The sequence below is a fragment of the Enterococcus sp. AZ194 genome, from assembly GCF_051713825.1.
GTDB lineage: Bacteria > Bacillota > Bacilli > Lactobacillales > Enterococcaceae > Enterococcus_K.
Map to the genome: position 1 here is coordinate 57,672 of NZ_JBIOQR010000002.1, position 57,671 is coordinate 115,342.

General features: G+C 36.4%; 49 protein-coding genes (2 of these 49 cut by a window edge). 35 read left to right on the forward strand and 14 right to left on the reverse strand.

Annotation, left to right across the window (positions count from 1 at the left end; genetic code table 11):
- A protein-coding gene (locus tag IGI37_RS18850; RefSeq protein ID WP_438763740.1) for an MFS transporter crosses the window boundary here: on the reverse strand, nt 1-723 show its 5' portion. 498 nt of this gene lie to the left of the window's left edge; the window shows 723 of its 1,221 coding nt (coding positions 1-723); the start codon lies at nt 721-723; the stop codon falls past the left edge of the window.
- A 345-nt stretch (nt 724-1,068) separates the two neighbouring features.
- Between IGI37_RS18850 and IGI37_RS18855 the strand changes: the two genes are divergently transcribed.
- From IGI37_RS18855 to IGI37_RS18925, 15 genes are all read left to right on the forward strand, one after another.
- A complete protein-coding gene (locus IGI37_RS18855) occupies nt 1,069-1,740 on the forward strand; it encodes a helix-turn-helix transcriptional regulator (protein WP_438763741.1) in 672 nt (223 codons plus the stop codon).
- Between the two features lie 241 nt (nt 1,741-1,981).
- On the forward strand, nt 1,982-2,974 hold the full coding sequence (locus tag IGI37_RS18860; protein WP_438763742.1) for a LacI family DNA-binding transcriptional regulator: 993 nt from the start codon (nt 1,982-1,984) through the stop codon (nt 2,972-2,974).
- A 72-nt stretch (nt 2,975-3,046) separates the two neighbouring features.
- Nucleotides 3,047-3,433 (forward strand): RDD family protein, encoded by a 387-nt coding sequence (locus tag IGI37_RS18865; RefSeq protein ID WP_438763743.1) that lies wholly within the window; start codon nt 3,047-3,049, stop codon nt 3,431-3,433.
- Nucleotides 3,426-3,674, forward strand: coding sequence for a hypothetical protein (locus IGI37_RS18870; protein ID WP_438763744.1), 249 nt, complete (start codon nt 3,426-3,428; stop codon nt 3,672-3,674). Before IGI37_RS18865 ends, IGI37_RS18870 begins: the two co-directional genes overlap by 8 nt.
- A gap of 55 nt (nt 3,675-3,729) precedes the next feature.
- Nucleotides 3,730-4,392: a beta-phosphoglucomutase gene (pgmB, locus tag IGI37_RS18875; RefSeq protein ID WP_438763745.1), complete on the forward strand. Its 663-nt coding sequence runs from the start codon at nt 3,730-3,732 to the stop codon at nt 4,390-4,392.
- Between the two features lie 24 nt (nt 4,393-4,416).
- Nucleotides 4,417-6,717, forward strand: a complete 2,301-nt coding sequence (locus IGI37_RS18880) for a glycoside hydrolase family 65 protein (RefSeq protein WP_438763804.1) — start codon at nt 4,417-4,419, stop codon at nt 6,715-6,717.
- Nucleotides 6,718-6,727: 10 nt separating this feature from the next.
- Complete coding sequence (locus tag IGI37_RS18885) at nt 6,728-8,002, forward strand: sugar ABC transporter substrate-binding protein (protein ID WP_438763746.1); 1,275 nt, start codon at nt 6,728-6,730, stop codon at nt 8,000-8,002.
- A 127-nt stretch (nt 8,003-8,129) separates the two neighbouring features.
- Nucleotides 8,130-8,990: a carbohydrate ABC transporter permease gene (locus IGI37_RS18890; protein WP_438763805.1), complete on the forward strand. Its 861-nt coding sequence runs from the start codon at nt 8,130-8,132 to the stop codon at nt 8,988-8,990.
- The gene (locus IGI37_RS18895; RefSeq protein WP_438763747.1) at nt 8,990-9,826 is read left to right on the forward strand and encodes a carbohydrate ABC transporter permease; all 837 of its coding nucleotides are present in this window, start codon (nt 8,990-8,992) and stop codon (nt 9,824-9,826) included. Before IGI37_RS18890 ends, IGI37_RS18895 begins: the two co-directional genes overlap by 1 nt.
- Nucleotides 9,827-9,930: 104 nt before the next feature.
- The gene (locus tag IGI37_RS18900; protein ID WP_438763748.1) at nt 9,931-11,910 is read left to right on the forward strand and encodes a glycoside hydrolase family 65 protein; all 1,980 of its coding nucleotides are present in this window, start codon (nt 9,931-9,933) and stop codon (nt 11,908-11,910) included.
- Nucleotides 11,911-12,460: 550 nt separating this feature from the next.
- Complete coding sequence (locus IGI37_RS18905; protein WP_438763749.1) at nt 12,461-12,949, forward strand: hypothetical protein; 489 nt, start codon at nt 12,461-12,463, stop codon at nt 12,947-12,949.
- Nucleotides 12,950-13,319: 370 nt separating this feature from the next.
- On the forward strand, nt 13,320-13,985 hold the full coding sequence (locus IGI37_RS18910) for a response regulator transcription factor (protein WP_438763750.1): 666 nt from the start codon (nt 13,320-13,322) through the stop codon (nt 13,983-13,985).
- Between the two features lie 83 nt (nt 13,986-14,068).
- Complete coding sequence (locus tag IGI37_RS18915; RefSeq protein WP_438763751.1) at nt 14,069-14,986, forward strand: ATP-binding cassette domain-containing protein; 918 nt, start codon at nt 14,069-14,071, stop codon at nt 14,984-14,986.
- Nucleotides 14,979-15,794, forward strand: a complete 816-nt coding sequence (locus IGI37_RS18920; protein WP_438763752.1) for a hypothetical protein — start codon at nt 14,979-14,981, stop codon at nt 15,792-15,794. Before IGI37_RS18915 ends, IGI37_RS18920 begins: the two co-directional genes overlap by 8 nt.
- A gap of 106 nt (nt 15,795-15,900) precedes the next feature.
- On the forward strand, nt 15,901-16,803 hold the full coding sequence (locus IGI37_RS18925; RefSeq protein ID WP_438763753.1) for a sensor histidine kinase: 903 nt from the start codon (nt 15,901-15,903) through the stop codon (nt 16,801-16,803).
- A 637-nt stretch (nt 16,804-17,440) separates the two neighbouring features.
- Here IGI37_RS18925 and IGI37_RS18930 read toward each other — a convergent pair.
- A complete protein-coding gene (locus IGI37_RS18930) occupies nt 17,441-18,685 on the reverse strand; it encodes a hypothetical protein (protein ID WP_438763754.1) in 1,245 nt (414 codons plus the stop codon).
- Nucleotides 18,686-19,231: 546 nt separating this feature from the next.
- On the opposite strand from IGI37_RS18930, the gene IGI37_RS18935 reads away from it, so the two are divergent.
- The 3 genes from IGI37_RS18935 to IGI37_RS18945 all read left to right on the forward strand — a co-directional run bounded on the left by IGI37_RS18935 (nt 19,232) and on the right by IGI37_RS18945 (nt 23,014).
- The gene (locus IGI37_RS18935; RefSeq protein ID WP_438763755.1) at nt 19,232-19,837 is read left to right on the forward strand and encodes a hypothetical protein; all 606 of its coding nucleotides are present in this window, start codon (nt 19,232-19,234) and stop codon (nt 19,835-19,837) included.
- A gap of 466 nt (nt 19,838-20,303) precedes the next feature.
- Entirely contained in the window at nt 20,304-21,572 is a 1,269-nt protein-coding gene (locus tag IGI37_RS18940; RefSeq protein ID WP_438763756.1) for a DUF4352 domain-containing protein, read from the forward strand.
- 248 nt (nt 21,573-21,820) lie between these two features.
- The gene (locus IGI37_RS18945; protein WP_438763757.1) at nt 21,821-23,014 is read left to right on the forward strand and encodes an ATP-binding protein; all 1,194 of its coding nucleotides are present in this window, start codon (nt 21,821-21,823) and stop codon (nt 23,012-23,014) included.
- A gap of 81 nt (nt 23,015-23,095) precedes the next feature.
- Here the strand turns inward: IGI37_RS18945 and IGI37_RS18950 are convergent, their stop codons facing one another.
- The 3 genes from IGI37_RS18950 to IGI37_RS18960 form a co-directional block, all read right to left on the reverse strand.
- Nucleotides 23,096-23,455, reverse strand: a complete 360-nt coding sequence (locus IGI37_RS18950; protein WP_438763758.1) for a hypothetical protein — start codon at nt 23,453-23,455, stop codon at nt 23,096-23,098.
- Nucleotides 23,436-24,830, reverse strand: coding sequence for a glycoside hydrolase family 1 protein (locus IGI37_RS18955; RefSeq protein ID WP_438763759.1), 1,395 nt, complete (start codon nt 24,828-24,830; stop codon nt 23,436-23,438). The genes IGI37_RS18950 and IGI37_RS18955 overlap by 20 nt, the downstream gene beginning before the upstream one ends.
- A gap of 125 nt (nt 24,831-24,955) precedes the next feature.
- Entirely contained in the window at nt 24,956-26,029 is a 1,074-nt protein-coding gene (locus tag IGI37_RS18960) for a GntR family transcriptional regulator (RefSeq protein ID WP_438763760.1), read from the reverse strand.
- Between the two features lie 184 nt (nt 26,030-26,213).
- Here IGI37_RS18960 and IGI37_RS18965 point away from each other — a divergent pair, with 184 nt between their 5' ends.
- The 11 genes from IGI37_RS18965 (at nt 26,214) to IGI37_RS19015 (ending at nt 39,120) form a co-directional block, all read left to right on the forward strand.
- Nucleotides 26,214-29,171 carry a glycoside hydrolase family 2 TIM barrel-domain containing protein gene (locus tag IGI37_RS18965; RefSeq protein WP_438763761.1) on the forward strand — a complete coding sequence of 986 codons (2,958 nt, stop codon included), beginning with the start codon at nt 26,214-26,216 and terminating at the stop codon, nt 29,169-29,171.
- A gap of 21 nt (nt 29,172-29,192) precedes the next feature.
- Nucleotides 29,193-30,437, forward strand: coding sequence for an ABC transporter substrate-binding protein (locus tag IGI37_RS18970; RefSeq protein ID WP_438763762.1), 1,245 nt, complete (start codon nt 29,193-29,195; stop codon nt 30,435-30,437).
- Between the two features lie 58 nt (nt 30,438-30,495).
- Entirely contained in the window at nt 30,496-31,407 is a 912-nt protein-coding gene (locus IGI37_RS18975; RefSeq protein ID WP_438763763.1) for a carbohydrate ABC transporter permease, read from the forward strand.
- Between the two features lie 127 nt (nt 31,408-31,534).
- The gene (locus tag IGI37_RS18980) at nt 31,535-32,269 is read left to right on the forward strand and encodes a carbohydrate ABC transporter permease (RefSeq protein WP_438763764.1); all 735 of its coding nucleotides are present in this window, start codon (nt 31,535-31,537) and stop codon (nt 32,267-32,269) included.
- 16 nt (nt 32,270-32,285) lie between these two features.
- Nucleotides 32,286-32,867 (forward strand): hypothetical protein, encoded by a 582-nt coding sequence (locus IGI37_RS18985; protein WP_438763765.1) that lies wholly within the window; start codon nt 32,286-32,288, stop codon nt 32,865-32,867.
- Nucleotides 32,868-32,880: 13 nt separating this feature from the next.
- Nucleotides 32,881-34,017: a trans-sulfuration enzyme family protein gene (locus IGI37_RS18990; RefSeq protein ID WP_438763766.1), complete on the forward strand. Its 1,137-nt coding sequence runs from the start codon at nt 32,881-32,883 to the stop codon at nt 34,015-34,017.
- Between the two features lie 187 nt (nt 34,018-34,204).
- On the forward strand, nt 34,205-34,987 hold the full coding sequence (locus IGI37_RS18995) for a DeoR/GlpR family DNA-binding transcription regulator (protein ID WP_438763767.1): 783 nt from the start codon (nt 34,205-34,207) through the stop codon (nt 34,985-34,987).
- A 502-nt stretch (nt 34,988-35,489) separates the two neighbouring features.
- Nucleotides 35,490-36,419, forward strand: a complete 930-nt coding sequence (locus IGI37_RS19000) for a nucleoside hydrolase (RefSeq protein ID WP_438763768.1) — start codon at nt 35,490-35,492, stop codon at nt 36,417-36,419.
- An 18-nt stretch (nt 36,420-36,437) separates the two neighbouring features.
- Nucleotides 36,438-37,862, forward strand: coding sequence for a PTS transporter subunit EIIC (locus IGI37_RS19005; protein WP_438763769.1), 1,425 nt, complete (start codon nt 36,438-36,440; stop codon nt 37,860-37,862).
- A 121-nt stretch (nt 37,863-37,983) separates the two neighbouring features.
- Nucleotides 37,984-38,448, forward strand: coding sequence for a PTS sugar transporter subunit IIA (locus IGI37_RS19010; protein WP_438763770.1), 465 nt, complete (start codon nt 37,984-37,986; stop codon nt 38,446-38,448).
- Between the two features lie 111 nt (nt 38,449-38,559).
- On the forward strand, nt 38,560-39,120 hold the full coding sequence (locus tag IGI37_RS19015; RefSeq protein ID WP_438763771.1) for a zeta toxin family protein: 561 nt from the start codon (nt 38,560-38,562) through the stop codon (nt 39,118-39,120).
- Between the two features lie 103 nt (nt 39,121-39,223).
- Here IGI37_RS19015 and IGI37_RS19020 read toward each other — a convergent pair whose 3' ends face one another.
- On the reverse strand, nt 39,224-40,096 hold the full coding sequence (locus tag IGI37_RS19020) for a helix-turn-helix domain-containing protein (RefSeq protein ID WP_438763772.1): 873 nt from the start codon (nt 40,094-40,096) through the stop codon (nt 39,224-39,226).
- Nucleotides 40,097-40,414: 318 nt separating this feature from the next.
- On the opposite strand from IGI37_RS19020, the gene IGI37_RS19025 reads away from it, so the two are divergent.
- From IGI37_RS19025 to IGI37_RS19050, 6 genes are all read left to right on the forward strand, one after another.
- Nucleotides 40,415-41,266 carry an ABC transporter ATP-binding protein gene (locus IGI37_RS19025; protein ID WP_438763773.1) on the forward strand — a complete coding sequence of 284 codons (852 nt, stop codon included), beginning with the start codon at nt 40,415-40,417 and terminating at the stop codon, nt 41,264-41,266.
- Nucleotides 41,266-42,012 (forward strand): ABC transporter permease, encoded by a 747-nt coding sequence (locus tag IGI37_RS19030; protein ID WP_438763774.1) that lies wholly within the window; start codon nt 41,266-41,268, stop codon nt 42,010-42,012. The genes IGI37_RS19025 and IGI37_RS19030 overlap by 1 nt, the downstream gene beginning before the upstream one ends.
- Nucleotides 42,013-42,793: 781 nt before the next feature.
- On the forward strand, nt 42,794-43,681 hold the full coding sequence (locus IGI37_RS19035) for a helix-turn-helix domain-containing protein (protein ID WP_438763775.1): 888 nt from the start codon (nt 42,794-42,796) through the stop codon (nt 43,679-43,681).
- A gap of 573 nt (nt 43,682-44,254) precedes the next feature.
- Nucleotides 44,255-44,704, forward strand: a complete 450-nt coding sequence (locus tag IGI37_RS19040; RefSeq protein ID WP_438763776.1) for a LytTR family DNA-binding domain-containing protein — start codon at nt 44,255-44,257, stop codon at nt 44,702-44,704.
- A gap of 12 nt (nt 44,705-44,716) precedes the next feature.
- Nucleotides 44,717-45,100: a DUF3021 domain-containing protein gene (locus tag IGI37_RS19045; RefSeq protein WP_438763777.1), complete on the forward strand. Its 384-nt coding sequence runs from the start codon at nt 44,717-44,719 to the stop codon at nt 45,098-45,100.
- A 269-nt stretch (nt 45,101-45,369) separates the two neighbouring features.
- Nucleotides 45,370-46,785 carry an ISLre2 family transposase gene (locus IGI37_RS19050; RefSeq protein ID WP_438763778.1) on the forward strand — a complete coding sequence of 472 codons (1,416 nt, stop codon included), beginning with the start codon at nt 45,370-45,372 and terminating at the stop codon, nt 46,783-46,785.
- Nucleotides 46,786-47,704: 919 nt separating this feature from the next.
- Here the strand turns inward: IGI37_RS19050 and IGI37_RS19055 are convergent.
- The 8 genes from IGI37_RS19055 to IGI37_RS19090 all read right to left on the reverse strand — a co-directional run.
- A complete protein-coding gene (locus IGI37_RS19055) occupies nt 47,705-48,427 on the reverse strand; it encodes a class A sortase (RefSeq protein WP_438763779.1) in 723 nt (240 codons plus the stop codon).
- A 94-nt stretch (nt 48,428-48,521) separates the two neighbouring features.
- A complete protein-coding gene (locus tag IGI37_RS19060) occupies nt 48,522-49,592 on the reverse strand; it encodes a DUF916 and DUF3324 domain-containing protein (RefSeq protein WP_438763780.1) in 1,071 nt (356 codons plus the stop codon).
- A gap of 353 nt (nt 49,593-49,945) precedes the next feature.
- The gene (locus tag IGI37_RS19065) at nt 49,946-50,671 is read right to left on the reverse strand and encodes a WxL domain-containing protein (protein WP_438763781.1); all 726 of its coding nucleotides are present in this window, start codon (nt 50,669-50,671) and stop codon (nt 49,946-49,948) included.
- Nucleotides 50,672-50,737: 66 nt separating this feature from the next.
- Nucleotides 50,738-51,526, reverse strand: coding sequence for a WxL domain-containing protein (locus IGI37_RS19070; RefSeq protein ID WP_438763782.1), 789 nt, complete (start codon nt 51,524-51,526; stop codon nt 50,738-50,740).
- Nucleotides 51,527-51,542: 16 nt separating this feature from the next.
- Nucleotides 51,543-52,265 (reverse strand): WxL domain-containing protein, encoded by a 723-nt coding sequence (locus IGI37_RS19075; RefSeq protein WP_438763783.1) that lies wholly within the window; start codon nt 52,263-52,265, stop codon nt 51,543-51,545.
- Nucleotides 52,258-52,641, reverse strand: coding sequence for an LPXTG cell wall anchor domain-containing protein (locus tag IGI37_RS19080; protein ID WP_438763784.1), 384 nt, complete (start codon nt 52,639-52,641; stop codon nt 52,258-52,260). The genes IGI37_RS19075 and IGI37_RS19080 overlap by 8 nt, the downstream gene beginning before the upstream one ends.
- 13 nt (nt 52,642-52,654) lie before the next feature.
- Nucleotides 52,655-56,362: an immunoglobulin-like domain-containing protein gene (locus IGI37_RS19085; RefSeq protein WP_438763785.1), complete on the reverse strand. Its 3,708-nt coding sequence runs from the start codon at nt 56,360-56,362 to the stop codon at nt 52,655-52,657.
- Nucleotides 56,363-56,941: 579 nt separating this feature from the next.
- Nucleotides 56,942-57,671, reverse strand: partial view of a helix-turn-helix domain-containing protein gene (locus tag IGI37_RS19090; protein WP_438763786.1) — the 3' portion only. 722 nt of this gene lie beyond the right edge of the window; the window shows 730 of its 1,452 coding nt (coding positions 723-1,452); its start codon lies beyond the right edge, outside the window — the gene reads right to left on this strand; it ends in the stop codon at nt 56,942-56,944.

Sequence of the window (57,671 nt, forward strand, 5' to 3'; positions counted from 1 at the left end):
AGCTGTAAATATAGAAACGTTATTCATTACGCCTGCAGTTATCACGGTTATAGAAACGCTTACAAAAAGAAGTGTTAAGACCGGAATTGCTGTCAAGGAAAGCTTACTCGTTTTATCGGTTGTTTGTAAAGTTTTGTCCTCTTCTTTACTGATAGAAGATTGAGGGGATTTGATATCTTTTGGTAACATTAGGATGAATAAAAGTAAACTAATAGCAGGTAATAGAAAAATATAATAATTATTGACCCAACCATATGTGGCAAGATAACCACCGATTGCCAGGGTTGCCATATTACCGATTCCTTGAAATGCGGTTTGTTTTCCCAGGAAAGAAGAACGTTCATCTCCCTGAAAATAAGTGGAGATAAGAGAAGGGGAAACGACAGTAATCATTCCGGTACCAAACCCGACAACTCCCGAAAAAACTAAAAGGACATAAAAGTTTGTGTGTAGGATGATAGGCAAACTTCCAAAGATAAAGACAAGAGCTGTTGAAAAGATGCCTAACTGTCTTAAAGAGAAGTAGTCCTGTAGTTTTCCACAAAGAAGCGCTGAGAAGAAACCGGTAAAGCCGCCGATAGTGACGAGTGATTGGATAAGTGATATAGATATTCCAGGGAAGTCCTGACCAATAGTGGCAATAGAGGGGGATAGAGCGACGCCTGATTGGGAAATAAGAGCTATTGCAAGTATGCCAATCTTTATTTTGTTCTTTTTATTCATTTCTTTCTATTCTCCTTTTGAAAATACGAATGAGTGAAGTGACGGCACATTTGGTTTTGAGGTCTTTGACTAGTGGCTGGAGGTAGGACAGATAATAAGACGGTTTCAAGAATCATCATTCTCAGAACAAGAACAAGGCTGCTTTTTCTTTCATTTGAATGAGATTCTTTTGAAGATAATATTTTATCAACTTGATAAAAGTTTATCACTAAGATAAAATATTGTCAATTGATAACTAATTGTTCATATTAGCTAGAGTGGAGTATAAAGTAAACTATGGTATAATAAGCTTGCTACAATGAGAACGGTTACTAAATCTGATGGATTTTTTTATGAGGTGAAAAGATGAAGAATAACAAGTTAGATTATTATATGAATCTCGTTCCTTTTTTGGGCGAAACATTGGGTGCGGATTATGAAATTACGTTACAAGAAGTGTCAGAAAAAAAATCGCACATTATTGCGATTGCAAATGGCCATATTAGTGGCAGGAAAATTGGCTCTCCTCTGACAGATTTTGCATTAGAATTGATTCGAGAAAAAAGATATTTAACCAGTAATTCTGTCATAAATTATCAAGGGAAATCAAAAAAAAATCAGTCGTTGAGATCATCCACGTATTTTATCAAAGAGGATGAAAATTTGCTTGGTTTGTTGTGTATTAATTATAATGGTAATAAATTAATCAACTTGAGCCGAGAGCTTTCCGGAGTGGCCAACGAACTACTAAATCTGGCTAATGCGGGGCATTCTCACGAAAAATATGAGAACAAGGTTGAGGAAGTTCCTAGTTACGTTGAGAATTTTCCTGAATCAATCGCAGACTTAATTAACTTAACAGCTGGCGTCGATTTAACCAATCATTCTGTTAAGCTCAGTAGTGAAGATAACTTGCGGATTGTCAAGGTTCTAGAACAAAAAGGCGTCTTCCAATTGAAAGGGTCAATTCCTGAAGTAGCATCAGCCTTAAAAATTTCTGAGGCAACGCTCTATCGTTATTTAAAAAAACTCAGTTAGCCGTCAGTTTAATGATTATAAATGAAAGCAACCTCGACTTAAGGAATATGGGTCGAGGTTTTATGTCCAAATCTAGAAATATTTCTTGCGGGCCCCTCGAGTATTTTAGCGTTTTTCTTTAGGACATATTCGAAGGCATAACTGAATAGAACGAACTTATCCAAGTGATCAGAGTATTAAAAATATAATTTGATTTTTTCTCAATAATCTATAGAATACATATAAGAGAGGGGGCAAAATAATGAAAAAAATCACTATAAGAGATGTCGCAAAATTAGCTGAGGTCTCGGTCAGCAGTGTGTCCCATGTGTTTAATGATTATGAGGATATTAGCGAAGAGACAAAAAAGAGAGTGAGAGATGCGGCTAAAGAACTAGGCTATATTCCAAACTCTGCAGCCCGTAGTTTATCGAGTAAGCAGAAGAAAACAATTGCCTTGATTCTAAACGATATTGATGCGATTGTCAGAGGAGTAGCCATGCCTTTAGAAATTATCTCGGGTGTTAGTGAGTATTTGGATAATACAACATACGAGTTCGTATTCTATTCGACAAATCTAAAAAAGCAAAAGGAAAAGACTTTGCGACAGTTTTGTAATGAGCATAATATTTCTGGGGTCATTATCCAGGGGCTACGTACAACCGATCCGTATTATAAAGAACTGAATGAATTCGATTTACCTGTTGTTGCCATTGACTTGCACGTAGCAAACGAAAAGGTTGGAACAGTCAGTATTGATAATGAAAAAGCGAGTTATGAAATGACAAAAGCATTGGTTAGAAAAGGCTTCAAAAATATTTTGTTTCTTAATGGTGATTCAAAAGCAACCGTCTCTCACGTACGAGAAAAAGGTTATAGAAAAGCTGTGAAAAATCCTAAGATCGCCTATGCTGATTATAATGAAAGCACAGCGTTTGATCTGATTATTGACTTATTTGAAAAGAAAGAATTAGGAACCTATGATGTTATTTTTGCCGCCAGTGATTTGATGGCAATAGGTTGTTTGAAGGCGCTAAAAGAGTTGGGGCTTATTAATCAAATCGCTCTAGTAGGCTTTGACGATATTACATTGGCTTCTTATACAACACCTACTTTAACAACTGTTCGTCAAGATGTGATGACTATTGCCAAAGTGGCTGCTAAAAATGTAATCAAGCATATAGAGACGGGAAAAGTTGCGCATACACTGGTTGCTTTTGAACTGATTGAACGACAAAGTGCAAAAATATTTTAAATTCCTGTTGACAATGAAAGCGATTGAAAATATAATTCGAGTATACCTAAAACGTTTTAGGAGTGAATGGTCATGAACTATTTATTTTTTGTTCAACGAGTTTTGGCAGGAATCATCGATGGTATTATTGTGTATATACCATTGTATTTATTAGTAAATACAATGGTGGAGGGGTTCTTCACCCCGGAGATTGTCACAGCTGTATTATATGTAATCTATAATAGTTTAGCTATTCATTCTTTTGATGGACAGACGATAGGCAAATATTTTGCAAGAATAAGAGTTAAAGATACTGGTTTTAGCATAATGGAGGATAGTGTGCGTGAAGTGATGAAAATTCTGTATTTCATTCCTATTTTTGGTTGGCTAGTTGGACTGATTAGCGTAGTTTTCTTTTTCAAGAAGGGAAAATTTCTTCACGATCTTGTAGGAAAAAGTGAGGTTGTTTTATATGGCTGAGCTAGCAATAGGTACTTTGCTTATTCCAGTAGGTCTTACAACAGTCATTAGTTATTTTTTAGCTTGGGTCTATCGAAACGATTATCACCCTAAAAAAATGCTGATGGCTTACGGAGGATACTTTATTCCGTTAGTTGTTTTAGGGTTGATTCTACATCTGCACCTGGTGTTAATCATTGGCATTTATTTATTTGGTTTAATAGTAGGCCTCTTTCGGAACAATTATTACTTTAATGAATGAAGTCTTTCTGCCAATTACTAAAACGTTTTAGAAAAAAAGAAAAGAGGTTAAAAAAATGTTTAAAGCTGTTCTATTTGATTTAGACGGTGTCATTACAGATACTGCTGAGTATCATTATTTGGCTTGGAAAAAGTTAGCGGATGAGCTGGGGATTACGATTGACAGAGAATTTAATGAGCAACTAAAAGGAGTTTCTAGAGAGGAATCATTACGAAGAATCCTAGCTCTAGGTAACAAAGAGGATGCGTTTACTCCAGAAGAATTTATCTCATTGGCTACAAAAAAAAATAAACACTATGTAGAGATGATTCAAGCAGTCTCTCCCAAAGATGTCTATCCAGGAATCTTGAGTTTATTGAGAGCATTGAGAGCCAACAAGATTAAGATTGCCTTGGCTTCTGCTTCAAAAAATGGTCCGTTCCTTTTAAAACAGATGGAATTGACAAGTTATTTTGATGCGATTGCCGATCCCGGCAAAGTTGCAGCGAGCAAACCTGCACCCGATATTTTTCTTGCCGCAGCAAAAGAAGTGGGTGTTGCTATTCACGAGGCAATTGGCGTGGAGGATGCGCAAGCAGGAATTCAAGCTATAAAAGCTTCTGGCGCTTTGCCGGTAGGTGTGGGCGATTCAAAAGTATTAGGAACAGATATTGCGGTAGTTAAAGAGACAAGTGAGTTAACGATGAATAAGTTAGAAACTATTTGGAATAAAAAATAGAAAGTTGGATACAGTTTGGCAAGAATGAATTACAGTAAAGAAAATTTATGGCAAATAGAAGAAGTTGGATTTGATAGTCGATACTTAGGAAAAACAGAAAGTATCATGGCTTTAGGAAATGGTTATCTAGGAAGTCGAAGTGCGACAGAAGAGCGTTATACAAACGAACGACGGGATACATTTATCGCAGGAACATTTAATAAATTTGATGAAAATGAAGTCAGTGAGCTACCGAATATTCCAGATGTTTGGTGGATGGATTTTATCATTAATGGAGAAAACTTCTCACTAGAAAAAGGAAAGGTTGCCAATTACAGTAAACGTTTAAATTTGAAAACGGGTGAGCTGATTCGTGAATTTGAATGGGCAACAGGTGAGATTAAGCTACAGTTTACGTTTCGACGGTTTGTATCTAAAGCAAGAAGACATTATTTATCAAGTTATGTAGAGATTAAAAACTTGACAAGCCAATCAATGGCGATTCAAATTCGCTCAGGAGTAGACGGTCAAGTAACCAATTCTGGTAGTCAGCATTTTAATGAAGGTCAAAAAGGGTTGGTTGACGGGGAATTCATGCAAATGATGCCACAAACGATGGAAAGCCAGATTGATTTTGTTTTTACAGTGACGCATAAACTACAGGTAGAAAACTTAAAAGAACGAATTGAAATGGGGCGTCGTCAAATATTTATGAATTATTTTTTCGATTTACCAGCTAATGAATCTGCTGAAATTGAAAAAAGAATGAGTATTTACACTTCGATCGATAATGATCTTTCTATACACGAGGTTGAGGCCATGCGTCAAGTAGCGATCTCTGAAATGAAGGAAGTGGCCGAGTTATCGTTTGAGCAATTGTTAGAAGAATCTGCGAATGAGTGGGCAAAAATTTGGGCAAAGCATCCGATTCTAATTGAATCTGAAAGCTTTGAAGACCAGTTAGCGATTCATTTTGCTAAATACCATCTGCATATTATGACGCCTGCGCATGATGAGCGAATGAATATTGGGGCAAAAGGCTTAAGTGGAGAAGGGTATAAAGGACATACATTTTGGGATACAGAAATTTTTATGTTGCCTTATTTCAACTTCACGCATCCTGAAATTGCAAAAAGTTTAGTGACTTACCGCTATTTAGGATTGGATGGAGCACATAAGAAAGCAGAAGAGAATGGTTATGAAGGAGCTCAATATCCATGGGAAGCTGCTAATCCCGCAGATGGTGAGGTGACACCTGTGTGGGGAGCGGCAGATATTGTTACAGGCCAGTCCACAAAAATCTGGTCAGGGTTTATCGAACAACACATTACAAGTGATGTTGCCTTTGGGGTTAAACAATACATTGATGTGACTGGAGATCAAGAATTTGCAGAAGGAAAGGCCTATGAAATACTATTTGATACTGCCAAATTCTGGGGGAGTCGATTGGAATACAACATAGAAAAAGATAGGTATGAAATCAACGATGTAATTGGACCAGATGAGTACAAAGAGCATGTAAATAATAATGCCTATACCAATTATACGGCCCATTGGAATGTTAGGTATGCACTTAACCTTGCCAAAGAGTTAAAAGAAACAAATCCTGAGCTTTTCGAAAAACTGAATCAGAAGTTGGCCCTAGATAGAGTATTAGAAGAGTTGGCAGAAAAAGTCGAAAAGATCTTACTGCCACAACCTACGGAAGAAGGAATTATTCCTCAAGATGACTCTTACTTAGGAAAAAAAATTCTGGATTTAGCGAAGTATAAAAAAATGGATGGAGTCGATGGTTTATTCCATGATTACAATTTGGAACAAGTCAATGATATGCAAATCACCAAACAAGCAGACGTTCTATTGTTATTATACTTGTTTGAAGAGTTGTTTGCTCATGAGTTGAAACTTAAAAACTTCGATTATTATGAACCAAAAACGACCCATGATAGTTCATTAAGCTTATCGACGCATGCTATTCTTGCGGCAGACCTTGGAAAGCTGGAGGAATCATATGAATTCTTCAAGAGAGCACGCGCAATAGATATGGGTGCATATATGAAGTCATCAGATGATGGTATTCACGCAGCTAGTCTTGGCGGTATTTGGCAAATGACTGTGTTTGGTTATGGTGGTGTTCGAATGATCAATGGTCAGCTTCGAATTGAGCCTCATTTACCTCGCGCGTGGAGTCACTTGACTTATGGCTTTGATTATCAGGGCGAGTCAATTACCGTTACGGTAACAAAAGATCGGGTAGAGCTCTCTAAAGAAGACAATGGTCGTGCAATTACGTTTTTATCAAATGGGCAACAATATAGTTTACAAAATACATTACATTTATCGTAGGAGGAAAATCATGAAAACTTGGAAAAATATATTGTCAGTAGGGTTACTAGCATTCGCTTCCATTAGTTTAGTAGCCTGTGGGAATGGAAACAAAACAGACGGAAAAGATGAGACAGACTTTAAAGGCAAAACTTTAACAGTAGGCGTCTGGGGTGGAAACGAATCAGAAGAAAAAACGTTGAAGTCTCTAATCAAGGATTTCGAAGAAGAAACAGGCGCAGAAATTAGCTTGAAAACATATACTGATTATAATACACAAATTCAGACCGATTTAATCGGCAAAACAGCACCTGATGTTTTTTATGTGGACTCTTCTTATTTTCCATTCTTAGCAAGTAAAAAAGCTTTAGCTCCTTTAGATAAAAAAGAGTTTGAAGCTGATAAGTACTATGAAAACTTAACCAAAGCGTTCAGTGATGGGGATGAACTTTTCGCAATTCCTAAAGATTTTTCAACGTTAGCACTATACAAAAACACGGGTATTTTTGAAGAAGTCGGCGTTGATCCAGAATCTGTTCCGACTTCTTATGAAGAACTTGTGAAGTGGTTGCCAGATTTCCAAAAGAAATTAGATGCTAAATACGGAGACGGTAAAGTCAAAGCTATGAGTTATACTGCAGAGCTTTCTCGCTCGTATCACTTAGCTGCTCGTGATGACGCACAACCGATTGATGACAAAGGGATGCCTAATTTATCAGATAGTAAAGTAGTAGACAACTTATCTATTCTTAAAGATTTGATTGATACAAAAGCGGTTGTAACACCTCAAGAAATTGGCGCCGGTTGGAACGGAGAAGCTTTTGGTACTGGGAAAATTGCTATGATGGATGAAGGAAACTGGGTGTATCAAACACTAAAGGATGAATTTTCAGACATTAAGTTCTCAATTTCACCGATGGAAACTTATAAAGGCTCTGAAGGCGGCATGATGTTCTCAGTGGGGTGGGGGAAATATGCAGGTACGAAAAACTCTGCTTTAGCTAATGCGTGGATTAAATATGCAACAGGGGAAAAAGGAATGACTACCTGGGTAGATGGTACAGGTACGTTACCAACCCGCGAAGATGTAGCTGGGACAGCAAAAATCAGTAAAAATACGGAGCTAGAAGTCCATTTAAAAGCGGTTGATTATTCAACCGTATGGCAAAAAGGAACAAGTCTAACAACCATCAATAATGCCTACATGAACTATTGGCCAGATGTGGCTTCAGGAAAAACAACGCTTGATGAAGCTATGAAAAAAGCTGATAAGCAAGCACAGGAAGACATTAAAAAGGCTGAGTAAAAAAATCAGGCAGGGACGGTGACTGTGTCCCTGCCTACTTTTTAAGCTGTCACATATAAGAGAGTATGATTCTAAGGAGGGAAATATGAGTACAAAAGTAAAAAAATCTAAACGAGAAATAAATGAAATGATGCAAGGCTATGCGTTTATTTTACCCACGATTTTAATCCTTTTAGTTTTCTTTGTCATTTCTATTGTTTTCGCAATTTATTTATCTTTCAACAAGGTTGATCTATTTACAGGTGAATATACATGGAATAATTTTGAAAATTACCTAAATATATTTAAAGATTCGAGAAGTCTAGTTGCATTAAAGAACACAGCTATTTTTGCTCTATTTGTTGTTCCTATTCAAACCTTAATTGCACTTATTATGGCTTATATTCTTGCTAGTCGGGATGTTAAAGGAAAAAAGGCATTTCGTTTAATTTATTTTTTACCAACATTGACTAGTTCAAGTGCATTGACGATTATTTTTATGTTCTTATTTAATATTAATGGTCCTATCAACGATTTTCTGATGAGTTTAGGCTTTTATACGACGCCAATTAATTTTCTGCAAGAGCCCGAGTATGCTTTAAAGGTTATTATGGCAATGAATATTTGGTCAACGGTGCCGTATTTTATGACTATTTATTTAGCCTCTCTAGTTGATTTGCCTTACTCTTTATATGAAGCAGCTGAAATTGATGGTGCGAATGCCTTTGCCAAATTACGATTTATCACGATTCCTTACTTACGTCCAATTACTACATATGTGGTATTGACGGGGATTATCGGAACGTTTCAAATGTTTGATCAAGCTTATATATTCAGTAATGGAAGTGGCGGACCCAACAATTCAACACTAACGCTAAGTCTTCTTATTTATCAAAATGCATTCGGACAAATGCCGACAATGGGCTTTGCAGCGGCGCTAGCAGTTATCTTGTCTATTATTATTTTTACTGTAAGCCGAATTGCTGAAAAGCTGAATGGAGGGAAATAATGAAAAAGACAAAAAAACAACAGATGTTGAAGGTTTTGTTGTATGTCATTCTGGTTGCCTATGCTTTACTAACGTTTTATCCATTTATCTGGGCTGTCGCAGCAAGCTTTAAACCACTAAAGGAAATTGTTGCGGGTGGGATGAATATTTTTGGCGGAGAATTTACATTTGCAAATTATGAATATATCTTAGGACGTAGCGAAAACTTCTCACGTTGGTTTATGAATTCGTTAATTGTGTCGATTATCGGGACTACAATTAACCTGTTTTTGAACACGATGGCGGGGTATGCGTTAGCTCGCATCAATTTCCCAGGCCGGGAGCGAATTTATTGGGGCATGTTAGCCATGATGATGGTGCCAGCACAAGTCCTTTTAATCCCTAATTATCTCATTATCTCAAGCTTGGGCATGAAAGATAGTTTTACTGCATTAATTTTACCAGCAGCAATAAATATCGGAAATATTTTTATGATGAGACAATTCTTTTTGAGTTTCCCGAAAGATATTGAGGAGGCAGCGACGATTGATGGCTTGTCTCGAACAGGGACGTTCTTTAGAATAGTTATGCCTTTAGCAAAACCAAGTATTTCTACACAAGCCGTTTTTGTGTTTATGGGGTTTTGGAACGAGTTCTTAAAACCGATGCTTTATCTAACAACACCCTCTAAATATACATTAACATTAGGTCTACAAACCTTTAAATCTCAAAATGCCGGTCAACGTTGGGACCAGATTATGCCAGCTAGTGTTATCTCAATCGTACCCATTATTATTTTGTACATCATTTTTAATAAATATTTTCTCCAAGGTGTTCGTATGGATGGAGAAAAATAAAGAGCATATTTTGCGAATAATTTTTAGAGTAGACGAATCTATAAATAAGGAAATTAGTTAAAAAGGACGATTTTCAAACTATAGTATGAGGAGATAAATAACAGATGACGGAAGACTTTATTTTAACTTTGGATGATTTGGGAAGTACCTCCGTTCAAAATATCGAGACCTTGTTTGCTCAGGCAAATGGGGTCATTGGTGTACGTGCGAGCTTACCGATTCCACAAAAGGAAAGTAACCCTGGGACATTTTTGAATGGCTTTTATGAGGAACATGAAATTATTTATGGCGAGATGGCATATGGCTACGCTAAAAATCATCAGACAATGGTTAATTTATTTGATTTGCGAGAGATCAAACTAGCGATTGATGGAGAGCAGAACCTATCATTAAGCGCTCAAAATCTTCGATTAGATATGAAACAAGGGGTTCTTAAAGAAGCTTTTATCTATCAAACAAGTGATGGAAAAAAACTTGAATATACATTAGAAAGTTTTTCTAGCCATGACAATCGAAATATCTATGCACAAAAAATCGAGGTGAAAGCTCTGAATTTTTCTGGAGAAGTTCAACTCAGTAAAAAACCAACGATGATTCGTACAGAAAAATCGCAGGAGTTTGATCCTCGAGTGAAAAAGGCGAGTATTGACTGGATTCAAGAGGGAAACAAATTTACGACACCTAACAGTCAACTCAGTATCTATGTAAAATTTGATTCATTATCTGAGACCTTTATACTTGACCAAGGAGAGACTCGATCATTCATCCAGCTTTATCAAATAGCGCGCACAAATGAATTTTCTGAAGCTACCTACGAGGAATTAAGGCAGAGACAGAACGAAATTTTTGAAGAGTTTTGGCGTAGTTCAGATATTGAAATAGAAGGAGATCAACGGTTACAAAAAGGTATTCGGGTGAATCTCTACCATCTGTTTAACTCGGCTGGTCGTGATGGAATCAGTAATTTTTGTGCGAAAGGACTGACCGGAGAAGGATATGAAGGGCATTATTTTTGGGATACAGAAATCTACTTATTGCCTTTTTTTATCTATACACAGCCTGAAATTGCGAAAAGCTTACTAAACTATCGTAAAAATATCTTGCCTAAAGCACAAGATAGAGCGAAAGAACTTGGATACGAAGGAGCATTGTTTGCTTGGCGGACAATAAATGGAGAAGAAACCTCGGCTTATTATCCTGCGGGAACAGCTCAAATTCATATCAATGCAGATATTGCCTATTCCTTTGAGTTATATGAAAAGGTTACAGGAGATATTGATTATATTGAAGAAGTTAGCGAGATTATTTTTGAGACAGCGAAATTTTGGGTTAGCTACGGTTTTTTATCTGTAAGAGGCTTTGAAATTCATGAGGTGACTGGACCAGACGAGTATACGGCATTAGTAAATAATAATTATTACACGAACAAGATGGCGCAAAATAATTTATACTATGCTAGTCAGTTAGCAGAGCGTATGGGAAAAAATGAGCAAGAAGCAAAAATTTGGCGAGCTTATGCAGATCAGATGTATTTTGGGTTTGATCAAGTAAAACAGATCACCAAACAAGATGATACGTTTATGGATAAAGAGAGATGGAATTTTGAGACAACACCTAAGGATAAATATCCTCTGTTATTAAATTATCATCCAATGGTCATTTACAAGCATCAAGTGCTAAAACAAGCGGATACGTTATTGGCACACATGCTTCACAGCTCGGCAGTAACAATGGAACAACTAGAACGAGATTTTGACTTTTATGAACCATTAACCACACATGATAGTTCTTTATCAAAAGCAGTTTATGGCGTTGTAGCTAGCAACTTAGGTCGTGATACGTTGGCCTATGATTTTTTTAAAGAATCTGCCATCATGGATATGGATGATCATCAAGGAAATGCGAGTCATGGGATTCATGCGGCCAACATGGGTGGTTCGTGGTTAGGCTTAATTTATGGGTTCGCAGGATTAACATTTGATGGAAACGAAGTACAGGTTAAGAATAATTTACCAAAAGAAATTAAGTCCTTGCGCTTTACACTAACCATTCGCGGTGAGAAGAAGCACTTTGTTATTCAATAACCTAGATAGTTGAACAACCTCAAGCTGAGACTCTTAAAGATAGTCAGTGTCTTGAGGTTGAAGCTTGTAAAATTCTGCCCTAACCTCAAGTATCTGTTTTTTTCAATGTAACTGTATTCAAAGTTAATCTTTGGCTAGATCAGATTTTTCAGCAATAGTAGTCATAACACTTATGGAACAAGCAACAGATATTGAAAAAAGAACAAATTACTGGTTCTGAGCTTTTCCTTATCATGTTTGATTGCAGGGAGGGGCTTTCTGCTTGTTCACTCTCTTACGCTGATAATAAAATAGATTAAATGGAAACTATCCTTTATCAAAAAGGAGCGGTCGATAGTAGCAAGTATGGAATTCCAAGATATAAAAAGTAGCTGAAAGAATGTTTTTATATGAGCGGATAGATCATCCGTAGAGATAAGAATGTTTTTTTAAGCACAAGTTTAGGCGCATCTTATTTCAAAATATTTTTTTATAAGAAAATATTTTAATAAGATGATGAATGTTATCTAATATACACTCGTATTAAGAAGGATAAGAAGAGGGTGTTTGAATGACAAAATCGCAACATATGAATATTTATCAACGAAAGAATGGTGTTTGGGAGGGATATCGGAAAATGGGCAACCATCCGGATGGCACGATTTATTATAGTTATGCACTCAATGAGGAGCCTGATGAGGTAATGGAGGAATTGAAGGAGCTGACCAAAGAGGCAGCGATCCCTATTACGCGAGTGTATCAGTGGACCAATCACTGGTTAGAAGAGGCGGAAAGGCATTTTGGATTGGAAAAAGCTTATATCGACTACCAAATTATCGAACGTTACATTGTCCCAATTTTAAGTCATCGTTTATTGAAGGAGTTGGATCAAGGCATGATGCAACGTGTGGTGAATTCTTGGATAACTGATTATGAGCTTTCTGAAGAGAAGGTCCAAAGAGTTTTCCAAAAAGTGAAGCAGATTTTTACAGCAGCTTATGAAAAAGGTTATTTGGAAGAGAATATTTGTCAAGGGATACTATTTGATTGTTATAAATAAAATGTTTGACAGAAAATTTGGTTGATTTTGTGAAGCATCGAACGATAAATACTTCCGAATTAGCTAAATCAAGTCAGGCGCTGTTCGTGTACATCGTATGAGTGTTTTTTTACATAGTGGTTGTGCTATCTGGTCGTTTATCCGGCTAAATAGTGCAACCTTTTTCGTCTAAAAAATTTTTCCTAGCTTTTAAATAGATTTGAAGTCCTTTATACTAAAGCTAAGAGATGTGATATAAAATCAAAAAAAAATATGGAAATAAATGAGAGAGTAGCGTCTTAAATTAGAAATCAATTTAGCAATAGGTGTTGCTAAAGCAGGTAGAATTATGTTTTTAGTGTAAGGAAAAGTAGGGGGTAGGAAGAACGTCATGGCAACTATTTTAATTGTGGAAGATGATCTTTATATCAATAATTTAATGAATGAAGCTTTAACTATTGAAGGGCATCGATGCACGCAAGCATTCTCTGGAACAGAGGCTTTGTTGCTACTGGAGAAAAGTTCGTTTCAGTTAATTATTCTTGACCTCATGCTACCTGGGAGAAGAGGAGAAGAGCTCTTGCCAATTTTAACGACACAAACAAGTGCGCCGATTATTATCCTGTCCGCAATTGAAGATTTGTCGTCGAAGGTTAATTTGTTAACGATGGGTGCGGCAGATTATATGACGAAGCCGTTTGATATACAGGAGTTAATTGCGCGGATTAATGTTCAACTACGGGTACCGCAGCCGATGACCAATACAGCTTCGTTTGAATCTTTATATATAGATAAAGATCGGAACTCACTGGTTGTTTCTGGGACGCCTATTTTGTTGACGAATCAGGAATTTAAAATCATCGAGCTTTTAATTGGGCATCCGAGTAAAATTTTTACAAAACAAGAAATCTATGAGTATGCCTGGAATGAGTTTTATATTGGAGAGAATAAGACCGTGAACGTTCATATCTCTAATATTCGAAAAAAAATTAAGGAACAAACTGATGAAACCTGGATAAAAACCGTGTGGGGTGTCGGTTTTGTTTTGAAAAACTAAACTTTAACTTTTCTTTACCTTCTCTTTGCGGTGAGTTTATGCTTGTTCGGTAGACTGAAAGTGACTTAAGGAGGTCAAACAAAATGAAAGAATATTTATTAGAGACACATCAGTTAACCAAAAAGTATAAAAACCAAGTTGCTATTCAAGAGGTCAATCTTCATATCAAACGAGGTAGTATCTACGGGCTTGTTGGTCGAAATGGGGCTGGTAAGACCACGCTAATGCGAATGATTAGTGGCTTGGCAACGCCAACGAGTGGAGAAATTTCATTATTTGGTGAGTCAGGGCCAAAAGTGAATACCTTATTTTCTCGAATTGGTGTGCTGATTGAAGCACCTGGTTTATATGGAGATATGAGTGCTGCAGACAACCTTCATCTGAAACAGATTTGTATTGGTTTAAAAGGGAAAGAATATGTGACAGAGCTTTTGCAATTGGTTGGTCTAGAGCATGTAGGAAGTAAAAAGGTCAAAAGTTTTTCTCTAGGAATGAAGCAGCGACTAGGGATTGCTATGGCTTTAGTTGGTGAGCCAGACTTATTGATTTTGGATGAACCTTTAAACGGTTTAGATCCACAAGGGATGGTCGAAGTTCGGCGGATTTTAGTAAAATTGGCGAAAGAAAAAAATATTACAATCATGATTTCGAGCCATATCTTAGAAGAGTTGGAGAAAATGGCGACAGATTATGGATTTATTCATCAAGGACACTTAATTAAAGAGGTTCCTCATGAAAGAGTCATGGCTGAATGTCGCGCGTATATTGAAATTCATTTAGAAAATACTGGCCTTGGCTGTACAGTACTAGATTCGATGGGGATTTCAAATTATAAGGTAGAGGATCAAGAAACAATTCAAATTTATGAAGCGTTTGATCAGGTGAGTGAAATTAATTTAGAACTGGCGAAGGCAAGTGTGCCTGTTCGTTCAATCAATATGTCTCAAATTTCGTTAGAAGATTACTTTTTATCGTTGACAGGAGGAAACACACATGATTAATGTTATAAAAATGGATATTTATCGAATGATTCATGCAAGAAGTACCTACTATACGTTGATTGGGCTAGCGTTATTTTTAATTTTCCTTATTACGAATTCACATGATACATTGCTTGATGTTCAACAAGGACGACCAATTGCGACGGCTTCGGTAGGGATTGGCTTTAATGCGAGTTTATTATCAGATAATATGACGCTTCTAAACTTTTTTCAATTATTTGCTGGTAGTAAAAGCTTTATCTTGATGCTTTCAATTTTTAGCGTGTTATTTATCAATCACGAGGAAGCTTCGGGATTCTCTAAAAATATTGCTGGACAAGTTCAGAAAAGAGGCTGGTTATTCTTTTCAAAATTTATTTGTCAATCCGTCTTTATACTTGCTTGTTTTTTCGTCGGGATAGTTGTTTCATTTTTGGCTGGCGGTATTTCTTATGATTCTGTGGTGATAGGTAATGTTGGAAGATTAATCATGGCGGTGGGGTTACAATTCCTTTTTCACTTAGCTTTTGCGGGAATCTTACTACTCATTATCACCCTCATCAAGCAACCAGTGATTAGCTTATTAATTAGCATCTTGTTATGTTTTGGGGCTTTTTCATTCTTGTATCAGCTACTAGATAAATGGTTAATTTCACTTTTCAAATTAACGAATTTTACGATTGAAAACTATACGATGACAGGGTTAATCCCACAAGTATCTATTCAGTCAAATACGAGTCAATTGATTGGTGGACTCGCGATAGCAGCGATTTACTGTCTTGTTACGGTGGGATTGAGTGTATCAATTAAAAATAAACGTGATATTTAGACATTTTTTTGTGAGTAGTGATTATAAAGGTCTATCTGGTAAAGTAACGAAGGATAGGAAAAAACAGCCAGAAAATATGTTTATTTAGCTAAATGGAGGGAAATAAATGACAAATCTAGTAATAGGTGTACTACTTCTAATTAGCGTAATATCTATTTTTCGATTGGTTCAATATCGTCTCCAACTAAAAAAAATCAATGAGCAGCTATTATTTGTTCAGAAGCATGAGAGCAATATGCTTCTGACTTCACAAATGGATAATAGATTGTTTAATCAATTGATTATATTATTGAATCAAGAATTAGTCCAACACAAGGAAGAAAAAGTTCAACTGATTTTAAAGGAGCAAGCGATTAAAGAGACGATAACCAATTTAGCACATGATATTCGAACACCTTTGACTTCTTTAGATGGCTATTTTCAGCTGTTGGTTACAAGTCAAGATCATGAGAAACAGGACGTTTATGTGGCGAATATTAAAAACAGAATTACTACCTTAACAGAGATGTTAGAGGCGATTTTTACCTATACCAAGCTACAAAATGATGATTATGATTTGCAGATGAGCGAAGTTCAAATCAATCAGATATTGTTTGCCACGCTGTTTACATATTATCCAATCCTTTCGGAAAAAAATATTGAGCCTGAGCTTAATATTAGTGATGAGCCGATTATTATTGAAGGAGAGGAAACGGCAATTACGCGTATTTTCTCAAACGTCCTTAAAAATAGTTTGGAACATGGAGCAGGTGATATTAAAGTCAGCCTTCAAAAAGAGGATAAACAAGTTGTTTTTTCTTGTCAGAATGCTATTCAGTCAGGGGATTCTTTGGATGAGGCAAAGTTATTTGATCGTTTTTACATGTCCGATTTATCGAGAACGGGTCATTCTACAGGATTAGGGTTGGTTATTGCCAAGGAATTGGTGAAAAAAATGCAAGGAACGATTGAGTTAATGATTGACGAAAAGACGTTTACAGTAATCGTTTTATTTCCATGTATTGATTAGGAAATAAAAAAATAATTATATGAAACCTAAACCTGTAAAAATGGTTGTTTCTTACTAATTACAGTGATATAAATTTGAAAAATTTAGCAAAATGATGGTACAGTCAGCTTGTGAATGATTAAATAAGTAATACAGAAGAGGTTGGGAAAATACTAAAGTGACATTGGTTAAAATATTGAAAGCTGATTAAAAGATTAGGAATAAATCATCCTAGCACCAGCAATCATTTTACAGAGCAGTGTTACAAGAAGAGCTGGAGAGCGAAATTTGAAGAATGTCAAGGCTATTCGCTATTACACAGATAGGAATCGTATCTTCTATGTGTAGATTATTTTTGAAATGAATGAGAGACCCAAAGAGGGTTAGATGTTATTATTTGGTATTGTTATCGAAATTCTTTTGTTCTCTTCTAAAAAAATAAAGAACGCAACAAAGTAAAATGCTTAGAATTAGAGTTCCAACTATTCTAGCAATAACGGGCTGTTTATGAAATAAAAAATGTTTAAGTTAAATCATTTCTAGTATCGCGGAATTTATTGGGTGTTAGATGTGTAAAAGTCATTTGTACTTACCCCTAATAATTCTTTGGTCGGAACTATTTTGAGTGTAGCACAAATGACTTTTTTAGTTGTCTAGCTTAATTTCTTAAGTGGCGTCTATAGAATATTGAAACAATCCCAATTAGAAGGAGAAGCCCTGTTAGTTGGAGAAGGGCGCCGCTCCATGACGAGTAATCCCCTGTTTTGGGTAGTATACGTTGTTTTTGTTTTTGAGCAGAGATATTAGTAAATACATTCTTATCACCACCGTTTGCTTGGCTGCTATTCGCTGAACTTCCAGTTGGTGAATCAGAAGCTTCTGGTAGATTTATATTAGGTTCTTTTGGATTCATCGGAATTTTTGGCATATTTGTTCGTGGCTCAGCTGGTATTTCCGGAGTATTCGTGTTCGGATTAGTCGGAATTACTGGCGTTTTTGTATTTGGGTTAATGGGTTGTTCTGGTATATCGACATTAGGATCAGCTGGCATTTCCGGAGTATTCGTGTTTGGATTAGTCGGAATTGCTGGCGTTTTTGTATTTGGGTTAATGGGTTGTTCTGGTATATCGACATTAGGATCAGCTGGCATTTCCGGAGTATTCGTGTTTGGATTAGTCGGAATTGCTGGCGTTTTTGTATTTGGGTTAATGGGTTGTTCTGGTATATCGACATTAGGATTAGCTGGCATTTCCGGAGTATTTGTGTTTGGATTAATCGGAACGACTGGCGTATTCAAATCCGGTTCTACAGGTTCTTCCGGTGTGTTCGTGGGTGGATCTACTGGCTCAGTTGGCGTATTCGTATGTGGATTAGCTGGCTCTTCGGGTGTTATGGTAATTGGCGGCAGGTTTTCATTATCGTTACTTGGCACACATTCGAACCAAATACTTTGCGAGTAGTTGGAAGCTCCACCGGTGACTGAAAAAGTCACTGTGGTATCAACAAAACGATCATCGGGTGTAAGAAAAATCGTCCCTGTTCCATCTTGGTTATTGTTCACCTGAGTAGATAGGCCAGACACCTGACTGACGGCAACAGAAAGAAGAGAAACATCTCCTGACCCATAATAAGAAATCTGATAGTTCAGTTGAATAGTTTTTCCCTTTGTGACTTTTACAATGCCAGAATTTACTTGGTCTCCTTTAAAGTTGGTAATATTTAAGTTTGATGGGTAGAGTTCGTTATTTAGAGTGACAGGACGACTTTCCTCTGCTTCGTTCGTAGACAAAAATTGGGTATCACTGTCTGCTTTAGCACTAGTAGGGAAAATGCTGAGTAATAATGCGATACCTATTAAGTCTAGCCAAATTTTTATAATTTTGGAAAACACAGGTTTTTTCATGGCCAATACATCTCCTATTGAAATTTTAATAAACGTAGGATAATTGATTACTTCAATTCCTCAGGTACAGTTTGCACTTTTCTTTGATATATATCAATTATCTACACTTAATTCTTACTGAATTTACATAATTTGATAAATTTTTTAATATTTATTTTCATATTTCAAAAAAATAACTAATTATTTGATAGGTATGTGAGAGTGTATCCTTTCATGAGCTGATTTTTTCTTAAGTGAAGATTGTTTCATGGCTGACTGTCGTATTGTGGATAGCTTACTTAGAGCTACTTGCTATAGAGAAGGTCAAGGAGTTTTGATAATGGAAATGATTTGTTTGCTATTCTTATGCGACGTAGTAGGGGAGATAGTAAAATATTTATATAAGAAAAGGCATATAATGCTGTTTTCTCCTATTTTATGAAAAAGCAGCTCATGTGTTTGATAGTCCTATGCATTTTCTTGTTTAACTGGTGATTTAAACATGTTATTATATTAAATATAACGTCGGGTATTTTAAAAGTTACGTGAATAGAAGCAGGAGAAAAAATGATTGATTACAAAAAAATAGAGGATTCGTTAAAAACAGATTCTGTTGATAATAATAAAACGTATCAATTAACGAAGAGAGAACTTAGAATTCTAAATGATAAAATTACAATTTTTTTAAGAGATATAAAACATATAAAACGGTTTATGAGAGAAAACAATATCCCCTGGGATAATTTATATGGGAAAGAATGTTTAATTTTATTACAAGAGTATGTGGACACAAGCGCTTCCTCGTATTTATGGATAACAAAGAGTGGTGAGCTAGAAGGACGCCGCTATCGAGGGTATAGAGAATTTCAGCGTAAAGGAAACAAACTGGTTCCGTTCAAAAAGTATTCGACTTCACAGAGAGAGTTTCTTCTTAACTTGAGTTATGTGTTAGAAAATAAACATATTGTTGATTCCTTAATTTTTTGTATAGAAGAGCGACTGGCGCATCACAAAAAAGTTGAAATTAAAGACTTTATCAATGATAAACAGTTATCTAAACGAAGAAAACGAGTGAAAAAACGAAGAAAAAAGGTAAAAAAAGAAGAAAACCACGAATCTATGATGCAAATAAGTCGTAGAGAGTTACGGAAACAGCGCAATTCATATGTATAGGCGGATACCCAAATAAAATGAGCCTATATAAAGTTTTAAGGAGGTTGGGACATAACTTTATAAGTTATGTTCTGGCCTCTCTTTATTTGAATAAATGGTGGATACAGAAGCAACTCCAGATGGACTGCGTTCTGCTCTCAACAGCTTCTACGCATGAGACATGCGAGAGTTGAAGGTTCGGAAAATAAGCTGAAATTGCTGAGAAACACTATTTACAAAGTAAATAGATGTAGAACAGTACCTAACTGGTGCTGAGAAACACAACGAAGTATGAGTTGATGTAGAACAGTAACAGTACCTACTTTGGTTCTCAGAGTGAAATGCTTTTGTCCCAACCCCATCTAAAAATAACAAAATCCCCATAAAATGTTTAATGTTATTTATTTTTGCGTTATAATAAATTTGCGTACATTTATTTTATTATGAATTTTATTTATGTACGACACGGAAAGAAAGTAGGAATACAATGAAAAAAATTATACTAACCTCTTTAGCGGCAGTTGCTTTATTAGGACTTAGTGCGTGTGGAAAAGAAGAAGGAAAAAAAACTGAAAGTAGTGAGACAAAGATTTCTGCAAGTAGTTCAACTGCTGAAAGCACGGTGGAATCTACTGCTAAGTCTACAGAAAGCTCTGATTCAGAAGCTCCTAACACATCAGAATCAGTGGGTGATTGGGCAGATGCTCAAGAAAAGCTGAAAGAAGTAACAGAAGCGAAAAAAATGTCGACGCTATTTGAACATAATGAAACAATTACGAATAAAAATGATCAAGTAGGTCTAACTATTAATGGCTACCAATATATTAAAGTAGAAGATGTGTCTAGAAATCTTCGTACACCTTTCGGGGATCAAGTGAAAGAGGGAGGCATTTTACTTATCTCTGCTACATATGAAAATAAAAGTGATAAAAGTGTTTATGCAGGTCCAGGGTTTTATATGTCAGTCACTGGATTTTCTTCTTCAATAGGTAGAAATGATAGTTTATTAGATGGAGACTTGGTCAGTGAGTTGGTTTCTGTAAAAAACGAAATTAAACCTAATGAAAGCTTTTCTGGATATGTAGCTTTACCTATTAAACCTGAAGCTATGGAAAAAATTGCCGCAACTGGAATGGGAGAGTTAGAACTATCAGGAATCTATAGTAAGCCTGATAGTTTCAGTAAAGCCGATGCAGTGGTTGAGCCTAGAAAAGAAACGATTGCTTTATCTGGAAGTGGAGAGAATAGCAAAAAAGAAGCTGGGGCGTTCTATGAAGATAAAATAACAGCTGAGAACATGGGAACAAAAACAATGCTTGATGAAAAAGAAGTAAACAAGACGGAGAAGTTTGAAGAAGTCAGTGTTACTGTCGATGGTTATCAAGTTGCAAGCTTTGAACCAAATGAAGACCAGGCGTCAAGATTCTCTAATTTTGATAGTGGAGTGGTAGTATTAACGGCTAAAATTACTGTAAAAAATGAAGGAAATGAAGCGCTAAATGTTGATAGTACCTCTGCTACATTAACAGTTGGTGGTTCAACGAAAACAATGAGTGAAAATATGTTGCAAGTTAATTCTGGAGCTGAGAAAGTTGAAAAAGGCCAAGAAGCAACGAAGTATGTCGTCTTTACGATGGACAAAGAATCTTATGATAAACTGTACAAGGATCAAGACTATGTGTTAGATGTAAATATCTATAATACAGAGTTCTCTCGTATAACTAAATTAGGGGATCTTCTCTTTACTTTAAACTAAACAAGTCAGTGATTGATTCACAATCGGAAAATACTATTTGTTTTTTTATGAGTGACAAGAAAACTGAGAATCCTTCTATCAGATGCTGACAGCGGTCTGATGGGAGGATTCTTTTTATTTAATACAATGATTCACTAATTTTATATAAAAACTTCAAATTTCAGATAAATAAATATAAATTTGAAGTTAACTTCAAAAAATGATAGAATTTAAAGAGATTTGAAGTTTGTTTATAGGAGGGGTTTGTTATGTTTCAACGACCAAACTATCTAAAGCAGTTGATTCAATTTAAAGATACTGATTTTATAAAAGTAATTACAGGGGTCCGACGTTCTGGGAAATCAGTCCTTCTCATGTTGTTTCGGGAATACTTGCTACAAGAAAAGGTACCTGAGGACCATATTGTTTATATGAATTTTGAAAGTTTTGAGTACCAAACGATTACGACAGAAGAAAAATTTCGAGAAAAATTAGAAGAGTTGCTTCCTAAAGACAATCAGAAGGTCTATTTATTATTTGATGAGATTCAAGTAGTTGAAGGTTGGCAACGAGTAATTAACGGTGTCAGAGTTAGTTTCCCTAGCGATATTGTTATTACCGGATCAAATGCAAATATGCTTTCAGGGGAGCTTGCCACACTACTAAGTGGTCGCTATATTGAAATTCCTATTTATCCACTTTCATTCCGAGAGTTTTTGAGTGCTAAAAAAATTGAATCGACTTCAAGAGACGTTGATCGTGCGTACGATGAATATGAAAAGTATGGAGGATTCCCTAGTGTGGTGATTGCAGAAAAATCAATCAAGGATACGATTCTCTCAGGAATTTTTGATACGATTGTTTTAAATGATGTGGCTATGAGGTCTGGAATAAAAGATTCGACTGTTTTAAAATTGATGATTGCTTTTTTAGCAGATAATGTAGGACAGTTAGTTAATACGTCTAAAATTGTAAATACTTTAAGAAGCGAAGGTGTTGAAACAAGCAGCCATACAGTAAGTCGTTATTTAGATTTGCTTGAAAATGGTTATCTATTCTATCGAACTAAACAATATGATATTCGTGGGCGTGAATATTTGAGAACCAATGGCAAATATTTTATTGTTGATACAGGGCTAAGAAGAAATGCAGTTGGGAAAAAGGAGGGGAACTACAGTAATCGACTAGAGAATATTGTCTATATTGAGCTTTTACGAAGAGGATATACAGTAGATGTTGGAAAATTAGATAAGAGAGAAATTGATTTTGTCGCTCGAAAGCTAGATGATGTTATTTATGTCCAAGTAACGTATGAGCTTCCTAAAAATACGCATGAGACAGATAACTTACTTAATATTAAGGATAACTATCAAAAGATTGTGATTACGGGGCGTTATCACGAGGTAGAAAAAATTGATGGCATTCCTATTATCTATATTGTTGATTGGTTATTAGAGGAGTAAGAGCTAAAAAAACTTGTGATGCCAGTTATTTGTTATCTGACTGGCTCACAAGTTTTTTATCTCTTCTCGCGTATACATTTTTTAGAATACCGCATTTTCTGAGTCAAAAAGCTTTTGCTCAATTTTAGTCGAATCCGAATCTGAGATTTTATAGGTATTATTGTCATTTTTCTTAACAGTTATCTCAACAGAACTTTTTTCACCATAAGTAGGTGTTTTTATTTTTTTATTAAGAAGTCCATAAATTTCATCAAACACTTGTGTAGTTATATCCTCATCACTAGAAGCTTCTCCACTTGATAAGACTCTCTTCATTAACTCTCCTTGAAATTTCTCTAGATCTGCTTGATAGGTATCAAAAACAATTAGTGGCTCTATATCAATCGTTACAGTGTAATCATCATTATCTTTTTCTTTTGCTTCATTTCTCCTGCTTTTCATAGAGACTCTGACCATTTGTTTCCATAATTTTTTTGTACCAATAGTAGCTATCTTTTTTAAAACGATTTAAACTTCCACTATATTCATCTCTATCCACATAAACGAAGCCATACCGTTTTTGATAGCCGTTTAACCAACTTAGTAAGTCAGTAAATGACCAAGCTGTATAACCAAGAACTTCAACGCCTAGGTCGATGGCCTCATTGATCGCCAACATATGTGAGGCAAGATAGTTAATTCGATACGAGTCATGAATCTTGAATGATTCTGTTAGTACATCATAGGCCCCTAAGCCGTTTTCAGTGATAAAAATAGGTAAGTTATATTGGGTGTACATCTCTAATAAGCTGATAGATAAACCTGTGGAATCAATATCCCAATCCCAATCGGTTCGTTCCAGAAATTCATTTTTTACACGGACTGTAGTAACAGATTGCTGAGGATCTTCAGCCTTGATAATCGTAGAGCTTCGATAGTAGTTTACTCCGATAAAATCAGGTTTTGCTGACTGAAGCAATTGGTAATCCTCGGTAGAAATGTCCGGGAATAGACCTTGGCTCTCTAGCATTTTTTTCGCATAGACAGGATATCTACCATACACATAAACATCTAACCAAAAATTGTTATTAAGCAGTTGTTTTTTATGCTGCTCCAAGACATTTTCTGGATTAGGGTTTCCGTAATATATCGGGGTATAGGCAAAGCTTGGTCCGATTTTTCCTTCAATATCTAATTTTTTAAATAATTGAATCATGCTAGCATTAGCTAGATTTACATGATGATTGGCTAAATACATGTGTTTATCATTTTTTTCGCCAGGAGGATGTTCCGCCAAGGAGTAACCTGCTGGAATAAAGACATTTTGTTCATTGATAGTCACCCAGTAGCGAACCTGCTTATTATAACGTTTGAACAGTAACTCAGCATAGTTAGTAAAATCCGTGACAATTTCTTTAGATAACCAACCTCCATATTTTTTTTGTAACGCTAGAGGAAGGTCCCAATGATAAAGTGTCACAATGGGTTCAATGTGGTAGTGTAAGAGCTCGCGAATTAGTTCATCATAAAAAGCAAGTCCTTGATCATTTACTTTGCCTGCTCCATCAGGAAACACCCGACTCCATGAAATAGAAAAACGATAGGCTTTTAATCCTTGTTCAGCCATTAACTGGATATCTTCTTTGAAACGATGATAGTGATCCACGGCGATTTCACCAGTGGTATCCTTAAAGGTATTTCCAGGTGTTTTTACAAACTCATCCCAAATTGATTCCCCTTTCCCTTCGAGATTCCACGCTCCTTCGATTTGATAGGCAGCAGAGGCTGCGCCCCATAAAAAGTTCTCAGGAAATTGAATTTTTGTCATTTTACTCATAAACATCCATCCTCCAAAATAATAAAATTTCTTTTTTATAATATTATGCATATAATATACTATATGGAGGTTGTTCGCAATGTGTAGTTAGAATAAAACTTTTTAATTCGATTGAGAAATAACACTTAATAAGTAGATAATCCTTCAATCAGTTGGGCATCTATCTTGAAGTTCTTCTCTTTTGCCGTTCCTTCCAGTAATTGGAATAACAATTCAACTGCTTGTTTTCCAACGAGTGTTTCATTTTGTTTGATATGTGTAAACTCTGGTATCCCATATTGAACAAAGGGAGAATCGAAACAAATGATTGACAAGTCTTTGCCAATTTTTCTACCAATCTGTTCGGCTGCTATACGGATGATGTTGGCAATCGTGTAGTTTAGAGCAAGGATAGCTGTGATCTCAGGATATTTCAGCAAGTGTTCTTTGACCTTTTGGACATCTTTATCAGAAATTGTAGGACCGCTAGTCGATAGATCAGATAAGAAATATTTTTTTGAAAACTGAATACCTGTATCAAAACCAAATTGTGTGACTGCTTGCAATCGTTCTTGTGCAACATTATCGTTCAGTTGAGAAAACATGATCGAAATTGTTTCGTGCCCGTGGGCTATAAAATGTTGTAACGCAGTGTAGATAGCCGTGGTGTTGTCGGTTACGACGGATGGCTGTTGCAAAACTTGGATGGTTCGATCAATCATAACGATTGGGAAGTCACTGACGGCCAAGTGAACAAGTTCTTTGTTCACCAAATCTCCGACACGTGGGAGAACAACGATTCCGTCCACCTGAGCTTCGATTAAATCGTTGACAGCTTTTTCTTCAAGAATATCTTTCTCATGGCTTATTTTAAGAATCATATTTGCTTTTTTTGACAGAGTGCTTTCTATAGAGTTTAATAACTCAATCCCGTAATGCGCGGTAATCTCAGATAAGATAACACCGATTGAATAAGGTTTTATTTCTGTTGAACTAGCGGGGGTAGGAACTTCGTTAACGAAGGTTCCTCGGCCTTTTTTTCTTGTAATATAGCCTTCTTCTACTAGAATGGCTAAAGCACGTTTGGTTGTGATGGTACTTACATTATAAGCCTTGGCCAGTGCTTTCTCAGAAGGGAGGAGGAACTTTTTAGGGTACTCTCCGGAGACTATTTTTTGTTTGATATCTTTATATATTTTTTCATAAAGTGGTGTACTCATTTTTATCACTCCTAATTTCGTCTACCTATATAGTATATTATTCTATTTATGTGAAAACTGCAAATAGCTTCTGGTTAATCAAGGTTTTTCGTGATCTTTATTTTTAAATAGTATAATTATATATAAATAATATATTGACTAACTAATTGTGTTTTGATATATTAAAAAAAAGGAGGAATGCTTGATGACTGAACTATTTGAAAATCCCAAAGTACAAAGTATCAATCGATATATGAATCGTAGTCACTTTTTTTATTACGCTTCTATGAAGAACGCATTGAGCTATGAAGAAGAGCACTCGTTGAACTATCTATCCTTAAATGGAGAGTGGTCACTTTCTTATTGTGATAAGCGAACGAGCAATGATTTTTTGAACGAAGAAATGAAAGCGCAACCGATTCTAGTGCCAGGTCACTTAGAGCTACAGGGTTATGGATCGCCCATCTATACTAACTTTAACTATCCATTTCCAACAGATCCACCCTTTGTGCCGGATGAGAATCCGAGTGCTATTTATCGGAAGCTGTTCGACTTTACGCCGACAAATAACCAGGATCACTTTTTGAAATTTGAAGGGGTCGATTCTTACTTTGAGGTTTGGCTCAATCATAAATATTTGGGAATGAGTAAGGGAAGTAGGCTTCCTTCTGAATTTAAGATAACTGATGAATTAAAAAGTGGCACCAATGAGCTGTATGTAAAAGTGATGAAATGGTCTGACGGCTCTTATATGGAAGACCAAGATATGTGGTGGTTGAGTGGGCTATTTAGAGATGTGTATATTCACTCTCAGCCAAGCCAACGGTTAGATGACATTTTTGTAACCGCTATTCCTAAAGGAGAAAAAGGTGTAATTGAGATTACGCATACCTTGACGAGTGAAGTAATTGATGCAAAAGTAGCGCTTTATGATGGGCAGAAGAAATTACTCTCTGAAGACAAAGTGACCTTTACAAAAGGAGCAGCACATACGCAAATAGTTGAAAATATTCGCCCTTGGACGGCAGAAACACCTAATTTGTATTGGTTAGTAATTAGTCTAGATAATCAGTATTTTTTACCGATTCGGATAGGCTTTCGAGAACTTACACTAACGAAAACGCTTAATATAAATGGATATCCGCTATTATTCAAAGGCGTTAACAGACATGAATTTCATCCGGATACAGGAAGAGCACTCACCAAAGAAACGATGCTACAAGATGTTCTTTTAATGAAACAACATAATATCAATGCTGTTCGAACGTCACATTATCCAGCACATCCTTATTTTTATGATTTGTGTGACGAATATGGGTTATATGTGATAGATGAATGTGATGTTGAAACGCATGGGCTAGGTTCGGCTGGAATTGAAAATCAGTTGGCGAACGATCCTGATTGGCAAGGAGCCTATGTTGACAGAGGCAATCGAATGGTTCACAGAGATAAAAATCACCCATCAATTGTTCTATGGTCTTTAGGCAATGAGAGTGGTTTTGGTAAAAACTTTTGTAAGATGGGGGAAAGCATTCGCGCAATCGATTCTACCCGATTTATTCATTATGAAGGAGACCAAGCACTAGAAATCGCGGACATCTATAGCACCATGTACACCAGTATTGATGAACTTAAAAAGAGAGCAGAAACTAATCCAAGCGTTCCTCATATTTTGTGTGAGTTTGCGCATGCTATGGGAAATGGGCCTGGGTCTCTTAAAGAATACTGGGAAACAGTTGAAACCTATCCATCAATCCAAGGCGGTTTTGTCTGGGAGTGGATTGACCACGGCTTACGTCAGATGAATGAAGATGGCCAGGAGTATTTTGCTTACGGAGGCGATTTTGGTGAAGTTGTACACGACGGAGAATTTATTATTGATGGCCTATTAACACCAGATAGACGTCCAAGTCCAGGATTATTAGAGTATAAAAAAATTATCGAGCCGTTTAAACTGTCTCATACTAAAAATGTGATTTTTATCCAAGACGTGAATACATTTGAACTACCAGAGCCACTTGTTTTACAGTGGGAAGTGGTTTCTGAAAAAGGTCAATTAATTACTGGAGAGGTTCCTAAAAATAATTGGATGAGTCTAAAAACTGCATACTATAGTGTTGATTTATCTAGTGAGTTAAAGAATCTGCCACAAGAAGAATCGCTCATTTTAAACTTCTCTGTTTCATTAGCAGAACAGGCAAAATGGGGCGTTCAGGGACATGTCTTAGCTTACGGACAAGATGTTTTACAGAAGAAAACGAGCAGCCTAGCTAAAACACCAAGCTCTTCATTATTAGTGAAAGAGGTTGGAGAAAAAACTTCGGTTGAAGTAGGAAATAAAGTTTTCGAATTCAATACCTATACCGGATTTTTAGAGCAAATTAATGTCGATCAGGAAGAGCTCCTAGAAACACCTGTAAGTATGGATTTTTGGCGGGCACCAATTAACAATGACATGAATATTGTGCATGATTGGCGAAAAAGTCGGATTCACCAGTTAACTAGTAAACTGAAAACCTATGAAATTCAAACATTTAAAGACTATGTGAAAATTGACATTCATTCTAGAATTGCACCCCCTGTATTGCGTTGGGGAATCAATATGCACTATACCTACATGATTTCAAATACAGGTAGTCTTACGATTCGAGTGGTGGGTGTACCAGAATATGATTATCCAGAGACGTTACCTAGGATTGGACTTACTTTTAGGTGGAAAGAGTCACCAAAGACGATTTCGTGGTTAGGTCGTGGCCCAGGAGAATCCTATAACGATAGCAAAGAGCATACTTTATTTGGTTGGTATTCACACTCGTTAGAGGAAATGAATTTTGACTACACTGTGCCACAAGAAAGTGGGAGTCGTTCTGATACAGAAAATTGTCAATTGTTATCGGAACATATGAAGATTCATATTACTGGAGAGTCCCCTTTTATCTTTTCAATTTTGCCATACGAAGTAGATGATATTGAAAACTGCAAGCACGCCGCGGATTTGCTTCGTTATAAAAAGGAGTATGCTATTTTCCATTACGATTGGCGACAACATGGGCTTGGAAGTGCTAGTTGTGGTCCCAATCCTCTTGAAAAATATAAATTAAAAACAGAGCCATTTGAATTCTCCATGGAGTTGTTCATTGAATCACTCTATGAGAAAAAATAAATTAACACAAGGAGATAAAAGATGAAAAAGCGAGTACTAGTAATATTGTTGTCGGCATTAGGTCTATTTGTTACAGGTTGTGGTTCCAGTAGCGCCAAAGATGACGGAAAAGTCAACTTAACTATTTGGTATTATCAAAATTCTATGAGTGATAATGTGATTAGTGGTGCCAAAGAAGAGTTTTCTGATTATAATCTAGAATTCAAAAAGTTACCTTCAGACGGTTACGAAACAAAAATTGATACGTCACTTAATTCAGGAAATGGTCCAGATATAGCTATGATGTTCTCAATGACTCCTTATTATAAATATAGTGATAAGTTTATTAACTTATTAGATTATGATGCAGAAAGTAAGAAAAAAGATTACTTAGATTGGAAATGGGACTTGGGTACAACTCCAGATGGTAAGGCTTTAATTGCTATGCCAGTTGATATTGGTCCAATGGGCTTGTTTTACCGAGAAGATATCTTTAAAGAAGCTGGATTACCAAATACTCCTGAAGAAGTCAGCAAACAAATAAATGATTGGGATACGTACTTTGCAGCAGCGAAGCAAGTGAAAGAAAAAACAGATGCGTACATGTTTGATAGTGCTTTATCTATTTTTAACACAGCCTATCTACAACAAGATAAGTTTAACTATGATCGAGATGGCAAACTGATTGTTGATGATGGTCATATAAAGAAGGTTTGGGATTTAGCGATTAAAGCAATTGATGAAGGACTAACGGCCAAAGTTCCTAGCGGTAGCGCGGAATGGGCCCCAGCAATGAACTCAAATAAGATAGCGTCCATGCCTGGTGCTTCTTGGCAACGAACAAACGTTAGTGATGCCGCCCCTGATACAAGTGGCAAATGGCGTGTGGCAATGATTCCTGGAGGATCTGCAAACTATGGCGGTTCGTTTATGAGTGCTTTTAAAGCAAGCAAACATCCAAAAGAAGCAGTAGAAGTGCTCAACTATTTGGTGTCAATAAAGAGTCAAGAGAAAAACTATAGCGACTTGAATATTTACCCAAGTACACCTGCGCTTTACTCTGAAAAAGTCATGGATCAGCCTGAAGAATTTTTTGGTGGTCAGAATACAAATGAATATTTGTCTAAATCTGCAGAAGCAATCAAGACCGTGTATGTAGATCCACGTGAAGCAGCAACGCTTGATGCGATTGTTTCTCAATTAAAGCTAGTTGAATCGCAAGGGAAAAATTCAGATGATGCATGGAAAGATGCCGTTTCTGAAGCAACCAGTGTATCTGAACAGTAAAAAAGTTGAAATAATCCCTCTCTGAGATTTCTTGGAGAGGGGGTGAAAGGAATTAACTATGAATAAAAAACAAAAGAGAAGCAGCGTTTCAAAAAGCCAAGAGCGAACAGCCTACGTCTTTATATCTCCATTCTATTTATTATTTATAGCATTTAGTTTAATTCCTATTATTTTCTCGTTTGTTTTAGCACTTAGCAAATGGGATGGAATTGGAAATTTCCAGTATATCGGATTTGAGAACTTTTCGAGAATGCTACAAGATATGAATTTTTGGCGTTCTATTTGGAATACCTTAATTATCTGGGTTATGTCGACAGTCCCTCAGCTTGTCTTTGCGTTAGGACTGGCTTATATCACGAATTTAAAAATCATCAAACACAAGTCTTTTTATAAGATTGCTTATTTTTTACCTTACATCACCTCTGTGGTGGCAGTTGCACTTATCTTTAGCTCGTTATTTGGAACAGACTATGGATTGATTAATGCGTTTTTGAAGCTCATTCATTTGGAGCCTAAAGGGTGGATGAATGATCCTATGTTGGTTCGAGTGGTTCTTTCGTTAATGGTTATGTGGCGTTTTACTGGTTATAACATGGTTATCTATTTGGCTGGGTTACAAAAAATCCCATTAGATCTATATGAAGCAAGCACGATTGATGGTGCTTCTACATTTCAAACGTTCAGACATATTATCGTTCCGTTGATGAAACCAATTATCTTCTTTACAGTCATTATGTCTACTATTGGGGGACTCCAGATTTTCACTGAACCTCAAGTATTATTAGGAACAAACTCTTCACCAGAAGGTGGCGGCATGACCTTAGTGTTATATTTGTATAATCAAGCCTTCTTAAAACGAAACTTTGGTTATGGTGCAGCATTATCGTGGGGATTAGTTGTCTTGATTGGCTTTTTCTCAGCGCTTAATGCCATTGTGATTAATGGTCGAAAGAAAAAAGAACTAGAATAATCAAACGTGTTTGTTGAAAGGAATGTGGCAAAAAATGAAGCGAGAGACTCCGATGAAGCTCTTATTTAATTTTATTCTACTAATTGGTGTATTTATCTCGATAGTACCCTTTTATTGGATGATTGTAATGGCTACCAGAAATACGAACGAAGTGCTGACGTTCCCTCCTAATTTGGTTCCTGGAGGAGAGCTGCTAGGGCATATTAAAACAGTATTTGAAACGACTAATTTTGTAGGAGCTTTTAAAAATACAACGTTATTGGCAGTGACCAATACGACTCTTATCCTCTTTTTTGATTCTTTGGCGGGGTTTGCCTTTGCAAAGTATAAATTTAGAGGGAAAAAACTATTGTTCTCTATCCTGATGGCAACCATGATGATTCCAGGACAATTAACATTGGTTCCTTCATACTCGATTATGGATAAACTTGGCTGGATAAATTCTTACAAAGCTTTGATTATTCCTGGGATGGCTAATGCATTTGGGATTTTTTGGATTAAACAATATGCAGAAGATGCTATTCCGGATAGCTTAATTGAATCAGCCTACATCGATGGGGCAAGTAATTTTCGGATTTATAGAAGTATTGTCTTACCGATTCTTCGTCCGTCACTAGCGTTTTTAGGTATTTATACATTCATGGGTACCTGGAATGACTATATGTGGCCATTAATTGTTTTAAATGACCAATCCAAATTTACATTGATGTTGGAGTTGGCACAATTGAAAGGCTTATATTCGGTGGATTATTCGTTAGTAATGGCCGGAACTTTATTAGCCACCATTCCGTTATTAGTTATTTTTCTTTTTGGAAGTAAGCAACTAATCGCTGGATTGACGGCTGGTGCAGTCAAAGACTAAAAAGAGGAGGCAGTCTATGTTTCCATCAGATGAAACAAAGTTAAACAAAGCAGCAGATTATATAATCCTTGGAGGTTTAATTCTTTTATTCAGTCTCCCCTTATTCACGATTATGCCTGTGTATATAGCTGTTCTAGGTCTATATCTCCAAAAAAATGATGATCGGATTTATGTAGCTTTTTTTGAAAATTTAAAAAAGTTTTTTTTTAAAGGGTTGTTGCTAGAGAGCCTGTTAATTTTCTCAATGCTTATTTACTATTTAAATGCCTCTCTAGAACCGCTACTTCAAAAAAACTGGTATGTCCTTCTTAGGGGAGCGAGTACTTTTTATCTACTTTTAATCCTTTTTGCTGTGTTGCAAGCAACTATCGGAATGTATTTGGGTTTTCCAAAACTTAACCGCGCATTACTGAGTAAGTGTTTAGCTTTAAGTTTGATTCGGTTGCCGCAAATGTGCTTGCTAACCTTTCTACTACTAGGGGCACTTGTTGTCCTAACAAAGTTCCCTTTTATGTTACTATTTGTTCCAATCGGACTTGGTTTTTTCCACACCAAGCTAGTCTATCCTGGATGGAAAAAATACGGTCTTACTAAGTGAAAGAAGAGATTTAATGACTGATACAAGCAAAAACCAAATATTATTACACTATAAAGACGAATATGATAAGTTTCGTGGAGCAACCAATCCACCGATTTATCAATCCTCACTGTTTATTCAAGAAACAAGCTCTAACCATATAGAAGATGAGGGGTATGTCTATACACGAATTAGTAATCCTACAACAGCCGTTGCTGAAGAAAAGCTAGCCGCCTTGGAAAACGGAGAACGTGCCTTATGTTTTTCTTCAGGTATGGGTGCTATTTCCTCAGGGATTATGCATTTTATTCAAAAAGATAGTCATGTGATTTGTATTGAAACAGCATATGGTCCTGTACGAAATTTTTTAGTTAACTATCTTAAGAAATTTGGTGTGGAGATTACATTTGTCACTGGAAATAATTTAGAAGAAATAGAACATGCTATGACTGAACAGACAAGTTTAGTCTATCTTGAAAGTCCATCAAGTTTTATCTATACCGTTCAAGATTTGTCTGAGGTAGCGAAAATGTGTAAAAAAAGAGGGATTGCGACCATCGTCGATAACTCGTATGCAACCCCTATTTTTCAAAATCCTTTAGATTATGGCATTGATTTAGTAGTCCATTCAGCCTCCAAATTTTTAGGTGGTCACAGCGATATTTTGGGTGGCGTGTTAATTGGTAGAGCAGAGATAGTTGATCCTATGATAGAAGGCGAGCGAGCGTTGTTTGGTGCTGTGATGGATCCACATCAAGCTTGGTTACTAATTCGAGGGATGCGAACGCTAGATTTACGTTTGATGAAACATCAGGAAACAGCTTTAACTGTTGCTAAATTTTTAGAACAACAAAAAAAAGTAGCACGAGTCTTTTATTTAGGGTTAGAAAGTCATCCACAATATGAATTAGGTAAAAAACAGTTATCAGGCACCTCTAGTCTGATCAGCATCGTGTTGGATTATCCTGAAGAAATAATTAATCAGTTTATAGGCAAACTGCACTATTTTCAACATGGTGTGAGTTGGGGTGGCTATGAGAGTTTAATTGCCAAAGTAACGGTCGATAAAACTCAGCCTGGTGTTCCCGATAATTTGCTTCGAATTCATGTTGGGTTAGAGGATGCCGATTTACTCATTAATGATTTGAAACAAGCACTGGAAATACTGTAACTAGGCTGTCTAAGGATTATAGCCTTACTTTTCAGGCAACAAAAAAACAGCTTACAAAGTCAGATGAAAAATCTGATTTTTGTAGACTTGTTTTTTTATCCAAAAGTAATCCAGTCTTTTCTTTTCACAAGAATCTGTTATATACTAGGTAATAGTGAGTAATCGTTTGTGAGGTGAGAAAATTAAAATGAGAAAAGCAGATATAAGAAGACAAGAAATTATCCGAATCCTAAGTGAAAATCCGATAATGTCTGTGGCTGAATTAGCAGAATACCTAGATGTAACAACAGAAACCATTAGAAATGATTTGAAATCTTCTCAGTTGCTTGAAAAAGTGGTTCAAGCGCATGGAAGTGTGGCTTTATCACATACAACTTCTTCAAGAGAAGTCCCGTATTCCTTTAGAAAAGAGATTAATGCGAAGGTCAAAAGGAAAATTGCAGAGGAAGCTTGTCAGTTGATTCATCCTCAACAAGTGATTGTCATTGAGCACAATAGTCTTTCAGTTATGTTGGTTCACACACTTAGTCAATATCCGCAGTTGGTTAGTGGGGTGACAATCATCACGAATTCTTTTAGTATCATGAATTATGTTCAAGAAAATAAGCTACCCCTTCATGTAGTATTTCTTGGTGGGGAGTTCAATTTAAGTCAGGAAAATTCATTTGGCTCAACTACGATTCGCCAAATGAAAGAACTAAAGGCGGATATCGCGTTTATGAGTCCTGGGGCTATGAATGAAGACTTAGAGGTTATGTCGTATAAGGAACAGGATGCCGATTTACAAAATGAAATCATGCGAAACGCACAAAAAAGAGTATTGTTGGTTGAAAAAATTAAGTATCCTAGTATCGCTATGTGGCGTGTCAATACCGCCATTGATTATGATGTAATCATTACAGAAATTAAGTTTTCTGATGAGCAACGGAAGATATTAGAGGCTAACAAGGTCACTATTTTAACCGTTTAATAAAGAGGTCGGGACAGAAGCGTTTCGCTTCGAGAACCAGATAGGTACAGTGCAACATCAATAAGAACCATCTGCTCTAGCATGTGACCTACAGAGAAGTTGCTGAGAACGGAACAACGGCCTTCAATTCTTAAGGTGTTTCACCTTTAGAGATTGATGAGATCGGAGTCTTTTTGCGCAGTGAAGACCTTCAACTCTAGCATGTCTCATGCGTAGAAGTTGTTGAGAGCGGAACAACGTCCTTCAATTCTTAAGGTGTTTCACCTTTAGAGATTGATGAGATCGGAGTATGGTTTTTACGTAGTGAAGATGGAGGTACTTCTATGCCTATTATTTATTCTGATAAAAGGAATTTGGGACATAACTTTTTGAGTTATTCCCAAATTCCTTTTATTTTTTTGTAAAAACCAAAATCTATTTGACTTAAACCAAATTTTAGATTATTCTATAATGGAGAAAGCGCTTAAACTCGAAATGTCGAAGGAATGAGAGGATTTTTACAATGAACAATAGTCAGATTATCAAACAACTAGAGAAGCCAGTGGGCAAAATTGATGTGGTCTTAGACACCGATACATTTAATGAGATTGATGATCAGTATGCATTAGCATATATGATTCAATCAGAAGATCGATTTAATATTTTAGGCGTGTATGCAGCCCCATTTTTAAACCATCATTCGAGAAGTCCTGAAGAAGGTATGGAGAAAAGTTATGAGGAAATTTTAAATGTTTATGCCCTATTAAATCGTCCGGAATTTAAAGAAATAACGTTTAAAGGCTCAACTGATTTTTTAGTGAATCATGAAGCCCAGTCTTCAGACGCGGTTCAACACTTGATTCATACTGCTTTAGAACATAGTCCAGAGCATCCTCTATATGTGATTGGAATAGCTGCAGCAACAAACATTGCGACAGCTATTTTGTTAGAACCCAAAATTGCTGAGAATATTGTTGTTTTATGGCTTGGAGGATTGGGGTATGAATGGCACAACAATCTGTCGTTCAATTGTCGCCAGGACTTAGTTGCTGCACGCGTGTTGTTAGATACACCGATGCCATTAGTCCAATTTCCTGGGATGGGGGTTATTTCGGCCTTTTCAACGAATGGTCCTGAATTAGAATATTGGTTACGCGGCAAAAATAGTTTCTGTGATTATATGGTTGAGAAAACAAAAAAAGAAGCTCAAATAACAAATTTGAGAAATGGTGGAAAAGTTTGGTCTAGAGCCTTATGGGATGTTGTGCCAATCGGTTGGTTGCTGAGTGAGGACTTCATGAAGGATAAACTCGTTCATAGTCCGATTATGCAAGATAATCATTATTATAGCCAAGATTTTAGACGTCATTTTATTAAATATGTGTACTTTGTTGAAAGAGACAAATTGATGGAGGATCTGTTTGAGAAATTATCTACTATAACTAGTATCTAGAGGAGGAGTGACTAAGAGATGGGAAAATATGATTCTTTGAATGAATTCATTATTAAAAATGTTGGTGGCGACGACAATATTATTGCTTTGACGCACTGTATAACGAGGCTCCGATTTACACTAAAGGATGACAGCTTAGTTGATAGAGAAGCTTTGATTGGTAACGATCAAGTCATGACTGCTCAGTCTTCAAATGGTCAGTATCAAGTGGTGGTAGGAATGCAAGTGGGTGAAATCTACCAAGAGCTACTACCCAAATTATCAATCTCAAGTGCGCAAGAGATTGACGCAAGCACGCTTGAAAGTAAAGAAGTCAAAGATAACAAGACTTTACTGAATCGTTTCATTGATACGATTACTAAGATTATCACGCCAACCATGAACGTGATGATTGGCTGCTCTTTAATCTTAGGCGTGCAATCCTTACTCGTTGCTTTTAAGTTTATCAGTCCGGGAGACGGAACCTTTGTGATTTTAAATTCTATCGGGTATGCTTTGTTCACCTTCTTTCCAATTATTCTAGGCTATACGAGTTCAAAAACATTCGGCTCAGATCCCTTTATCGGTATGATTGTTGGGGCGTCACTAGTCTTTCCCAATCTTTCTCCTGATTTGACGGGATCAAACTCTCTCTACCAATTGTTCAGTGGCTCCATTTTCCAAACAGATATCCATAGTACTTTTTTAGGGATACCGATTATTTTTCCTGAAAATGGCTATACGTCAACTGTTATTCCAATCATTCTATCGATGTTTTTCATTTCAAAACTAGAACGAGTGGTCAAAAATTATATTCCAAAATCACTCCATTTTACATTTGTGCCTTTCTTAACTCTTTTAATCGGAGTCCCAGCAACCCTATTAGTATTTGGTCCGATTGCCAATATTGGCAGCAGTTTGATTTCTAGTGCGATTTTAGCCTTGTTTAGCTTCTCGCCAATTGTCGCGGCCTTATTTATCGGCAGTCTCTATACGCCACTAGTTATTTTAGGACTTCATTGGCCTCTTGTAGCAATTGGTATAAACAACTTAGCAACAACCGGCTCAGATTACTTATTACCCATGATTTTTACTGCTCCTTTAGCGCAGATGGCTGTTGTATTCGCTGTCTATCTACGAACCAAAAATCCAGATGTTAAGAAAATTTGTATTCCAGCAATGATTTCTGACTTTTTCTGTATTATTGAACCGTCAATCTATGGGATTACCTTACCTGTGAAGAAAAGGTTTGTGTTTACTTGTATTGGAACCGCAGTGGGTGCACTGATTATTGCTGTGATGGGCGTGCATAATTTTGCCAGTACCATTGGTGTTTTAGGTATTGGGGGATTCATTAATCCACAAACGGGAAATGCTTCATTTGTACTGATTGCCACAATAGCTAGTCTAGCAACGATGGCCATTTCCTTCTTGCTGACATTTTTCACTTTTCAAGAAGCATGAGTAAAAGGATGGTTGTATAGATGATAGGCCACCCGATTTTTGGCCAATTAATTAGGGAATTCAAAGGAGAGTAGGAGATTTCTTGCTCTTCTTTGAATTCCATTTTAGAGGAGGAAAATCAATGTTTGAAAAATTTAGAAAAAAGAAAGAGACGGTCATTTCTAAGCCCGTACAAGGCAAACTCATTCCCCTAGCTGAGGTCGAAGATGCCGTCTTTTCAACGGGTTTGATGGGCTTTGGTTTTGCGGTGATTCCAACAGAAGGCGAAATATATGCGCCTACCACAGGGACGATTACCAGTATCTTTTCAACTAAGCATGCGATTACAATGACAACAACAAACGGCCTCGAGCTACTCATCCATATGGGCATTGATACGGTTGAATTAAACGGCGAAGGGATCACCTCCCTTGTTGAAGTAGGTGATAAGGTAACAGCTACCACAAAAATTGCGGTGATTGATTTAGATTTATTAACTCAACGCGAGAAAAAGACGGATATTATTGTTGTCTTTTTGAATATAACTCCTGAGCAAAAAGAAAAATTTGATTTGTCTGGGATCACGCCAATCGCTGTTTTATCATGAATATTTCAGCTAGTATTCCAACCTTTTTGACAGTAAAATAGACTTATTCTACGAGGAGCTAGTGCGTTTAGGTCTCCTCAAAAATTATCTATATTGGGAGGAGACTACCTCATGAAGCCTAGAATCACTCTAATTACAGGTTCGCCAGGAACTGGGAAATCAACCGTTTCAGCGAATGTCGCAAATCTCAGTGTGCGGGAAAAAAGTATTCATTTGCACACGGATGACTTTTATCATTATTTGAAAAAAGGCGCTGTTTTGCCACACTTACCCGAAGCACAAAAACAAAATGAAGTCGTGACAGATGCGATTGTTAAAACAGCGCGCCATTTTGCCGAAAGCGGCTATGATGTAGTAGTGGATGGCATTATCGGCCCTTGGTTCATCAAACCCTGGGAAGAATTAGCCTTGGCTGGTATTGAAGTGAATTATTTTATATTGAGAGCAACCAAAGAAGAGACACTTAGACGGGCTGTTACACGAGAAAAACTGTCAGATAGGGAAAATGCCACACTTGTCGAGCAGATGTGGGGGCAGTTTAGTCAGTTAGGAAACTATGAGGCTCATGTAATTGAAACCACTGATTTGACTATCGACCAAACTGTGACAGCTGTTTTGCATACTATCGGTAATCCGCCATTTCTTCTCTCATATAATAGTAGAAAAAATTAGTTTCTACAAAAAAGCGTGTGCGATTGTCTGCCTTGGCTTGGGCAAATAATCGTGCACGCTTTTTAGAAAGGGCAGGGATATTCCTTAGTTTAGTCATGATCTCTTACTGATTCTTCGCCATAATTTTTGCCCGTTCTTTTTGATACGCCATATTCATAAAGTTGGCGTATCCCGTATACGTATCAAACATATTGAGCGTGGAAATGATTGTTAGACACGACTTATTTTCAGGAATGTTATACTCATGCATTTCTATTAATCCTAAATAGAAACGAGCATAGATTTCAAATGAAATGAAAAAAATTTGGTCTTTTTTATGAAATATCGAAAAATAGCTCTCTAATATATATTTACTTTTTTCTAAATCTCCCAAATTGAAGAAATGACTACCGACATGAACTAAAAAGTCATACACAATATGACCACTATTTCTGTATTTTTCTTTCATTTTTAATATTTTATTAGCAACCATTAAAAGTTCTTCGGTTGACAGTGGAAAGTCCGTATATGTAGCAATAAAAAACTCGAAATTCCCCCAAGTTTCCACTTCTCGTAGATAGTTCGTGACTTCTTTATAACAAAGACTTTCTGTTTGATGAAATCGTTTATAATAGAGGTGTTCCAGACATTTTAACATTAAAGTAAACCGAATATCTGGATTCTTTTCGGCTAACTCGCGCCACTCATCAAGTAGCCTATCTGCTTCTATGGAATCATGCCGACCGATACCATCTAATGCTTTTTCGCACTTAACAAACCAGATATCGAATATGTCCTCGTTGTAAATATTTAAAAACTCTGTCAGTGTGACATTTATTCTGGCTAGCAGCTGAAAAAAATTCGTCATACTAATATCACATGTTGCAGATTCATATTTACGTAAAAATTGTGGAGAAACAATCCCTTCACTTGCTTGTGTAACAGAAAAGTTTTTGGCCTCTCTAAAATATTTATAAGTTTTTCCCGAATACTCCATTTTTTTACTCCTTATGTCTTCCTCTAATTGTCAAATAAGTAAATAAGGCAACCTTTCCCAAAAATTAATGAACGCCCTCATCCTCATTCCTACGCCTGCTCCACAATATCTACTTAATAAAGGTAGACAGTCGCTCATTGAGTTAAGGTAGAAAATAATGAAATTTGACAACTATAGTTTCCTTTTACAAAATTTTACCATAAATAACGCTACGAATTATAGAAAAGCTGAAAACATTTTTTCTTTATTCCCTATTTTCAGCTCATCACAGATAGAATAAATACAGGGATATCCAATAACTGACTAAAGGAGAATGATATGGAAACTGTTTTAAAAATTCAAAATGTATCAAAAAAGTTTGCCACACACACCGCTTTAAAAAACATCAGCTTCGAACTTCATAGAGGAGAAATCATCGGTTTTTTAGGCCCTTCAGGAGCTGGTAAAACAACCACTATCAAAATTGTTACAGGGCAATTACGTCAATCATCAGGGACAGCAACTTTATTGGGCAAAGATAGCCGTGATTTGACACATGATATTTACCAAAATATTGGGATTGTTACTGATAACAGTGGTGTCTATGAGAATGCAACAGTTTGGGAAAATTTAACGTTGTATGCTAAGCTATTAAACGTTTCAACAGATAAAATTGATTCTTTGTTGACTCGAATGAACTTAGACAAACATAAGAAAACAAAGGCAGGGAAGCTTTCTAAAGGTCAAAAGCAACGTCTTATCTTGATACGTGCCTTATTGCATCAGCCACAAATTTTATTTTTAGATGAACCGACCAGTGGCTTAGATCCTGCGACAACGATTGAAGTACATAAAGTTCTTTTAGAGATGCAACAAGCGGGGATGGCCATCTTTCTAACTACGCATGATATGAATGAAGCGTCTAAACTCTGTAATCATGTGGCTTTATTGAATGATGGGGAAGTTGTGGAATTTGGCACACCCACAGAATTAAGCTTAAAATACTATCAGAAGAAAGAGTATTCAATTATTTTAGATGATCAATCTACCCTAACTTTGGATGACAGTCGCTCCAATACGGCAGAAATCATTCATGAGTGTATCAAATCAAAACAATTAGTCAGCATTCACTCAACGGAGCCTTCTCTAGAAGAAGTCTTCTTAAAAGTTACAGGAAGGGAGCTAGTCTAATGACTGAATCACTAAAACGCATGAATACACTCGCTCTATTTAAATCAAAATTGATGTTACGTAACTCGTATGTTCTAACTTACATGCTGATTCCATTATTTATGGTGCTATTCATGCCTTTAATCTTCAAAATGCAAGTTGAGAGTGATACACTACCTCAAGAAATGCTCTTATTAATTGGACAAATGGGTTGTATGATCAACATTGGTAGCGTGGCAATTACAATTCCGGCTATGTTAATGGCAGAAGAAAAGGAAAAACACACATTGCGTACCCTGATGGTCTCAAGTATTCGGCCGTTAGAATACCTTATTAGCAGTCTATTGCCGGCGATTGTCAGCACATTAGCCATTCAAATGATTTTCATTCCCATTCTAGTTAAACAAATAGATATGGTTAATTTGTTTCTTTACATCCTCTTTTCTCTAGTAGCAATCATTATCAGTAGTTTATTGGGAATGTGCTTCGGACTTTTTGTTAAAGACCAAATGACTGCTTCTTTGATTCCGATGCCATTGACATTCATCATGATGATGATTCCAATGTTAGCAGGGAAAATCGAAATTATGGGAAAAATTAACAATTATTTTTACTTATCGAAGGTCAATCAGATACTAGATAACTTGATTCTAAATCAACCAAGTCGTCTGTCTATCACTGACTTACTTGCCTTTGCTGTCGCTCTAGTCATCAGCTTCTTCTTTTTCTTATGGTTATATAAACGAAACGGCTTTGAGAAGGACTAGATTTAATCGCCTGTATATAATTTTTAAATAATCCAGGATAAAAATAAAAAAATGTTCAAAATATTCTTCTTTTTGGAGAAGTTATTTTGGACATTTTTTGTTTTTTTATGAAAAAAAAAAACGAGCGATTCATGTATAAATGATGCCCCTTTTATAAAATTAAAAAAGCTTAAATTATAAAGTTTTTTGTTCGATTTAAATTTAAACTAAAATATTGACATAGTTCTCTAACTTACGTTATTATATATAAAAATTCTTGTTACTATTTTTTTTACTTACTAAATCACTTTCGTTATTAGAACTGTAAATACTTTAAAAAAGTTTGATTTCTACTGAAAAAAATCAAATTCATAACAAGAAGGTACAACTGTACCCGGTCTCTTACTACTCAAGCTGTTTGAGTATCTAAAAAGTTAGTTAAAGATGCAACAACATAGGTGTAGAACTAATTTAGTAACAGTTAATTCATCATTTATCTTACATATAACTATAAAGATGCGCATTAAATAAAGAGAGGGAGGTAAATCTGTCAAACGTGTAATGTCTATAAATAATAAATTTTTAGTCAATCCGATGAAAAATAGCTAAGGTTGATCTCTATCACTTGTATCAATCAGCTTGAAGAAGAAAGCCCTACCGTATCTATAGATTCATTACGAATGAAGAATAACTAGTTGGTTAATCTAATATTGTGATGGGCTTACTACGTGTAAAAAAATTTAGAATTATTTATAGGATTTTGGCAGCAGATGACTGAATGGACTATGGAGAGACATTTAAAATGATAAGAAAAAACAAAGGCCTTACTTTGTTAGAGGCTGCTGGACATGGAATTTCTACTGCTCAACTATCACGTTTTGAAAATGGGAAGACGATGCTGACACTTGATCAGTTTTTTGTGTGTCTAGAACAAATCAATACAACTATCGAAGAATTTCGATATCTCCAAAAACGAACTTGGCGGGATCAATACGCTCACATTTTAGATACAGTAGAGAGATTAAACAAAGAAAAAGATGTTGAAAATCTTCTAAAAGAATCCCAAAAACATTTTAAAAAAAGTCAAAAAACATATGATTGGTACTATTTTTTTGGCTGTTTTTTTGAAAATTTAGCTATTTTAAATAGAAAAGAACCAATGCCTAAATTAAACTATATAGAAGAAATTAAGCAATTTTTTTTGAAAAGTGAGTTATGGGGAGACATGGAATTACGTGTCTTAGGAATGTTTCTATTTATTTTTGACATAGATACAGTCCAGCTACTGTTAAAAATTGCCTTAAAAAGAGGAAAAGTCTATCGAGAAGTTAGAGGCGATAATCGATTATATTATTTTTTATTGACTAACTGTTTCTCCACATTCATTTATCATAAAAGATTGCCAGAAGCTCGTAAGGTCTTAGAACAGCTTGAATTTGAAACCAAAGGCAGTGTAGATTTATTACTTCCTCAAGTTCATTTATTATTTAATAAAGGAATATTAAAATTTTTTGAACAAGACAAGGATGAGGCAATTAGGTACTGTAGTCAAGCAATTTCTGTTTGTAAAATTTTTAGACAAGACCGATTAGTCCATCTACTTTCGAAACGACTAGCAGAGTGGCAAACTGCAGAAAATTTAGCCGAATTTGAGGAACTAGTCATCGAGTTAGGTTATCTGACAGATTAATATCCATTTTTTTCTCTCTGTTAATCAATGAAGAACAGCAACCCGTACTTCTAGTAAATTATGAAATAGTGACTAAAGTAACAGGCTACACTACTAACAGATTACGATTATTGCTTCTGACACTAAGAAATAATATTTCTAACTGACAATCTTAACTATTTGGAGTAGTAGCTCTTTTTGTAAAATTTTAACTATAACTACTAAACTACTACATTTATAAAGCTGAATGTTAAGGGAGAGGGTGACAAAACCTGTTTTGTCACCCTCTCTTTTTCGAATAAACGATAGTCTACTACTAACCACTTGTCACACTTTTGAATTGAAAATTAGAAAATACCTTCTTATCTAGAAATCTGATATCTTTGTCATAATGGCTTTTCACTCAGCATAAGTAATCAAGTTTAGATTAACTATTATATTTTAATGTATACAAACATAAAGCTACTCATTGATGTTTACATATACTTATAGAACTAATTTGACCGCTTGAGTGAAATTTCTTACCGCTTATAGAAAAATCAACTCCCCATACGAGGTATCGTGTACAATAAACTTTGTTAGGAGGAGAAAAAAATGGATATTAAGATACATATCAATAAAACACTAGCTAATATACGAGTACTCATCGAGGCACCTTCCAATGAATTAGCCCAAGGAATCTATACACAGCTAGCAGGTAATAAGCAGAATGACACATTGACTATAAAAACAAATGAAGGGTTAGAGCTAATTAAAATGAATGAGATTGAGCTGATCGAGGTGTTTTCTGATGAATTAGTTATCTCAACTATTATGGGAAAAGACATCACTTTTCGTGGCCGGTTGTATAAAATAAAAGGAATGTTAGATGAGCAACAATTTGTTCAAATTACCAAATCAACTGTGGTTAATTTGAAGCAAGTGCAAAAATTGGAGAACTCATTTTCAGGGAATATGTTAGCGATTTTAAAATCAGGGGAAAGACACTCCATATCCAGACGATATTTACCAGAACTCAAAAAAATACTAAGACAAATGAATTAGGAGGAATTTTTAATGAAAAAAATCATTCAAAATTGTTTAATAGGAGCTGGAATCAGCAGTATGCTTTATCTCATTAGCGGAAGTATTTTCGCAAACGAAGAGGTTCGAAAAAATAGCCTCCTAATATTGATATTAGGCCTTCTTATCGGAGTTTGCTCGTCCATTTATGGGGCAACCAAACTTGCACTTTTAACTAAATCAGTCATTCAGTTCAGTGGCAGCTATCTCTCTTTTCTCTTCGTAGCTCATTTAGGTGGTTGGTTTCCTTTTCGATTAAAAATTATCCTAAGTGCTTCAGTAATGTTTGCACTAATTTATCTTGCTATTTGGGCCATCTTTTATTATGTCGAAAAAAAAGAATTGGAACAGCTGAATAAAAAGCTAGGTAGGCAATAAAGACTAGGCTGATCCCTATATTCTCGGAATGAGTTGATTTTCTATGTAGCATAAAATAGCAAGGAATAGCCTAATCAATCTAGAAGATATTTAGTATAGAAGCTTTATAAGGCAGCTCAGTTTTTTATCTTTTTCGATTGTAAGGCCTTTTACGCAGAGATTATCCATCTAAGTGTAAAATATATTGCGGTAAGATTTGAAAAAAAGAAAGAAGACCATTATTCTAATTGTTAGGTTTAGCGGCCAATAACAATAAGAGGATGGTCTTCATGGAAACTATTGTAAACGAAATTGCAGAAATTTTAAAGAGTGAATCGCATTTTATTGCAAAAGAAAAAGCATTAGTCATTTATCTTGCCAATTTGATCCGAGAAATCATCACAATGGCCTTTGAACAAATAGATGATGATTTAATTGGAGAATACAAAAAACAAGGGTATCAAATAGAAAAAAAGAACGATCGGAAATTATTGACAGTATTCGGCGAAATTCAATTCCGTAGAAGGCGATACATCAAGGAAGGCGAGTCTTCAGTTTATGCGTTAGATGTCTTTTTAGGATTGAAAAGCCATGATAGGTACAGTCATTTACTCAAACGAAATGTTGCGGAGCTTGCCAACAAAATGACGTATCGGAATAGTGAGAAAGCCATAGAACTCTTGACTTCCTTCACCATGAGTCATCGAAAAATAAACCGGTTGGTCTTACAGGTGGGTGAAGAAATTAAAAGCCAACAAACGGCGGAAGAACGCTATGATGAAAGAAAAGATAAAAAGAGAAGACCTTCAGCGATTTACATTGAAGGAGACGGTATTCAAATTAAAGGTCAGAAAAAAAACCAATTAGAAATTTATCGATTTCAAGTATATGAAGGTTCAAGACCAGTCGGGAAAAATCGAAGACAGTTGAAAAATTATCATGAGTTTGTAAGCCTTAGCCGTAAGCAAGCACTAAAAGAAACACAAGAGTACCTAGCAAACACGTATCGCCTTGAAAAAACCATTGTCATCAGTAATAGTGATGGTGGTTCAGGCTTTGAAAAAAATGTATTTGAAGAGCTAGCGGGAAATTGTAGACGGCATGAATTCTTTTTAGACGCGTACCATGTTAATCGAAAAATTAAAGAAAGACTCTCTAACTTCAAAGATTTACAGCCGTATCTAATGGAGGCTATTTGGCAAGCTTATAGTTGGGACAAGGTCGTTGTAGCGTTAGATACGGCGGCGAGCCTGTTAGTGGACGAGCAAGACACAGAAAAAAACCGAGAATCTCTGCGTCTATTAGAAAACTACTTAACTAGAAACTGGAAGTGGCTACAACCTTTTGAACAACGAAATTTAGCTGGGATTCAAAAATGCATAGGCACCTGTGAAAGCAATCATAGAGTGTACAGCTATCGAATGAAACGACAAGGACGCTATTGGACAAAGAGTGGAGCTGAAGCCATGGTGCGAGTGATATCAAGTATAAAAAACAAAGAAATTGAACAATGCTTGATGACAGATTATGCACCAGCAGAAGCGGAAGACGCGTTGAAGAAACGCTACCAACAAGCATTAAGAAATACGACTAGTAAGCGTTGGAATCGTTTTGAAGAGCATGTAGGCATTCAATACGGACATGTAACAGGAAAAGAAAAAACATCAACGGGCATGGGAAAACTGATTCGCGGATTATGTAGTTAAAAAAATTCATAATGCCCTACCAAATGGCAATTGTGTCAAGTAAATTATTTTTAGCAAAAATGATTTACTTGACACAATTCAACCAAGCGAAGCGCGGTAGGAAAGTGAAATAATATAAATAGAGCCGTACCTATCATTCTAAAATAATGGTTACCGCAAAATACTTGACACATACATTATCCATAGAAAAATAAAAAGAAGGTGGCATAATGGTCTATTATTTATTTTGCAAGGCTCCAGTAATTAGTTTATTCGGTTGAGTATACTTTTTCCGTTCTCTGTTTCTTCGCTTCTTGAAATCAAGCTGCTATGAAATCATTAAAGCGGTTCTACTTTGCATAATGTATCTTATGTAAACTAGAAAATTTTAAGGCAGATAACAATACATGTTTCTCGCTCTCATTTCAAGCATATACCCCCATTCCACAATCTAAATAACTGAAATCTACGATGAACAGTCTATTTGATTTAATTCTGATTATGTTTGCCTTTCAATTAAATAGCAGGAAAAAAAAGCGTTTGAGATGCCTTTTTCAAGCTGTATACTTGGTTCACTAGTATTGCCTAAATCGATTTAAAACATTCAGATTTTCTCTTAAGTAACAGTGCACTATCAAGATTCTTCATATGGATATTAGTGGGTTGAACCATTTCTCAACGGGTTGAAATAGAAGGTATTTAGACCGACGTTTGATTTGAAAAATCGTTTGGATTGTCCTCGTTTTCATATGAAATGAAACTCAACTGTATCAATGCTTGTTAACGTCTATGCTCCGATTTCTTATGAACTCTATGACTAGTTAATTCACTGATTATCGGAACTAAATGATTGATCCGCAGGCTATACCCCTTTCATAAAAATGAGCATCCTTATAAAGAAAACTTACACTTAAGTCGTCTCTATAAGAATGCTTAATGCTTATCTCATTCTTCCTCCTAAAATAAAATGGATAAAGAAAAAGCAAAGAATAAATAACCCGAATAACAACAGCCCAAAAATAGTCAGCGCTCCTTTACTCGACAAGTGATAAATAAGCTGTTGATGAACGGTTTTCTTTTTGTTGGTTGTTAAAAGGGGCGACTGCTTTACTGTTCCCAATTTTTTATCAGATTCGATTTTTTTAGCATCTACAATTAAGCGTTGGGGAGTTTCGTAGACACTGTCACAAGTAATTAATCGAAGTAAGCCTTGTCTACTATCATCTAAAAGTTCGATTTCATTTTCAGAAGCTATATATATTTGAGCCACCTCAAACGAGCCCTTTGTTTGGTTATACTCAAGATAGATAATATCTCCTGCTTTAAGCTCATCCAAACGATTAAAAAGAAGATTGGAGTAGTTCATATTATGTCCTAACAAAACTAAATCATTTTGCATTGGTACTCTTTTGGGGAAGAGTGAGACACATCCTAGCAAAAGGTTACTATTACTCAATTCTGGTAAGATTTCTAAGTCCAGTTCAATAGCTGGAATCGTCAATTTCCCAACGCTTAAAACTGTATCTGATTGAATATAACTCTCAACAATGTCCGCAAGCTTTGGTGATCGAATCACATCGACTTCTTCTTGTGTCGCAGATAAAAAATCGTCTGTCCTAACTGAAACAACTCGTTTTGTATACACCGTCTGTTCAATTAACATTCCTCTGAGATACGGAAAAAACAATAATAACAGACTGATTATAAAAAAAAGTGAGAGCACAACAGCCAGGACCGGATTTTTTTTAGCACTTTTCTTACTTTGCTTCATTGTCATTACTTCGTCTTCTTAAGATAATTACTAGAAGAACAATAATGATCAAGCAAGCAAGCCCTAATAAGCTGTACATGAGCATTGAATTATCTTTTGGAATAGTAACGTCTTTCTTATTAAAGTTTTTTGCTTCCTCTGCTTTAACCGTAAATTCCTTGTTAAAATCCCATTTATAGGTGTAAGACTCTTCTTCTTTAGCCAAATTTTTATAGTCATGCGCACCTTCCAAGTCTTTCACAGCATAGACGGTTACTTTAGCAGTATAATCCCCCGCCTCTAATTTTTTTCCATCTAATAACGTAGGAAAATCTAAATGAGAGTTAGGCACCATCTGCATATTTTCTTTTTGATTCTTATAAAGCACTTCCTTTGTTCCTTTTTTAGCTATCTCTGTTTTGATAACGACATCATTCACATAAATTGGTTGTTTATTTTGAATAACCGTAGTAAACGCATTTCGTCCGTTGACTTGAGAAGGATACGCTTTGATTAAGTCTAACTCTGGTAAAATCTTCTCCTCTTTCCCATGCAACACCAGTCCTTTGACAAATGAAAATTCATTCTCAATGGCCATTCCCTTTGACTCCTCTGCTTGGTTGGGTTGCTTATTGTTGACTTCCTTAAAGGTAACCCCACCCGCTAAGACACCAGAGAAATCAGCATCTGGCATTTTGATAATCACTGGATAAGTGATACTGCTATTGGCAGGAATGGACACTTTTTTTTCATAAGTAACTAAGTCTTCTATCATATAGACTAAACCATCTGTATTCTTGGTTTCTCCTGCGCTATAGTTAGCAACGCCATTCAAATTCGTCACTGCATGGTTAATCGTTATTTCTAAGTCTACCGTATTTGGCGTACCATTAGCCAGAATAAAACGTTCTTCACGTGTTTGTTTTGGTGCCAATCGTAAATCTAAATAAGTCTTTTTTTCATCTACTTGGTATTCTGAAGGAATCGTTTCTACAGAAAAATTGAGTTCTGATGCAAAAGCTACCTCTACAGTTCCGAATATAGCTATCGTAAATAGTAATATAAATAATTTTTTCATCTCTTATCTCTCCTAATAAATTTTATATGTCAATTGATAATAATAAACTAAACTCTTTCACTTCCTTATCTTACACAAGTTAATATGACAAAACTCATTACGTGAATAGAACCTAACATTTGGTTTTCATCAAAACACTCTCCATGATATATCCTATTGAAAGAGTGAATTCTAATGAGCTTTGGCTTATTATCTGAGCGATTTGTTTCACTTCTATCACACCTGAAGACTTTACCAAAATAATTATTTAACTATGCTAACTGATTCTTTTACCTTTTATGTACTTACTTATTTAGAGTATGGGGAAGTGGGATGAATAGCTACTCATCCCACTTACTACTCTTAAAAATCACTTATGCTGGAACATCTGACAAGGTCCAAACAAATGAAGTGGTGTATACAGCTTTTTCTTTTTTCGTTCCACCAGGAATTTCTAAAGAGATACTCTCTGCAGCAGCAGCTTCTGTGTCCCCCCATTTTGTAATATACGTGCCTGCCCCTTGACCAACAGTCGCGCTCATAACCGTTGAAGGTTCTCCCGGTACCAATGAGATTTCACTAGTTGCAGTGGGTGCTGTTGATGTTGAGTTTGTCACAAGAGTTCCGTTGCCTAACGTAATCTCTGCAGCAGTTAATTCTGATCCGGCTCCTGTTTTAAACTGAGTTGATTGTGTCACCGTTAAGTGCCAGCCAGCTTCCGTTCCTCGGTTATCAGATACTTGAACATAGTTGGCTCTTTTTGCTGCAGCCCCTGTAGAATCAAGTCCATTTTGTAACAATGCATGATATGTTTTTGTTTCAGAAGTAATAACCTGTTGGCCAAATACTAAACTTGAAGCATAGTCGATACTCACTGGACCGCTTGTTCCCCCATCTGGCTTGTTTTCTGGTTTGGTTGGGTCTTCTGGAACAAATGGATTATCTGGATTTTCTGGATCGAGTGGCTTAGTTCCAGTAGTTGATTCGATGAATTCGATTTGACCATTCGTTGTATACGTTTTTTCAGCCGCTGTTGCCGCAACCCCAGTTAACGCATTTAATAAAATAACACTTGCTAAAATAATTGAACTTTTTTTCATTTTAAATTTCTCCTGTCTTTTTTTATATTGGTTTGATATCTAACGTTGGTTACATGTTTCCCTTAATTAATAGACGTCACTGATTGTCCAAGTAAGAACGGATGCGTATTTCACAGCATCTTTTGCTGTTGAGCCTGGAACACTTAATTTTACTGCTTTATTTACATCAACCTGTACATCTTGTCCTTCAACATTTTTTTCGGTAACTTTCTCAACAGTCCCCCATTTAGTCACCCAAGTACCTGCCCCAGTATTTTCAGCTGCTGTTGTCACATTAACTGGTTCCCCAGGAGTTAAAGTAACGGTTGTTGCCGCTGCTGGTGCGGCGCTCGTTGATAAACTATTGACTGTGGCTTCATTCAACGTAATTTCAGCGCCTGTTAAAACTTTATTGGCGGTTTCTTCCACAGCAGTTAATTGTGTTTGTTGTGTGACTGTTAATTTCCAGCCTTGATTTGTGCCACGATGATCACTCACTTGCACATAGTTTGCTCTAGCCGGTGTTCCATTTGAAAATGCTTGCGCACGAGCATAATAATCAACATTTTTATTGGTAATTTTGTTTAAACCAAAATTAAATGAAGAAGCGAAATCAATACTTAATGGACCTGCAGTTCCGGGATTTGGTTGACCACCAGGTTTGGTTGGATCAAGGGGGGTTACCGGCCCTACAGTATCCGGATTATTTGGGTCCACATCTGGATCAATCGGTTCAGTGATATCTGATCCAGGGATAAACTCTACTACGCCATTTGAAATAATTGATTTTTCAGCGGCTTCTGCAGTAAGTGCACTCGCTCCCAAAGCAGATAATGTCAAAGTAGCAAGCAAGCTACTCACAATTATTTTTTTCATTTTTATTTTCTCTCCTTTATGGTGTATCTTTTAATATCCATTGTATTTTTGTCGTATAAGTTTTTTTCATCTTAGTACTGTCATTTGGCAGATTTAGCTTGACGCTACGACTCGCTTCCTCTTCCGTTTGACCCATACGAATAAGCCAAGTCCCCATCCCTTTTGATATCTCTGCTGTCGCGATTGGTGTTTCTTCATTTACAATAAAATCAATCGTCGCAGCCGAAAGAGTAGGTCCATTTTCTGATGGCCTGTCAGCAACTACAGATGTATGCTCAAATGATAACGCTGCTCCTCTCAATACTTCATTAAATTCTGTCTCGAAAGGTGATTGGATAGCTGTAAGTCGCCAACCTGTTCCACTCCCTCTGACATCTGTTATCTGAATGAAGTTTGGTCGCTTACTTCCATCACTTAAAGCTTGTGGCTGAGCAAAAAAATCCGTCTCCTTTGTTGTCACAAAATGCTGGCCAAATTGAAAATTTGAAATAAAATCAATACTCAAATCTCCCCCTGTTCCAACAGTCGGTAACTCCGGAAATGGGTTGACTGGGTCAATTGGTGAATATGGATTGGGATTAAGCGGATCTAACGGGTAGCCAGCACTCTCTCCAGGAACAACAGAAAAATTATTATCCGAAATTACGGGCTCCTGAACTTCGGCAGATAACGCGGGTAGATTAGATAGTGTGAGTGCAACGACTGCTAGTGATGCTAGATATTTGCATAATTTATTCATGAGATACCCACCTTCTGCTTAACAAAAAGCTCCCTATAACTGCACAAAGTAAGAGTAGAAAGCCTATCAGTTGAACATAGGCGAATGAACGGTCTCCTGTTTTTGGAAGTACCGTATATGGACGATTGGAATAAATTGGTCCTGTTGGTACATCGGTCATCCCCATTGAGCCGTCTTCTTGCTTGCTCCCTTTTTCTGTGTCCTTCTCAGTTTCAATCTCAGGTTCTTGTGGATTTTCTTCAGGATTAAGAACTTCATAGTTGCCATAAAAACCGGTCACCGCGTTAGAATTGTAGCCCTCACCTGCATAAACAGAACTACCCCCAGATGTGAAAAGAACGTACACGACTATCAATAAACAGCCTAATTTTTTCATTTTCTCATCCTTTCTATGGAGTGTCCTCAATGCTCCAGCTATATTTTCCTTGATAAGCACCTACTCGTTGGTCTTCAACAGGTAATGAAAGATAAATCCCATCCCCATCTGCCTGCCAAGTCTCGCTCACGTTCCATTCTTGTGCTGAGTCATTTTTTGTTGTAACTAAGACTTGCTCTTTTGTAATAAAAGTTTTGTTGCCATCTTGCTTTAAATACGTGTGCCCGTTCAATGTACGCTCTACTCCATCTACAGTTAACGGGCTAATTTCTTGAACTTTAACTGTCAACGGATTGACCTTATTTTCACGAATATCTTTAACGATGAGCGCTTCGCTCAGTACGCCAAACAAATTTTGTTCTTTATTAGATACCTGAATTTCTCCAAATGAAATTCGTTCAGGATAGCTCATAAAACCGACTTCCTGTGGTCTTGGAATGACCATTACGCGCATCGTGAAGGTCACTTCATTGCCACTTTTCCCAGTCACTTTGTAAACAACCTGCCACTCGCCTATCGTCTCAGTATCCACAGTATTTGAAGCAATAACTAGTTTATCCGTTAAATCAGTGTCGTCTCCATCAGTTGCAGTTGCATAACTTTTAGGATCAAATGATGTTCCTAGATAAAGTTCTAATACCTCAGGAGCAATAATCACCGCATCTTTTTCAACTGGTTTAGGTATAACGGTTACCGCGATTTCTTTAATTGCATAAGAAGCATCTATAGGACTAATGGCAAAATAAATCACAGAATAGACGCCCTCTTTTGAGGTATCGACCTCATTTACACCGACTTCTACTTGCATTGGCGTACCATCTATATCCGTCGCTTGAGCATAATCTAGCGGATCAAAGACTGTTCCCACATAAATGGTGATATCATTCGCAATAATTGTTGGTACTGCTGGCTTATAGACCTCGACCGCAATCGATTTAATAACTTCTTTCCCGTTCTTTCCTGTTACCGCATACTGAACATAATACGTACCTTCAGTCGTAGTATCAACGAGATTTGTTATCACTTCCACCTGATTGGTGATGTCAGTATTATCACTATCAGTCGCCGTTACTCCAATCATCGGGTTAAACTTAGAATTCAACTCAACCCGTTTGTTTTCAGCGTGAATCACAGCATCACCGAGCGCTGTTTTCTCTTTAACTGTGACAGTTATCGTTTTTGTGATTGTAATTGAATTTTTAGCAGTTACTTGGTAAATTACCTCATAAGTACCTGGTACTTGATTATTTACTTGATTACTTTTCACCGTAATCTTGCTCGTAATATCCGTCCCATCAATGTCCTTAGCGCTCAAATTGTTATTAGCTTTTAATGGATTAAAGGCACTTCCTTGAACAATAGTAACATCATTTGCGCTAATCGTTGCAGCCAGTCCAATTGTTACAATTGGTCCCGCTTTAAAGACTGCGTCTCTATAAGAAACAGAAGTCAATGGATTTTTGTTTCCACTGTTACTATTAGTTGATGGTCGATCTGCAAGATTTGCTAAGCCAGCACTATCTGTCGCAATAAATTGAAGTTTGTCATCATTCACTATGCTAGGAAGCTTGAGAGAAAATTTTCCACTCGAATCTGCTGTCGCTGTGGAACTAGTGAGTACTCCATTTTTATACAAAGTAATTTTGGCACCTGGCTCTGTAGTACCTGAGATAGTGGTGGCTGTCGGCCCTATAACTGAGACGCCCCCAGCCAATCCTGTTGGATCGGGCGGTGTAATATCGATAACCGTGCTACTTGCAGTTTTAACAGAGCTGCGTCCACCCCGTTTGGCGATTCCCGTTACCGTTTTATCTTTCATTTGAAATTTAGTACCCGTTGCCTTCACGTACCCATTAGCATCTGTGGTCAAATTTGTATATTTAGTCCCTAATGAATCCGTGATCTCTGCTTTTGCTTGTCCACTACCTGCATAGACAGGTATGTAATTAATTGTTCCATCATCAGCCATTCCCTGATTATCTGGACTGTATCCCAAGATAACTCTTGCTGTGACTGATTTGTCGGCATCTGTAACTGCCTGAATTTCTAATTCTGGGTTTTGATTGAGCCCAGAGATTCTTCTTAAGCCCGTTGTTGGGAAATAATTCGACAAAGTTGCATCTGTCGAAGAACTCACCATACCATTAGCCTGTGTTAAAGTTGCGGCTTCAGCTAAATAATCAGATGGTCCATCGATTGATGACCCCAGCTTCCAAATACCTATATCAGAATTTTTAATTTGAAAAGTTTTGATATTGGCACTTGCAATACTTGCATTAACTGTTGTACCACTTGAGTAGTTTCGTAAATCATAGCTTTTAGGATTGTCAATTATGACATTCATTCGTTTGGCATCCGTAGCAGAATCACTGCTGAAAAGTGGCTTATCCGTCGCCCCAATCACATACAACTCGCTTTGAGGACCTACAGAAAAATAAGAATCTTGAGTCGCATTTCCAGTAGCATTAAATGATATAGGTGCTCTTCCTTTTTTCGTTGAGGTCAGATTAATTTTGTTCTTTCCTTCTGCGATAAAGCTACTATTGTAATAGTCACTCCGCCAAGCATTTCCAGGCATAGTCGCATTAAAGGTCGCCCCTTCTCTCAAACGAACTTCCGTATAATAGGCAAATACAACTGGATATAAGTAGCCTGTTCCCTCCATCTTAAAGTTAGCCACGGCATTTTCACCCACTTCAAATTTTCGTGAACCAGATGTGGCTTGTGTCATATTGGTTTTACCGAACCAAAAGAAGGAACGATCTTCGTGGGTTGGTTGCTTAATTGCTGTAACCTTTGCATTGGGTGCGATATAGACGCCGTCGATTACGGCCATCTCAGAACGTGTCTTCCAGTAAATCTCTCCTGCCAAGTTTAATTGCGCCCCCGGTACAGAAGCAATTCGAATAACATTGTCCTCGTGGCTCCGAACATTCGTAAAGTTAATCTCCCAACCTGAGACAGCAGTTCCTAAAGCATCACCATAATGTACTACTCCTTGCAGTGTCGAAGAGCTACTTGACTTGATTTCAGAAATATTTTTAATATCCATAGTTGCCGTAGCCGCCAATTTCACTTTAAAAAGAGAACCACCTAAGTCTAGCTTGTAGCCATTGCCTTCAATCGCGAAAGAAGTCGAGCGTTCCGTCAAGACATTCCCTGTTATTACGATATCTTTCGTAAAACTAACAGCCGTGACTGCTGCATTATTATACGCATTCTTCAACTCTTCTCCTGTCGAAACTAACACAGGAGTTGCGGTGGGTACTTTTGCGGTAAGCTCTTTCCTTTTAACTGAGTCTGTATCTTCATTCATTGAAAGGCTCTCTTCTGAGCTTTCCGAATAAGTTTCTTCAGTTTCTTGGCTTTCTGTTCCACTTTCTTCAGAAAAATCAGATAATTCAGCGTTAGAGATACTTGTTGTGCTCTCTACAGTCGCAGATTCCTCAACACTCTCTTCACGAGTCAGCTCATTTTCAGCTGAGTCTACCGACGCTTGGATTGATCTATTGTCTGACTCTGAAGTATCCGTCGAGGACTCCTCAGAAAAAAAGCCGGAATTGATTGATTGAATCGGTTCAGGTTCCTGTAAAGCTTCTCTTGATTCACTCTTCATATCCAAACTCGTATCAACTGTCAAAGAAACTGCCATCAGTGGGTTCCCTAAAATCGTTCCTACTATCACTGCTGAAAATAGCTTCTCTACTTTCCTTTTGTTCATTTTTTCACCTCCTATAAACAAATCCATTTTATTTTTTGCACAAACCACCTCTCTTATCTATTGTAAGTAGCAGTTCGTTTGGAAAAAGAAAGAAACAACAGGTATTCATAAACTTATACAAGGCAGCAACTTCAAAAAAGTCGATATATAAGACAAACCTATTGAATTGAGGTATTAAAAAATGATTGACCATTTACTCGCCATCAAAGTCAGGTTGAAAAGATAAAGAAGAATGTCTCCTTTATCTTTTTCTCCATACTATTATTTTTTTAATACATCCTCCACTAAAATACCTGAAGTTATTTTCTCTATTTCCAGTTCAAGTATAAACGAGCGAACTAGTCTAGCTATGCCAATTTTTTTTTTACAAAAAAAAAAAATTGAGATAAAAATAAGAAACTATACATTACACAATCGAATGAATAACTATAAATAGAGCCAATAAAAAGCTTTATTCGTTTCTTTTTTAGTAGCCACACTAAAAAGGCATAGAACATAACTCAAAAAGTTATGTCCTATGCTCCTAGTATCTGAATAAACGCCGGGCACAAAAGGCCGCTATCTTCACTCTCACTCGTATCAGTGAAAAAAAGCTTCTATTTTTTTCTGAATCGCGCGCATATCTACTTCTCTCATCTGAGGACTTATGATAATGCTTTTTTGATGTGTCTTTAATTGTTCGATATCAAAAGGACTCGTGGCAACAATGATGTCTGCTGTTGTCAGACTTGTCACAAATCGTATTTGAAATCGTTGTCCTAATTGTAATTTAATTAATTGTTTGATATAAGAGGTAAATGTATCTGACACATCTGTCACGACACAAATTTTGACTTTTGAATCAAGATTTTCAAATTTTTCGATTGGAAAAACTGAAATCATCATCATTAATAAGTTAAACTTTACCGCACCATAATGCTCTTTATAATTAACATATGTCATAAAATCAGTCCACAAAGAAGCAAATCTTTTCCAATAATTAGGGTAATAATGTCTAAAGCTAGTAATGCTAACAATGTGTTCGATATCTTTTACTGCTTTATCTGTATACCTTGCAAAATAATTTGATAAATATATCTTAGTCCATTGAGCAGATAAAGATTTTTGCTGCGTACCATTGAGTGGAACAAAATATTTTTTTACTAACCGCTCTAACAATTGTTTTGATATATTCATTTCGTCTATCACAGAGGAATGATAAGATTCGTTTAATTTAAGTGTGAAGTTGTAGATATCTGAACTATAGATAGTCATCACCAGCATCTCCCACTCAACTTGACTCCATGTCGAGATTACTGACGGTTTTTTA

Coding starts and splice junctions, on each gene's coding strand:
- IGI37_RS19055 (WP_438763779.1), bottom strand. CDS start 48,427: ATGTTAATTGAACAGACGGTGTATACAAAACGAGTTGTTTCAGTTAGG.
- pgmB (WP_438763745.1), top strand. CDS start 3,730: ATGTTTAAAGCTGTTCTATTTGATTTAGACGGTGTCATTACAGATACT.
- IGI37_RS18995 (WP_438763767.1), top strand. CDS start 34,205: ATGAGAAAAGCAGATATAAGAAGACAAGAAATTATCCGAATCCTAAGT.
- IGI37_RS18955 (WP_438763759.1), bottom strand. CDS start 24,830: ATGAGTAAAATGACAAAAATTCAATTTCCTGAGAACTTTTTATGGGGC.
- IGI37_RS19050 (WP_438763778.1), top strand. CDS start 45,370: ATGGAAACTATTGTAAACGAAATTGCAGAAATTTTAAAGAGTGAATCG.
- IGI37_RS19005 (WP_438763769.1), top strand. CDS start 36,438: ATGGGAAAATATGATTCTTTGAATGAATTCATTATTAAAAATGTTGGT.
- IGI37_RS19015 (WP_438763771.1), top strand. CDS start 38,560: ATGAAGCCTAGAATCACTCTAATTACAGGTTCGCCAGGAACTGGGAAA.
- IGI37_RS19040 (WP_438763776.1), top strand. CDS start 44,255: ATGGATATTAAGATACATATCAATAAAACACTAGCTAATATACGAGTA.
- IGI37_RS18990 (WP_438763766.1), top strand. CDS start 32,881: ATGACTGATACAAGCAAAAACCAAATATTATTACACTATAAAGACGAA.
- IGI37_RS18885 (WP_438763746.1), top strand. CDS start 6,728: ATGAAAACTTGGAAAAATATATTGTCAGTAGGGTTACTAGCATTCGCT.
- IGI37_RS18895 (WP_438763747.1), top strand. CDS start 8,990: ATGAAAAAGACAAAAAAACAACAGATGTTGAAGGTTTTGTTGTATGTC.
- IGI37_RS19045 (WP_438763777.1), top strand. CDS start 44,717: ATGAAAAAAATCATTCAAAATTGTTTAATAGGAGCTGGAATCAGCAGT.
- IGI37_RS19070 (WP_438763782.1), bottom strand. CDS start 51,526: ATGAAAAAAATAATTGTGAGTAGCTTGCTTGCTACTTTGACATTATCT.
- IGI37_RS18915 (WP_438763751.1), top strand. CDS start 14,069: ATGAAAGAATATTTATTAGAGACACATCAGTTAACCAAAAAGTATAAA.
- IGI37_RS18890 (WP_438763805.1), top strand. CDS start 8,130: ATGATGCAAGGCTATGCGTTTATTTTACCCACGATTTTAATCCTTTTA.
- IGI37_RS19000 (WP_438763768.1), top strand. CDS start 35,490: ATGAACAATAGTCAGATTATCAAACAACTAGAGAAGCCAGTGGGCAAA.
- IGI37_RS18950 (WP_438763758.1), bottom strand. CDS start 23,455: ATGAAAAGCAGGAGAAATGAAGCAAAAGAAAAAGATAATGATGATTAC.
- IGI37_RS19025 (WP_438763773.1), top strand. CDS start 40,415: ATGGAAACTGTTTTAAAAATTCAAAATGTATCAAAAAAGTTTGCCACA.
- IGI37_RS18980 (WP_438763764.1), top strand. CDS start 31,535: ATGGCTACCAGAAATACGAACGAAGTGCTGACGTTCCCTCCTAATTTG.
- IGI37_RS18935 (WP_438763755.1), top strand. CDS start 19,232: ATGATTGATTACAAAAAAATAGAGGATTCGTTAAAAACAGATTCTGTT.
- IGI37_RS19030 (WP_438763774.1), top strand. CDS start 41,266: ATGACTGAATCACTAAAACGCATGAATACACTCGCTCTATTTAAATCA.
- IGI37_RS19060 (WP_438763780.1), bottom strand. CDS start 49,592: ATGAAAAAATTATTTATATTACTATTTACGATAGCTATATTCGGAACT.
- IGI37_RS19085 (WP_438763785.1), bottom strand. CDS start 56,362: ATGAACAAAAGGAAAGTAGAGAAGCTATTTTCAGCAGTGATAGTAGGA.
- IGI37_RS19065 (WP_438763781.1), bottom strand. CDS start 50,671: ATGAAAAAAAGTTCAATTATTTTAGCAAGTGTTATTTTATTAAATGCG.
- IGI37_RS19020 (WP_438763772.1), bottom strand. CDS start 40,096: ATGGAGTATTCGGGAAAAACTTATAAATATTTTAGAGAGGCCAAAAAC.
- IGI37_RS19035 (WP_438763775.1), top strand. CDS start 42,794: ATGATAAGAAAAAACAAAGGCCTTACTTTGTTAGAGGCTGCTGGACAT.
- IGI37_RS18925 (WP_438763753.1), top strand. CDS start 15,901: ATGACAAATCTAGTAATAGGTGTACTACTTCTAATTAGCGTAATATCT.
- IGI37_RS18860 (WP_438763742.1), top strand. CDS start 1,982: ATGAAAAAAATCACTATAAGAGATGTCGCAAAATTAGCTGAGGTCTCG.
- IGI37_RS18920 (WP_438763752.1), top strand. CDS start 14,979: ATGATTAATGTTATAAAAATGGATATTTATCGAATGATTCATGCAAGA.
- IGI37_RS18945 (WP_438763757.1), top strand. CDS start 21,821: ATGTTTCAACGACCAAACTATCTAAAGCAGTTGATTCAATTTAAAGAT.
- IGI37_RS18905 (WP_438763749.1), top strand. CDS start 12,461: ATGACAAAATCGCAACATATGAATATTTATCAACGAAAGAATGGTGTT.
- IGI37_RS18855 (WP_438763741.1), top strand. CDS start 1,069: ATGAAGAATAACAAGTTAGATTATTATATGAATCTCGTTCCTTTTTTG.
- IGI37_RS18975 (WP_438763763.1), top strand. CDS start 30,496: ATGAATAAAAAACAAAAGAGAAGCAGCGTTTCAAAAAGCCAAGAGCGA.
- IGI37_RS18900 (WP_438763748.1), top strand. CDS start 9,931: ATGACGGAAGACTTTATTTTAACTTTGGATGATTTGGGAAGTACCTCC.
- IGI37_RS18880 (WP_438763804.1), top strand. CDS start 4,417: ATGAATTACAGTAAAGAAAATTTATGGCAAATAGAAGAAGTTGGATTT.
- IGI37_RS18985 (WP_438763765.1), top strand. CDS start 32,286: ATGTTTCCATCAGATGAAACAAAGTTAAACAAAGCAGCAGATTATATA.
- IGI37_RS19010 (WP_438763770.1), top strand. CDS start 37,984: ATGTTTGAAAAATTTAGAAAAAAGAAAGAGACGGTCATTTCTAAGCCC.
- IGI37_RS18930 (WP_438763754.1), bottom strand. CDS start 18,685: ATGAAAAAACCTGTGTTTTCCAAAATTATAAAAATTTGGCTAGACTTA.
- IGI37_RS19075 (WP_438763783.1), bottom strand. CDS start 52,265: ATGAATAAATTATGCAAATATCTAGCATCACTAGCAGTCGTTGCACTC.
- IGI37_RS18870 (WP_438763744.1), top strand. CDS start 3,426: ATGGCTGAGCTAGCAATAGGTACTTTGCTTATTCCAGTAGGTCTTACA.
- IGI37_RS18940 (WP_438763756.1), top strand. CDS start 20,304: ATGAAAAAAATTATACTAACCTCTTTAGCGGCAGTTGCTTTATTAGGA.
- IGI37_RS18910 (WP_438763750.1), top strand. CDS start 13,320: ATGGCAACTATTTTAATTGTGGAAGATGATCTTTATATCAATAATTTA.
- IGI37_RS18960 (WP_438763760.1), bottom strand. CDS start 26,029: ATGAGTACACCACTTTATGAAAAAATATATAAAGATATCAAACAAAAA.
- IGI37_RS18865 (WP_438763743.1), top strand. CDS start 3,047: ATGAACTATTTATTTTTTGTTCAACGAGTTTTGGCAGGAATCATCGAT.
- IGI37_RS18970 (WP_438763762.1), top strand. CDS start 29,193: ATGAAAAAGCGAGTACTAGTAATATTGTTGTCGGCATTAGGTCTATTT.
- IGI37_RS18965 (WP_438763761.1), top strand. CDS start 26,214: ATGACTGAACTATTTGAAAATCCCAAAGTACAAAGTATCAATCGATAT.
- IGI37_RS19080 (WP_438763784.1), bottom strand. CDS start 52,641: ATGAAAAAATTAGGCTGTTTATTGATAGTCGTGTACGTTCTTTTCACA.